Below are 56,938 nucleotides of genomic sequence, written 5' to 3' on the forward strand. Positions count from 1 at the left end.
GACACTTTCACTCATTTCGGTTGCTACCGTGCTCTGTTGCTCCGAGGCTGCCGCAATTTGAGCTACCATGTCGTTGGCGTTGTGCAACTCATTCACAATCACATCCAGTTGTTGGCGTGTTTCATTCGAGGCTACAACACTGTGGTCCACTTTCTCGTTGCTGCTTTGCATCGCTTTAAAGGTACGCTCGGCTTGCTGAGTGAGTTTCTCAATCGTCGATTGCACTTCATTGGTTGAGTTCTGAGTGCGGCTCGCAAGGTTACGAACTTCGTCTGCCACAACTGCGAACCCTCTTCCTTGTTCACCCGCGCGTGCCGCTTCTATCGCAGCGTTTAGGGCTAGCAAGTTAGTTTGTTCTGAGACATCACGGATCACGCTGACCACTTGGCTTATCTCGCTCACTCCGGATTGTAGGTCTCTTACCAATTCGTTAGCCGTAGAGATATTTTCTGAAACTTGAGAGATCGTCTTAGACGTGACCTGCATGTTTTCGTCGTTCTGATTCGCATGATTGACGACTTTATTGGTGCTTGCGGCCGTGTTCTCTGCATTAACCGCGACATCTGAAATAGTGGCGCTCATTTCTGTCATCGCAGTAGATAGTAATTCCAGCTGCGCGTGTTGCGAATTGACACTGGTCGCCGCCTCTTCACTCGCTTGTGCAATGTGACTTGCCATGTTGCTCGATAGATCCGCAGATTCATTGGCGGTACGTAGCGTGCTTTGTAGCTTATCAAGCATGGTATCGATCTGCTGGCTCATGTCTCCTAGTTCGTCTTTACGCGTCATGTTCATACGCACACGAAGGTCGCCATCGGCAATCTTATGGGTGTTATCGATAAGCTTATTGAGAGGTACAAGGATGTTATTAGATATCGCGTAGCCCATCGCAAACAGTAGGCCAGACAACACAACCGCAACCATGCCTTCCTTAATCGCCAACGCGTAGAACGCATCTTGGATATCCGCGACCAATATTCCAGAACCTAGCACCCAATTCCATTCAGGGAACAGTTGTACGTACGAGATCTTGTCTTTCAACTCTCCATTCGGGCTCTTCCATTGGTAATCAAGAAAGCCTTTCTGTTGCGCAGTTTGAGAAATGGTCACCATCTCACGCCAGTGATACTTGCCCGCGCCATCTCTTAAGTTAGCCGCGTTCTTGCCATTGAGCTCTGGCTTAAGTGGATGACTAATGATGTTGAGTTGCTGGTTAAGGATCCAAAAATAGTTGGTGCTGTCATAGCGAAGCGTTTCAATGGCTTGCAGTGCTTGTTTCTTTGCTGTCTCTTCGCTAAGAACATTTCGTTGGTCATAATAGTGTTGAGCTAGGCTGACCGCTGTTTCGACTTGAGCACTGAGTTTATCTTGCCGCTCTTCCATGGAGCTAGCGCGCTGTTGCATTAGATTAAAAGTGGATGCCATTACCAATAGAACAACCGATAAAATGACGATGGATACGAGTTTTGATTTGATAGATAAGTTACTTAATTTCATAGCTGACTGACTTTATTATATGTTTTGATTATGGATTCTCGACCAAGTTATCAAAATTTCACACAGTTCAGATGATATGCATCAAGGCCGAAAGATATACATTTTGTTACATAACTAAAAGGAGGTGCTCGTCAAACAGGCAGGTGTTGAAATTTAGTGGGTGATAGTTTGAAAGTGCGGAATTTTCGGGCTTGGTCTGAAACGTTCATGTAACAGTCCAAGCGCGTTAGAAATATCATCGGATGATAATATCAGTGAATTGGTTCTTAGAACTTATAGATTGGATACTAGCAATTGAGGTGTGGCTTTTTGTTGAAGATAGATACTAAAGCGGCTCCCTTTGCCCACTTCAGATTCAACACGTATCTCGCCGCCCGTTTGGCTCAAGATACTTTGAGATACCGACAAACCTAAGCCTGTACCGTCTCGTTTGGTGGTATAGAAAGGCGAGAAAATACGTTTCAATTGTTCTTCTTTGATACCACAGCCTTCATCTTGAACATGAACAATCGCCCCATGAGACACGCCATTTTCAACCCAGTCTTCACTTGAAATAGTTAATGTGCCTTTTCCGTCCATAGCGTGAATCGCATTCATCTGTAGGTTAACCAGAATCTGTAGCAATTGGTTGCGATTGACTTCGACAGACGTTTTCGCGTGCAGTTGGGATACGTACACAATGCCTTTCTTCTTCGCCCCCGTTTTGACAAGCGTAATACTCTCATCAACGATTGGATTGATGTGTTGCCAAGTGATCTCATCTTGTACGCCACCATGACGGCTATATTGAAGCAGGCTTCGTGTGATATTTCGGATTCGGTCGATCTGCTCCATGATCGCGTGGACTTCTTCGTCTACACGAGCCACTTCATCACCGAGTTCAAATTTCATCAACTCGACATTACCAAGAATCACCGCCGTCGGGTTATTAATCTCATGGGCAATGCCAGCGGTTAACTCACCTAACGCGGCTAGTTTTTCACTGACCACCAGCTTGTCTTGAGCTTGATTCAACAGCTTGATATGCCGTTCGAGTTCTTCGGTTTTATCTTTCAAACTAGCAGTTCGAGAATGAACCTTACATTCGAGTTCTGAAGCAGCTTGTTGGATCTCTTGATTACGTTCGTGCAGCAAATCCAACATCTTGTCGAATTGCTTAGCGAGCAAAGTAAGTTCGTGTTGGTCGTTTAAACCCAACGTACCAATTCGCTTGTCTTGCCCCATCTGGACAAGCTTCACGACTTTATGAATGCGTTCAATAGGATTGAAAAGATCACGCGCACCACGGTGAACGATCAAACCAGAAGCCAGTAACAACAGCACAATCGTAATGCTGATTTCACCAAGGTTGGTTAAGTACGTTTCCACCAATAGCCAAATCAAATAACCGGTATAAATCATACCGATGACGTTATCGAATTGGTCATGAATTGGTTGATAAGCGCTGATGTACCAAGCGTCGTAAACGTAAGCACGATCTAGCCACTCTTTACCTTCATTTAAGACTTTTGAGTGAACCTCATGTGAAACACGAGTACCAATTGCGCGCCCTGCACTTTCTTCACTGCTCAGCGGCACATTGGTACTCACACGAAGGTCATTAAGGAAAACCGTGACCGTGCCAATACGACGATTAAAACCATCGCGTTGCGGATAAATTAGGTTACTGATCTGATCAACTAACTGCGTGCTGTTGTTAAGCAGGATCCCGCCATCGAGAAAACCAATCACGTGATCATTCTTGTCTCGAATCGACACAACGGTGCGGCTAACTAAACCCCGAGTTTCAACATTTTGACTATTGAGCATTGGGACTTCGGCTTGCCTTGCAAGGTTTTGGTCTAGTTCGTTGAGTTCGTTTTGGCTTAGAACACTAAAGAATGACTCTTTGTGGGTCAGGTTGAGGTATTCAAGTTTCTTTTCCATGCTCTCGACGCTGCGCCAGCGTAGAAAATCAAGTTCATAGCGAGATTTGTTTTCAGATACCCAGCGTGTGAGCTCTTTTTTCGAAATATCACTCGCGAGTTTGATTCGGAAGTTGTAAGACTCGGCAAAGGCTTGAACGTTATAGGCCTGTTGGTTTTGAATCAGATGAATACTGCTGTCTGCAACATCTAAACGCTCATCAACATCAATTAATGCGCCCTGCTATGTGTAATGAACAGACCAGTACAAAGTGATCGCAACCAGAGCACATAAAGTTAAGATGATCGGCGCAGACGTTAAAAATAGCAGGCGATAACGCACCATGGTTCTGAATCGGAACGCCCACTTTGACCACCACTGACGTCTAATCGGCATATTCAGAGCCTTCTGTATTCCACTCTTTGTATTTACGCTCTAACGTTTTACGAGCAACGCCAAGATCTCGAGACGCAGCTGATTTGTTTCCATCATGAAAACTAACCAACTGTTCTATATGCGCTTTCTCTACATCTTTGAGCGTCCAAGTGTTCGGATAACCTTCAACGGCATCATTGTTATCCAAATTAGGTAACTCAGCACCGTGTGACACCGTCACTGAAATACTGGTGGGCGCTGGGTCGCCGTTAATTTCACGCCAATAGTGAGCTGGTGGCTTGTCTAATAAGATGCAACGTTCGACCAAGTTTTTAAGTTCACGAATATTTCCTGGCCATTCGTATTCGTTCATCGCCAAGATATCTTCATGCGCCCAGTTTGGAACAGGTACACCCAACTCGCTCGATAACAAATGAGTGAAATATGGTACCAGCTCAATCAGATCCGATGGACGCTCTCTTAATGGCACGACATCAATCTTGAGTACATTGAGTCGGTAGAACAGATCGCGTCGGAAGTGTCCTTTGTCGACCTCTTCCTGAAGATTTCGGTTGGTTGCTGCGACAACACGTACATCGACAGCGATCTCTTTCTCACTGCCTACCGGACGAATTGCGCGTTGCTCTAGCACGCGTAATAGCGCTGCTTGCATTGGCAGTGGCATTTCCCCGATTTCATCAAGGAACAATGTGCCGCCACTTGCGACTCTAAATAAGCCTTCTCGGTTTTTCTTTGCACCAGTAAAGGCACCAGAGGTGTGGCCGAACAATTCACTTTCTAAAAGCTCAGGAGCAATCGCTCCACAGTTGATTGGAACAAATGGCCCTGTTCGTTTGCTGGCTTCATGTACGCCACGGGCAACTAACTCTTTACCTGTCCCCGACTCACCTTCGATTAACACCGATGCTCTTGACGGGGCGAATTGACTGATGAGTTGTTTAAGCTGTTTGGTTTTATCTGAGTTGCCGATCAATTCGGTTTTGATATGACGGCTAAAATCGCGCTTCAACGCGTATTGCATTCTTTGGTCTAGACGCTTGTCCATGCAGCGAAGTACGGCTTTTATCATCTGTTCTAAGTTGAAAGGCTTCAAAATAAAATCGGAGGCGCCAAGCTTAAGTGCGGATATGGTCATTTCGAGATCAGCATAACCCGTCATAAAAATAACATCGGCGCGTTTGTCGGCGTCGTTGAATACCTCTTCCCATTCAATGCCAGAACGACCAGGGAGATTGATATCTAGAACGATCAAATCGAAGTGCTCGTTACAACGTATAACCTCGGCTTCTTCTACCGAACCGGCACTGGATACCGGCCTTGTTGCTTAAATCGATGGAACTAAATCAGGAAGCTACGATCTGATCGGATACACCCATCAATCGTCGTAGTCTCATGCCTAAACCTCGTTACAAAACAACTAACTGGAAGCAGTATAATAAAGCCTTAATCAACCGTGGCTCTCTGACTTTTTGGATTGATGAGGAGACGTTAGCCGAGTGGAAGCAAAACAAACAAGGCAAGCGTGGTAGACCTCGCCGATTCAGCGACTTAGCCATTACTACCGCTCTGATGGTGAAACGCGTTTTCTCTATGCCATTGAGAGCGCTGCAAGGTTTTCTAGACTCCGTCTTTAAGCTGGCTAACATCCCTCTGGTTTGCCCACACTACACCTGTATAAGTCGTCGATCTAAGGATGTTGAGGTTTCATTTAAAACTAAAACCAGAGGTGCGATACAACACCTAGCCATTGATGCCACTGGTCTCAAGGTTTATGGCGAAGGTGAATGGAAGGTCAAGAAGCATGGAACTGATGGGAAGCGAAGAGTCTGGCGTAAGCTGCACATCGCAGTAGATACAAGCACCCACGAAATAGTCGCAGCAGAGCTGAGCTTATCTAACGTAACCGATGCCGAAGTGCTCCCCAACTTACTTAATCAGACACGTCGGAAAATCATTGAGATATCAGGTGATGGCGCTTATGACACAAGGAATTGCCATGATGCCATACGGATCAAGCGAGCTGTTCCGCTCATCCCACCAAGAGAAGGGGCTGCCTTCTGGGAGCGTGGTCACCCCCGAAATCTCGCCGTGGGTTGCCAGAAGTTATATGGCTCAAATAAGTATTGGAAAGAGCGGTATGGCTATCATAAGCGCTCTCTATCAGAGACCGCGATGTACCGAGTAAAACAGCTGCTAGGTGGGAAATTAAGCCTGAGGAACTACAACGCTCAAGTTGGCGAGACTTACGCTATGATTAAAGCCCTGAATAAGCTTACAGGGCTTGGTATGCCTGAAACACAGTATATCGATTAAGAATTAAGCACAATGGGGCAGGCATGCCTTCTCTCTGAATTAAGCAACAAAGCCCTGGATACCTTGCCAAAATACTTACCTAGTGCTTTCTTAAGAATAGCCTGCATACCAATTTCATCGTCGACCACCAAGACAGAAAATGCCTGATATTGAGTCAATGTGTTGAAGTTGAGGTTAGAGGCGCTTGAACTAGGTAAAAACATAATGATCAGCCGATAGGGAAAGTTGGGACAGAGTGTACCAATTAACCTTTTACGCAACAGGGTCAATGTGCGACATTTTGTCCTAGCTCATATTTTGTTTTAATTTATGAGGTCAAAAGACGCAGTTTCGTTCGAAATAACAGCAATTCAATGAGATCTGACGCATTATTTATTGGCACTAACATTGCTTATAAGGTGATGATTTCTAATTATAAAAATTAGCATCGTATGAACATGACCTTCTTTGAGCCCCTTGAAGTTGAAGGCGTATCATTCATATATAACAGAATGGACATAATAATAATGAAAGCAATTCCCTTAACTATTGTCGCTTTATCTATCGTCAGTTACTCGGCTAGCAGCGCAGAAGACACCACCCACATCAAACTTGCGACAACAACAAGCACGTATCACTCTGGCCTACTAGACTACTTATTACCTAAGTTCGAAAAAGACTCTGGTATTAAAGTAGACGTTCTTGCGGCAGGTACGGGTAAATCGCTTCGTATGGGTGAGAACGGCGACGTCGATTTGGTGATGACTCATGCACCAAAAGCAGAAGCGAATTTCGTTGAACAAGGCTACGGCGTTCTACCTCGTAAGCTGATGTATAACGATTTTGTTATCGTTGGCCCACAAGCTGACCCAGCACACATTGAATCTCAAAAAGCAGTGGCTGATGTGTTCAAAGCGATTGCAACGAACAATGTGACGTTCGTTTCTCGTGGTGACGATTCTGGTACTCACAAAAAAGAGATGGGCATCTGGGCACAAACCAAAGTGGAACCAAACTTCGGCGGTTACCGCAGTGTTGGTCAAGGCATGGGCCCTACTCTGAACATGGCGTCTAAAATGCAAGGCTACACCATGACAGACCGTGGCACCTGGTTAGCTTACCAAAACAAACTTGACCTAAAAGTATTGTTCCAAGGTGATAAGAACCTATTCAACCCATACCAAGTGATTCTAGTAAACCCAGAGCGTTACCCAACCATCAATTACCAAGCAGCGAAAACGTTCAGTGATTGGTTGGTTAACCCTAAAGGGCAAAAACTGATTAACGACTTCAAGCTACACGGCAAACAGTTGTTTGTTGCTAGCGCCGAATAGTCGTCATTGCACTATTCTTACAGGGTAAATAGTGAACTCGAAAAGAATCAATAGCTGACTCACCCTGTTTCACAAACCCAGTGTCAGCTATTACCCAAATATCAGCATTACTTTTTAAGACTTATTGTCGCTTTAAACGAGATACTTCATGACCCTATGGCAAACAACGCTTGATGCAATGAATCTACTGGTGAGTTTTGACCACGAACTGTGGAAAATCGTCGCGGTATCCTTCAGCGTTTCATTGTCCGCCATTTCTCTGGTGATTGTTCCTGCAATCATTATGGCTTTCTTATTGGCTTACACCGAATTCCCCGGTAAATGGGCGCTGCTTTCGGTAATTAACACCTTACAAGCGATACCAACTGTGGTGATTGGCTTGTTGATGTACATGATGCTCTCTCGTTCTGGCCCACTTGGTGATTGGCAACTGCTGTTCACCCAGAGGGCTATGATTCTCGGTCAGATGCAGATCTGTTTCCCTATTCTGGTTGCTATGATGCATGGCGCGCTGCAAGCCAGCGATCGCCGAGCAGTAGAAACGGCACGTACTCTTGGAGTCTCAACCACTCGGGTCGCGTGTACTTTAATTTGGGAAACACGATTCCCTCTGTTGGCAGCGACCATTGCGGCATTTTCACGTATCGTAACCGAAGTCGGTTGTTCGATGATGGTGGGCGGCAACATTATGGGAATGACACGAAATATCCCAACGGCTATTGCTATGGAAAGTCACAAAGGCGCATTTGCTCAAGGTGTGGCACTTGGTATGGTTTTATTAGCATTGGCATTAGCCCTTAACTTTTTCCTTTCCAGTGTGAGAGGAAAAGGCTACTTGAGAACTTAGGAACGCTGTCATGAGTATAAAAATAACAACGCAGCAAATTTCAATGCGCTATAAAGAGCGTGTTTTGTTCCACATTCCAGAACTGTCGATCGGCCCTAACGATGCGATTTATCTCAAAGGCGACAACGGTGTTGGCAAAACGACCCTACTTAAAATTTTGTCAGGATTGATCAAGCCGAGCTCTGGTCGTATTCAGTCCCCGACACAAAGTTGGCAACATAGCTTGTTTCCCAGGCTAAAATTTAAAGACATCATCTATCTACACCAAACCCCTTACCTTTTTGATGGTTCGGTGTACCAAAATGTCGCTTATGGCATTCGCTTTAATAAAGAGAGCCAAAAAGATAAGCGAGCTCAAATAATTAATGCGTTGAGAATGGTAGGTTTAGAAACCCTAGCAGACGAGCACATTTCTGTTTTGTCTGGTGGTGAGCGTCAACGCGTAGCAATGGCACGAGCTTGGATTCTCAAGCCTTCAATCTTGCTGATGGACGAACCAAGTGCTTCTTTAGACAAAGAATCTATTGAAAGACTGGTCATTATGGCCGAAGATCTTCTTCAGAGAGGCGCGAGTTTGGTCATCACTAGCCACCAAACTAACGCGTTAACCAATTTATGTAAGAAGCAGTGGTGGCTCAAAGACAACACTTTGACTGAATCACCGCTTCTGCAAGTTATTAAAAAGAACAAAGCACAAGAGAATATTTATGCTGCTTCCAACGCAAACTAGTTGGGTTATTTTGGCTGGCGGACAAGCCAGTCGTATGGGCGGAAAAGATAAAGGACTCGTTAAGCTCAACGGTTCTCCGCTTATTCAATACGTTATAGACAAGCTGTCACAACAAGATGTCAGCATTACCATCAATGCCAATCGTAACCTCGACAGTTACCAAGCATTTGCTCCGGTTGTTTCCGATTCATTTCCTGATTATCCAGGTCCTTTGGGTGGCATTCATGCTGGCCTTAAAAACGCGGCTACAGATTGGGTTGGCTTTGTTCCTTGCGACAGCCCTCAAATCAGTGACGACCTTGTTGAACGTTTTTGTGCTGCAGTAAAAGAAGACAGCGATATTCTAGTGGCTCACGATGGCGAATTTAAGCAACCTGTATTCACCCTGTTCCACAAACGTGTTCTTCCAAAGTTAGAAGCGTTTTTAGAGCGTGGCGACCGCAAGATCATCTTGTTATACAAAGAGTGTGTGACTGAGTACGTAGACTTTAGCGACGCGCCTAACTGCTTTGTTAATCTCAATACGCCAGAAGAACTCACCCAATTTGGAACGCTTCAATTATGAAAGATTCAAGACAACGCCCTAACCTTCCTTTATTGGGTTTTGCTGCTTACAGCGGCACAGGCAAAACAACCGTACTTGAAGCGTTGCTGCCTCTGCTGACTAATGCGGGTTTAAAAGTGGGTGTTCTTAAACATGCTCACCACGATTTCGATGTCGATAAGCCAGGTAAAGACAGCTACCGCCTACGTAAAGCGGGTGCAAATCAAATGCTGATCGCTTCGCGTAACCGTCACGTGATGATGACAGAAACGCCAGAAGCCGAAGCTGACTTTGATTACCTTCTGACACGCTTTGATACCAACACGCTGGACTTGATTCTGGTTGAAGGCTGCAAGAACATCGCCTTCCCAAAAATTGAACTGCACAGAGACGAAGTCGGTAAGCCTTGGCTATATCCAAACGATGACAACATTATTGCGATTGCTGCGGACAGCCAAGTTGAATCAGACTTGCCACAAATGGCGATCAGCGACTTAGAAGCGATTCGTGATTTCATCATCGAATATGCTCAGTCATTCAATCCTTCATCGACAACAAGCAAAACCGCGTCGTGTTCATCTTCAAAAGACGATACACCTGTTGTGTGTTGTGATTCCTTCTCTCCTGCTGGTCTAAGCGTTACACAAGGTCAGCAAAAGATCGTCGATAGTATTGATGCGTTGGTTCTCACTGAATCAGTGGCGTTAGAAAAAGTCTACGGTCGCGTATTGGCTGAAGATGTCATCTCGCCAATCAATGTGCCTCAAAACACCAACTCTGCGATGGATGGCTACGCAATCCGCAGTGAAGATTTAGAGTTGAATAGTTACCAACTGGTTGCTGAAGTCATGGCTGGCCATAGCTACGATAGAACCGTTCAAAAAGGTGAAGCCGTTAAGATCATGACGGGCGCTCCAATGCCTGAAGGTGTTGATGTGGTTCTGATGCGTGAGCAAGCCGTTCAAGAAGGTGAATCAGTTAGCTTCCCAGACGCTAAAATCTCTGTAGGACAAAATGTCCGCATGGCGGGTGAAGATTTAGAAATCGGTCAACCTGTTTTTACTCGTGGTACACGAATCGAAGCACCAGAAATGGGCATGATGGCGTCACTGGGTTTTGGTAGCTGCCCTGTTCTACGTAAAGTAAAAGTCGGCGTGTTCTCGACGGGTGATGAAGTTCAAGCACCCGGTAGTGAGCAGAAGCCGAACTCTATCTACGACTCGAACCGTTTTACTATCATCGGCATGCTTCAGAAGCTAGGTTGTGACATTGTTGACTACGGCATCATTGAAGATGACGAACAAAAGATGATGGATCTACTTCATGCTGCGTCGTTAGAAACCGACATGGTTCTGACTTCAGGTGGCGTGTCTGTCGGTGATGCTGACTACATCAAACTCGCATTAGATAAGTTGGGTGAGATTAACTTCTGGCGTATCAACATGCGTCCGGGTCGCCCTCTTGCTTACGGGAAAATTGAAGACAAACCTTTCTTCGGTTTACCGGGCAACCCAGTTGCCGTTATGGTGTCGTTCATTAACTTTGTTGAACCAGCTATTCGTAAGCTACAAGGTCAAACCAACTGGACACCAGTGAAAGCGAACGCGGTAGCGACTGAGCAATTACGATCTCGTCAAGGTCGTACTGAGTTCAGCCGCGGTGTGTTCTCGATGAACGAATCCGGTGTGCTTGAAGTGAAAACAACCGGTAAGCAAGGTTCAGGTATTCTGCGTTCGATGAGCGAAGCGAACTGCTTAATCGAAATATCGCCAGCGGTTGATACAGTGAAAATTGGTGAGACGGTAACGGTTATTCCACTTCAAGGGCGTGTTTAATTTAAGGTTCAATGAGACCTAAATTGATTTACCAGATCTTTAATTGACTTAGCTGCTTTTTAATTGATTTGGAAGATCTTCGCCAAAACATAGATGAAGCCCCTTCTATCAAGTTTTGATGTTAAGGGGCTTTTTGTTCTTTTCGTTTCGTGAAAGACCACCTGTTCGTTGCCTAAAAGACAATAGCTTAAATTACGCTAAACGTTAGAACGATAATCTTAAGATTTTTTATCATAACCTTGAGCCACGTACTGTTTTTATGTAGAGTGCGCGCAAAGTAATAATTCTATTGGAGAGCATCATGGCTCGTACCATTCTGTACACTTACAAAGACGAAGACAAAGAGTTACTGTTTTCGAAACAAGAACACCGAACGATCCAAGAAGCTGTTGCTGCAGCTGAAGGTATCGACATCACCGAGTATCTAAAAACTGAGCAACAGCTTGAGTTTATTTCTGATACTAAAGCGGTTCGTAACTATCAAGATAACTATTTCCGTAAGCTTGGCTTTACTAAGCTTACGTTGAAGCAAAAAGACAACCTTGGTGTTGGCAAAAAGAAGAAGTAAGCCCTCTGGCTTCTTTTTCTCGATCTGTAGTTTCTAGCTTTTCGTTTTCACTTGAGAGCTAAGAAGTTAAGAGCTAAGTTCTAAAGAAACGAAAACACCGAACAATAAAAAATGCCGCAACCTCTTTCGAGATTGCGGCATTTTATTGATGCTTTTAACGTTAAGTTGCGATTACTTAATGTTAAGGAATGCAGCGCCACGAACACCGCCTGAATCACCGTGTTTCGCTTTGATGATCTTAGGACACTTCGCTACAGACAGTAGGTACTTAGGTATGCGCTTTGGCATTTCTTCGTAGATAAGTTCGAAGTTTGAAAGACCGCCACCTAATGCAACAACATGTGGGTCAAGACCGGTAAACAGGTTCGCAAAACAGATAGCCAATAGCTCCATGAAGCGATCTACGTGCTGAGCCGCTTTTGCTTCACCTTCGTTGTATGCTTGGATGATTTTAATCGCTTTCTTCTTCTCACCGAAGTAGTGCTCATAAATTAATTCGAAGCCACGACCTGATAAGTAGCTGTCTAAACAACCTTTTTTACCACAACCACAACCTAATAGCGGTGCGTTGTCGCCAAGGTGGAACCATGCATCAATAGGAAGACGCATATGGCCGAGCTCGCCTGCAACGTGGTTACGACCAGAGAAAACCTTACCTTCATAAACTAAACCGCCACCGAAGCCAGTACCTAGAATTAGGCCAGCCACTGATGGTTCATCTTTAAGTTCATCATCCCATGCTTCTGAAAGCGCAAAACAGTTCGCATCGTTCTCGATTTTCACACTACGACCAATAAGCGCTTCTAAGTCTTTACGTAGTGGCTTGCCTGTTGAAGCTGGTACGTTAACAACCAGCATTGTGCCGTCGTCAGCGTTTTCCATGCCAGGAAGACCAAGGCCAATTTTGCCTTCGCAAGAGAATTCGCTGTCGTATTTTTTAACCAAGCCAGCAATCGTATCAAGCAGTAATTGATAATCGCCTGTTGGTGTAGGAACACGCTCTGTTGCTACTCGCTCAAGTTTCTCATTGAATGCACCAAACTCAATTTTTGTGCCGCCAACATCGAAGCCGTAATACATGAAATCTCTCCAATTTTTCCCTAAATTCGGGCAAATAAAATTTTTAAATTAAACAACTAAGGAGCATTATCCATAACACTCCCCCTACAAACCGTGATAGATAACAAACTTATCTCATGATCGAGTCTGTTTGAACAACAAGTCAGCACAAAGCGGTTAAAGGTTAGAGTGACGTCTCACTTTTACTGTGTTCTATGAAAGTGTTCAGGCTAGGTTTGGTCGGATCTGACTTATAACGCGTCTTACTTAGCATGTAGCTTTCTCGAAATGCTTCAAACCATAGCTGTAAAGTCTTAGCACCCTGCACTTCACCTGCTTGCTTTAGCACTAAGCTCGCGACTTCTGCAGTAGAAAGGTGTTGTTCGTTGTCTGACTTACGCATCATGTATTGAGAAACTGATTCAGGCTCAATCGAAAGCACAGGTAAACCTTGCAGATACTCTGAACGACGAAAGATACGTCGTGCTTCACGCCAGCTGCCATCAATGAAAATCAGCAATAACGTTTTGTTTGGGTCACGCATTTCTGGCAGGTCTTGAACCACGCGTGTTTTGTCGTCGGTATAATCTTCAGGGAATACGATCACGGGTTGGTATTGGTCATCTTTGAGGACTTCCAACATCTCTTGATTTGGCTCAGTACGATGCCAAAGGTATGCATAGCTGTCCTTAACCGTGTCGACAATGAGTCGCCCAGTATTGCTTGGTTTCAAGATTTCGTTATCTGACAAGATCAACATGGTGGCGACGTTCGTATCTATGTTTGGTTGATGCTCGCAGATACAGCTGTCTTGTTTGATTTTGCAATACTCGCATCGCACTACTTTACAACCGCGTGCATTAAATGGCTTAGTGGCAATGGATAAACGGTGTTGGTATAAACGGTGGAAAGCGTGGATTCTCATGGACAATAACGACAGATAGAACTAGAAAAGTGGCACGATTGTACTTACAGTGGCTTCATAATGATAGAAGGAATTCTTATGCAGGACCCAGAACTACTACGCCTTGTTTGTTTTATCGCCGCTTTCATCATGTGTGCGTTGTGGGAGTATAGAGCCCCTAGAAAAAAGCTGACTCAAAGCAAATGGTTTCGTTGGGGGAATAACTTATCTTTGATGGCTCTTAACAGTGTTTTAATGGCGACATTAGTACCTGTTGCGGCCTTTCAAGCTGCGTTCATTACCGAGCAAAATCAGTTGGGTCTGTTTAACACCATCTCATTGCCTTTTGAAATCACCGTATTTTTGTGTATCGTGTTGTTGGACTTAGCAATCTATACACAACACTTGGTCTTTCATCGAATCCCCTTGCTGTGGAAACTACACAGAGTTCATCATGCTGATCTCGATATCGATGTGACAACGGGTACACGCTTTCATCCGATTGAGATGATCTTATCGATGTTGATTAAAGTCGCTCTGATTTTCGTACTCGGCGTTCCGGCATTAGCGGTGTTGACCTTCGAAGTGGTATTAAATGTGAGTGCCATGTTCAACCACAGCAACGGCCGATTGCCTCTATGGCTGGATAAACAGTTACGTAAAGTGATTGTCACGCCCGACATGCACCGTGTTCACCATTCCGTCATTGTTAAAGAAACCCATTCGAACTTCGGTTTCTTCTTGTCGGTGTGGGACATTTGGTTTAAAACCTATCGCACTCAACCTAAACTTGGTCATGACAAGGTCAATATTGGTGTTCCAGAAATACGCGATGGAAAAGAGCAGCGACTGGATAAACTGATCACCCAGCCATTTAGATACAACCAGAAAACTAAAAACTAGACAGCAAACTCGAGCCAAACGTTACGCTTTTAGTTCGCGTAGATAGCGATAAATGGTGTGGATCGAGATATCCAGCCCTTTTGCTGCTATTTGCGCACTGTCTTTCAAATCGAAAATACCCATTTCATGTAATCGCGTCACAATCTCACGACTCTTCTTCGATGGTGCAACCTCAGGATCACTCGTCACCTGCTCTCGCACGGTTTCAATTGAGCTGTGCATCATCTCTTCATTACTGCGGGCAAAAGTTTCAGGCGTTGTTTGAGGCCTTTCTAAGTGTGGAAGCAAACAAGGAACCAGTGAATGCATCACTTCTTGGAATGGCGCATCGAGGTTGGTGTTGATACATAACAAACCGATGGCTTTCTGTTGAGGATTTCGAATTATCGTCGTCATAGAACGTAAGGTTTTGCCATCGGGACATTTTGTCATATAGGCGCCCGACACATCTTTACCTTGAGTCAGCTTCATTAGCGCTAAGTTGGTAATCGGCGCGCCTACGTCTCGACCGGTGACATGACTGTTCGCGATTTTGATAATCGAAGGGTTGCGAACATCTAAACTGTGCAATAACACTTCCGTATGCTCGCCATACATTGCAGCAATACCGTCAACGATGTTTTCGATTGAGTGCAAAATATCATAATCACTTTGAGCTAATTCAAACACTGAGTCCTTCCTCTCTGGTGAAAAAACCGCTAAGTAAAAATACCAAGCGGTTTGTTTTATTCTAATAAGTTCGATTACGCTGACATTATATCAATAATCGTTGAGTCTGTAACACTCATACCAGCGGTAACCAATTTTCCAATATTGCGGATACTGGTCTCGACATCATTAGCAACAATGCCTTGGTTATGAGCTTCATTACATCGCATCGCCATTAAGAAGCCATTTACCGCCGCACTGGTTGAGGTTTTTACCTTCATCGCACAAGTCGATTTCGCACCATCACAAACCATCCCAGAGCAATCACTTAGAACGTTCTGAATTGAATAACAACCTTGCTCAAATGAGCCTTTAGCAAGGTACACCATCGCCATCGCAGCAGCTGCACTGGTGACTGTGTTGCCACAAAAAGCAGAAAGCGGTGGATAGTACGACTTGATGTAAATGGCACCAAGATGGCTCATGATCAGCGCACGCGCCAATTGCTCTTGTGATGATTTAAAGTGCTTGGCAATCACAACAACAGGTATTGTTGCAGCAATACCTTGGTTACCACTACCAAAGTTACTCATCGCTGGTAGTGTCGCACCGCCCATACGAGCGTCAGACGCCGCTGCGGTTTGCATAACGATGCTGTTCACAAGATCTTCGCTCATTAAACCAAGTTGGATACCTTGTTCCATGGTCCGACCAACCTCGAGTCCATACGCGTGGTCAAGGCCTTGTTGCGACAGCTTGCCGTTAAGTTCAGAGGCTTCCAAAATAAACTGAATATCTTCGAAGTCTGCACTCGTGGCATAGTTATAGATACTGCCAATATCAATATCTATCCCTTCACAAATCGATCCTGTAGATACCGTTTGGTCGCAATCTTGACTGAATAGAACCGTACCATTTAAGGCCTTGGTGATGATCTGAGTATGACCACCGCTGATTTCAACCGTCGCGATTTGTCCTTCAGACTCAACTTCAGCATAACAATAAATGAATTCATCGACATCTTTACGATGTGCGCTCACTTGCCCTGCATCAATGAGTGCCTGAGCTTTATCGACATCTTGTGCGGTGATCTTCGCTAGAACTTCTAAACCAGCGTGTGGGTCCCCACCAATTGCACCAACAGCTGCAGCAATAGGTAAGCCGATTTTTCCTGTTCCCGGAACAAACACGCCCATAGAGTTTTTGTATAAATTATCCGATACATACACTCGAACTTTATCCGATGTACCCACAAGCATCTTGGCCGCAACTGAACAAGCGTAAGCTGCGGAGATGGGTTCTGTGCAGCCAAGAGCGGGTTTAACTACGGTATTTAAAATCTCTTTATACTGCTGCCATTGTTGTTTCATGGTAAGGACCTCACACTATTCTTCAATTATTTACGACCAGCTACTTACGACCAGCAATTGCTTCAATTTCGATTTTCACACCGAGAGGAAGATCCTTCACTGCAAAGCAGCTACGAGCAGGACAATCCGTTTCAAAGAACTCTTTATAGACCTCGTTGAACGCAGCAAAATCGTTAATGTCTGATAAGTAACATGTTGTTTTGAGTACAGCGTCTAGGTTACTGCCTGCCGCTTGTAAAACATATTGAAGGTTAAGCAACGACTGGCGGGATTGTTCGCTAACATCGCCTTCCACTACGCCGCCCTTTTCTTTACATACAGGCAATTGGCCTGATGTAAAAACTAGGTTACCCATCGCGTTGCCGTGTGAGTAAGGTCCGATAGCTTCAGGTGCTTTATCTGCTGTAATGATTTCTTTCATGTTTAATCCTGTTCTTAGTTGCCTAAATATTTCAACTACAGTTTAACCATTGAAAACCATAAAATGCAAAAATAGTTGCAATAAAATCAACTCAAAAAGAATAATCAAAGATACCAAAAATGAAATAAGAACTAAACAATTGAATTAAAAGAATTTATTGCACCCCCTATTTTTGTTTGACCCAAGAATACCGATCTAAATCAAATAAATTTTAATCTGTGTTTGAAAAATAAATTAATCACCAATACGATTCTAACCATAATTTGCAAATAAATTTGATTTTTTAATTTAGGGTGAGCAGTCATGAGTAAACAACAAATACAGACAGGGCTACGTGCCATCTTTCCGTTGTGCGTAGGCGCATTTCCATTTTCATTCATAGTCGGGGTAATCAGTATTACGGCAGGAATGAGTGTTACTCAGAGCACTTTGTGGTCATTCACTGTGTTTGCGGGTTCATCGCAAATGGTCGCACTAGGCTTAGTTCAATCGTCGGCGAGCATCGTCGTTATCATGTTTACCACTTTTATTATCAACCTTCGTCACATACTCTATAGCGCATCCATGTCTGAACACATGAAGGAATATCCTATTCATATGCGTATGTTGATGTCTTACGGGCTAACGGACGAGGTTTACGCAGTAACAATCAATGAAATGAAGGCAGAAAAAGAAGGACGTCATTGGTTCTATTTAGCCGCGATGGGCGGATTTTGGGTTAACTGGGTCGTAGCAGATTTCTTGGGAGCTCTGATTGGTTCTTCGTTCCCTGAAATTGCTAACTATGGTTTAGATTTCGCAATGGTTGCAGCCTTCATTGCTATTGTGATTCCGCAAGTCAAAAGTCGCGAGTGCATTGTGGCGGCCATCGTTGCGACATTCACAGGCGTTCTACTGGCTGAAGTACCCTACTCACTTGGTCTCGTTATCGCAGCGGTTGTGGGCGTTTACGCGGGGTATCGTATGGATCTATCGACAGAGAAAGGAGAACAAGAAACAACACAAACTGGTTTACTAATCGAAGAAAGCGGAGTGGCATAACTATGAATACAACGACTTTTATTCTTATTACTTTAGCGATGGCGGCAGCAACCTTCATCATTCGTTTCTCTGTGATTGGTATGGCGGGCAAGTTTGAGATGTCGGAGCGTTTTAAAAAAACGCTGCGCTTTGTTCCCGTTACGGTTTTACCTGCGATCATTGCTGTGGAGATTTTAGGTGCGGGGCCTGAAATGGAATTCGATCTTCACAATCCAAAGGTTTTGGCTGCGATTGTTTGTACGCTTGTTAGCCTTCGTTTTGATCTGATTTGGGTTGTGATCAGTGGTGTTGCCTCACTCATCTTTTTCCAACAAATAATGCCTATGTTACCGATATAGAGAAGCTCAAATACACAGGTAAATAATGTAAAAAATAAAAGGTAGAGTCTCGTACTGTACCTTTTGCGTAAACCCTATCATGCTTGGTATTCGTTCAATATTCATCAAGAAACAGCAGTGAACGTTTCTACTTTTGAGCTTGCAACTGGTACTTGTGAAGCATGGCTTGTTGATACCCTGCTATCTCGGCGACTTGTTCAGAGCTTTCAATCATAGATTCTAGCTGCAATTTGGTATCTTCCCCCTGCTCTGATACTCGGGTAATTGAATGTGTAACATCAACAGTGGCGCGTGCCTGCTGTTCAGTCGCCACCATGATTTGCTCGACTCGCCCTTTAATCTGACTCACTGCAACTTCTATTTTTTCAAAAGCTTGCTTAACATCACCACTGGTTTGCATCGCATTGGCCATTTCGCTTCGAGATTCAGTCACCGCCGAGCGAGAACGTCCAGCTGCAGCGACCAATTCATTCATCATATTGCGAATATTAGTTGTTTGCTGAGAAGTGCCACTGGCTAATTTTCTGACTTCATCGGCAACCACGGCAAAGCCTCGCCCTTGTTCACCAGCTCGCGCAGCTTCGATTGCGGCGTTCAATGCCAGCAAGTTAGTATTTTCTGCAATACCGCTGATCACGTCGACCATTTCACGAATCTGTTTAACGCGTCCATCGAGGTCGGTCATCGATTCTTCGTTCATACTCAAAGTGTGTTCTAAAGCTTGCAGGCGTTGTTGATTGAGTCCGACAACTTGGCTGCCAGTTACCGATTCGTTTTCAGCAAGTTGCGCGTCGTGATTGGATGCATTCGAAATGCGTGCAATTTCGCCAATCGAAGCTTCAAGCTCAGTTATGGTTGTAATCATGTTCTGTAACGATTCGTTTTGCTCATTCAGACTCGAATTAGTTTGTTCCGCTGCGTCATGACTTACTTCAGCGGTTTGGTAGAGCGTTTCGCAGTTACGTGTCACCAAGCGCACGGAATCTGCTGTTGAATCAACAACGGTATTCAGTTTTGAGGCAATCACTTGTAATTCTAATGGGCCAACAAATGCACTTTGTTTTGAGAAATCATGCTCTGCAAGCAAGCTCAGTTGTTGAGTAATATTTTTCAGGCCTTTGTTGACCCAGCGACGTAACACTAACCAGGAAATCATGATGATTACCGCGATCACCAGGCCGCTGATAAACAATACGCGGTCAATATTGGTAATGGTCTGATTAACGACTAGCTCGCTCTCATCAATCAACTGAGAAGCGGTAGAAGATAATTGGTTGAGTGTGTTGATGACGGTGTTCGCTAAAGAAATAACTTCAGCGAGATCTTGCTCTTGTTGTTGAACTAACTCTAATTTCAATAGCAGTTGCTTGATAACGCCTTCTTCAGTGAAGCCCTCTTTGACCATGTCATAAGGTGCAATTAGACTTGCGAATTCAGCAATGTCTGGGTGCCAATCTGCAAAGTCACTGTAAGCCAAGTTAAGGCCAGCAATTTGGTTTCTCAATTGGCGATATTCGTCTTGTGCTTTCTCGATGTCAGATTGCATCATCAACATCATGAAGGTATTTGCCATTGCGGAAGCACTTGAAGTGAAACGATTCGCTGCATCACTAGCTTCTGGATTATCTTCCACCAAAAACGAACTGATACGGTTCATTTCGGGTCCGATCGAACCAACCCCGTAACGGAACTCACCCATTTTGCTGTCGATCAGGTTTTGTTTATTTTGAATCTCAATCTGGGCTAGCAGAACCGTGTTGGTCATGGTTTGCAGTTGCGCCATATCGCCGATAAGGTTCTGTTGTTGTTCTAGAGAGATCGCATCAGGAAAAGATTGGGAGATAAAAAGGAGTTCCTCTAGCGTTGCGTTACTTTCGGAAGCAAGTTGAACAATAGATCCTCGTGTTGCATTTAGCGTATCTAAGTCCGTTGATTGGGTGCTGTAAGTGAGAAGTTTGACTTGTTCTAATACGCTCTGAGTTAATTCAGCGTTGTGCAACGCAAGCGGTAAAGCCTGTTCCGATAGCGTATCGAAATATCCGCCCACTCGCTCAATGCCTCTTATACTGACCATTGATAAAAAGCTGACAAGTAAGAGAATAGAAATAAAAACAGCACTAACGGTTTGGATGAGCGAGAATGTATAACGTGAAGGTTTTATTGATAAACTTGTGTCGGGCATGTGAAATCCAGTTTGACTACGAAAAGAGATATCCTTAAGTTAGTTCGTATACTAGAAGTCCTTGATGACGTTTTTATTTCATTTTTTTTCAGAAGAGTTACATATGAAATTCAGAAAAATGCTTGCAGTTACAATAACTCTCGCAACATTAGCTGCATGTAGCTCGACACCACCGCCCTCTCACTTCAGTCAAACCGCACAAAAATCCTTATCAAAGTCAGAACAATTGACTGTTAATGCCTATATGAGCGTGTATGACCAGTGGAAAGGTGTGCCTTATCACTTTGGTGGCACGTCATTTAGGGGGGTTGATTGCTCTGCATTTGTTCAAATTGCAGTACAAAATGTGACTCAGCAAGCACTGCCAAGGACGACAAAAGATCAGAGTCAACAAGGGAAAGAAATCGCATATGAGCATGCAATAAGCGGTGATCTAGTTTTTTTCAAAACCTCACCAAAGGTTCGACATGTAGGCGTTTATCTGGGAAAAAAACAGTTCCTACATGCCTCTACGTCCAAAGGCGTGATTATCTCAAGGCTTGATAACCCCTACTGGGCTTCAAAATTCTGGCACTTTAGACGTATATAGATTGAAGTTTGTCTGACTTTAATTGCATTGATTTAACGTCAGCAGCAACTGAACTTAGTCGTATTTAGCAACGGCAGTGTCAAACAAGTTTTTCACTAACGCGATGTATTCATCAAGAAAAACAATCTGCTCGTTTGTCGCTTTCTTAGACCAAACACCAGCCAAAACTTCACCTAAATCAGCCACAACAGCATCAGCCTCTTTCAACAATTGAAAACGAACACTGGCATGCAATTCTGGGTTTTGCTCGAAAATGGCCATGATGTTGCTTGAAATCATGTCCGTTACGATATCTTCGACACTTTCACTGCCAGTATCACCAGTACCTTTGGTGAATACATCCAGGTTGAATGATAGGTGCTCGATTAAAGCTAAGTAGCCATCGGTTTCTACAACCACAATAAATCTCCGTTTTAAGCTCAAGATTAGATTAATACGTACTTTGCTAATACTATGTAAATTAGGTCATTTGTCATCATTTTATTATTAAAAGTCGCATTTAAATGATCCTTGTTAGCATTTAAGCTCAAATTTAAATCAATCTCTCATGCATCAAACAAACCATCGAATGAAGCATACCAACAGAATGTGCTTCGATGCCATGCTGACACCCTACTTAATGTCTAACGAATACTAACCATCTTATTATAACCAAATAAGGTAACGTGTAGACGATACCAATCCGCCTCTTCTTTTCCACTTAACAAGTATCTTATCAGGCGCAGATGTGATGCCAGTTCCAAACTGCTGGCTACTTTGCGAAGTATAATTTGTTTCGTTATATCAAAGGCATTGAGACAGTCCGAGTTCACAAATCCAGTAATTGATGCATATTGATATGAATAAGAGCTAACAACATTGACCAGAACGTCTATAAATTGCTCAGATTTATCCTAAACTATTGCTATTAAACTAATTGTATTTAGTCTTTTAAACTAATTGTTTTAGTCTTTTAAACTAACCGTTCTGTGAGGATTTCCTATGTGGCAGGCCATTTCTCAACAGCTTTCAGACACCCTTTTGTTTAACTTTCAGATAACTGAACGTACTAAGGTGCCTGGTGGTGACATTAACGATTGCTATATGATCAGTGATGGTAATGAACGTTACTTTGTAAAAGTGAATCTACGGGAATTTCTCCCAAAATTTGAAATTGAAGCTGAGAACCTACGTCTATTAAGAAATACCTCTACAGTCTATGTCCCAGAGCTTGTGCTTATTGGTAAAACCAAAGAGTGCTCGTTCATTATTCTCAATTACTTACCCACTAAGCCTTTAGAAACCGGCAATAATAGCTATGACTTTGGTGTTCAATTGGCACAACTGCACCGATGGGGCGAACAAAAAGAGTTTGGTTGCGATCAAGATAACTATATCGGCAGCACCCTTCAGCCCAACCCCTGGCATAAAAAATGGGGCCGTTTTTTCTCAGAACAGCGCATCGGTTTTCAACTGCAACTTCTGAAAGAAAAAGGCATCGAGTTTGGTGACATCGATGATATTGTAGACGTGGTGAATATGCGACTTGCAGGCCACAACCCTCGCCCTTCTTTGCTTCATGGCGATCTTTGGAATGGCAATGTCGCCAACTCTGCATTTGGCCCAATTTGTTACGATCCAGCTTGTTACTGGGGTGACCATGAGTGTGACTTGGCGTTAACCGAATTGTTCGAAGGCTTCCCTAAAGAGTTTTATGAAGGTTACCAAAGCGTCATGCCGCTCGACGTTGGCTATACTGATCGGAAAGACATTTACAACTTGTACCATCTTCTTAATCACTGCAATCAATTTGGCGGCGAGTATTTAGTACAAACCGAAGCGTGTATTCAGAAGATTAAGGCAGTTTAATAATAATTACTGTGGTTGGCCAAGAACCATACAAGCTAGATCGACACAAGCAAGTGCGTTCGATATAGGCGACTACGATTGAGAAAAGCTACTGCAATTGATAAAAGTTACAGTGAGGAGAATTCGCCATGCATAAATACACCGAGAAACATCTCTCCTGCCCTCATTGTGGGCACGCCATTAGCATAACGCTCGACGCTTCCAATGGTAGCCAAGACTTCTACGACGATTGTCCCGTGTGTTGCAATGCTATCCACCTCGACATGCAGGTAGATGAAATGAGAGACAGAATTAATCTCTCAATTGATGCAGATGACGAGCAGGTTTTCTGACAAATCATTTTTCGGTTCTACCATGATAAAAAAAGAGCACCTGATGTGCTCCTTTTGCTATTTATAACGATATCTTAATCACTCAAGCCATAAACCTTGTTGTTCAGGTTACTTCTGATTTGCGAGTACGCGTTCTACAGTATCAACGATAGCTTGTGTCTGAGGGTCGAATTCGATATTCACATCATCCCCTACTTCACGACCACCAAACAGAGTGCGATTCAGAGTTTCTGGGATTAGATGGACAGAGAAACGATTGTCTTCCACTTCACCAATCGTTAATGAACAACCATCGACGCCAATGTAACCTTTGCTCAGTACATATTTCATCGTTGCTTCTGGTAGTTCGAACCAAAGCGTACGGTTGTTTTCCGTTTTAATCACTTCGATTAACTTAGCCATACGTGCGATGTGCCCAGACATGCTGTGTCCGCCAATCTCATCACCAAACTTAGCGGCGCGCTCGACGTTTACTTGGTCACCAACATTGAGTTGACCTAAGTTGGTGAGCCTTAATGTTGCTTGCATGAGATCAAATGAGATTTGGTTACCTAAGATTTCAGTCACGGTTAAGCAACAACCGTTATGAGCGACTGATGCACCAATCGCTAATCCTTCAATCATCTCATCGTTTAACTCAATGGTATGAGTTTGAAACAACTCTTTTTTGTTGATAGCAACCAGTGTAGCCATGCCTTGAACGATACCTGTAAACATAAGATTCCTATTTAGCATTTTAGTAACAGTTTTTCATAGCAAGTATTGTGACATTTCTTTATGATTCGTCCAGTGGAAGCTCAAGATCAGTGTCTCTGATTCCTTCAGAATGCCTATTCCTACGCTATTATTCTAATTTTCTCTCTTATTTGGAGTTGTTTGTGCATCGTTACAAAGAAGAAGCCTCTAATTTAATCAAACTTGCGACTCCAGTTTTGATCGCATCAGTTGCACAAACCGGAATGGGTTTTGTTGATACCGTTATGGCCGGTGGCGTAAGTGCTATCGATATGGCGGCGGTTTCGATTGCAGCAAGTATTTGGCTACCATCCATTCTCTTTGGTGTTGGCCTATTAATGGCGCTTGTTCCTGTAGTGGCACAACTGAATGGTTCGGGTCGCCAAGTAAAGATCCCATTTGAGATTCAACAAGGTGCGTTTTTAGCGCTAGTCATCTCCCTTCCTATCATTGGCGTGCTCTTTCAAACGCAGCTGATACTGGAATGGATGGACATTGAACGGCTCATGGCAGACAAGACCATTGGCTATATGAATGCCGTGATGTTTGCTGTTCCTGCATTTTTGTTGTTCCAAACGTTAAGAAGTTTTACTGATGGTATGTCTTTAACCAAGCCGGCAATGGTTATCGGTTTTATCGGCTTACTCTTAAACATCCCGCTTAACTGGATGTTTGTTTACGGAAAGCTTGGCGCACCAGCTCTTGGTGGCGTGGGTTGTGGCGTAGCGACGGCAATCGTCTATTGGGTGATGTTCGCTTTATTGTTTGCTTATGTTTTAACATCGAAGCGTTTAGCGAAAATTAATATCTTTGGCACGTTCCATAAACCACAGTTAAAAGCGCAAATCCGTTTGTTCAGACTTGGATTCCCTGTTGCTGCTGCAATCTTTTTTGAAGTAACGCTATTTGCCGTCGTTTCTTTATTGGTGGCGCCATTAGGCTCACTGATTGTTGCCGCGCACCAAGTCGCGATTAACTTCTCTTCACTCGTGTTCATGATCCCAATGAGTATTGGCGCTGCGGTAAGTATTCGTGTTGGCCATAAATTGGGTCAAAGCAACACAGAAGGCGCAAAAATAGCGACACATGTGGGCATTATTGTTGGATTGGTGACGGCGTTTATGACAGCAGCGTTAACCGTGTTGTTCAGAGAGCAAGTCTCGTTGCTTTACACTGAAAATACGGCGGTTATTACTGTTGCCATGCAACTATTGTTGTTCGCTGCGGTATATCAATGTACGGATGCAATTCAGGTGATTGCGGCGGGGGCTTTACGCGGATACAAAGACATGCGTTCTATCTTCAACATTACCTTCGTTGCTTACTGGTTACTTGGCCTTCCGATCGGTTACGTCTTAGGAATGAAAGATTGGATAGTTGAACCTATGGGTGCACATGGTTTCTGGATTGGTTTCATCATCGGCCTTACGTCTGCAGCCATTATGTTGGGTATGCGCCTGCACTGGATGCACAAACAAGATGACGATGTTCAGCTAGAGTTTAGTTCTCGTTAATTCGTAGCTAATTACTTACGAAGATCCGGTATGAAATGAACCTCAAGAGCTCTGAATGATCAGGGCTCTTTTTGTTTCTGGTAACTTTAAGTGCTCTAGTTTGGATACAGCTAATGCCTTAATTTTAATACTCACTCTTTTCTCGAACAAAGCGCGCAAACTTGGGCTTTCCGTTTTGCGTAAAGCCGTTATATCGGAAGGTAATTCGACTGCCTATTTCTGGTGGTGCCAACCTCATCTTATCGCTAAACCCACTCCCAATATAAAATTCAACGCCCTCTTCGGTGTGAACCAATATCGAGCCCATCATTCCTTTGTACTTTCCCGTCCCTCCTTTGTAACCGATAACTATCGCTTCAGCGTCATGATGCCTCTTAAGTTTTAGTAAATCATTGCTTCTTCCTGCTTGATAACGGCTGGTGATCTTACGAAGCATAATACCTTCCCCATTCCCTTCATCGATGTTGTCTAACTGCTGGAATAACAACTCTTCACTGGGTATTGGGAAATGTTCGATGTAACCAATATGCTTTTCATCGATGACACTCGCCCAATGCAGAATGTTGTAATAACGTTTTTGATAACCCCCTGCGGCACCAGGCATATCAAAAAGCATGAATTCGATTTGTCGCCAGGCCGTATCCCTGGGCGTATGGTCCAATACGGTTGATTGAACAACATGGAAGTTACCTCGCCCTGCCCATAACTCGCCTTCTAGGTGAATTTTAGGAAGTTTTTCGACAAACCACTTAGGGACATAAATTCGATTTCCGTTGCGCGTATATAGATGCTCTCCATCCCACAACGCTCTAATGCCGTCCAGTTTTTCGCTTTTCCAATATTGAGAGACATCGATACCTTGTTGATAGGTATTGGCGAGCACCAATTGTTCGGGCGGCAAATAAGATGAATGTGCAGGCAGAGCGCATGCCCACAAAGTTGCTATGGCTAGTTTGGTTAACCTCATTGTTCACTCCGTATTTTTCACTCCTTTTATCCTATGTGTTCAACAAAGTTTATATCAGGAATTAAACAAATTATGCGATCCAAACGTCAAAATTATTCAATCCCTGATTTCATTCACCAAATTAATACCTAATAGCTCTCAAAAATTCACTCATTATTCGTTCTCATATTGAGAAGTCCTGTTTCTCAATATGACATCTATACAGTTACTTCCTCTAACCTATTGAAAATAAAGTACATAAAAGTTGGCACATTAAGTGCAATCGAAAATTGATACATTAAAGGAGATAAGACTATGGAATTACGCAAAATTGACTTAAACACAACGACACTGACTCTTTCGATTTTTGGTGATTTAGACGCAGCAGGTAGTCGCGAAGCGCAGGTCGATATTGACGATGTGATATCTAACGATGGCCACCCAGAAATTGAAGTTGATTTCAGTGAAGTTCAGTTTCTTGATTCATCAGGCGTGGGGGCGATTGTCTACATGTTTAAGCGATTAACTGAACGCGAAAGAAACATGCGCTTAGAAAATGTATCTGGTCAGCCTTTAGAAATCATGAAGCTTCTACGCATTGGCCACGCTATCCCTGTGAATTCAAAAAATTCTACCAATTCATGAGGATCCACTAAGCTAGAAGTAACTAAAAATAATAATAAAAAGAAAAAACAAAGGACGTTGGCATGAAAAAACTTAAAAACTACGTAGCCCTTTCTCTGTCTGTCCTAGTTCTGGGTTGCTCAAGTTTCCCAGAACAAGGCACTGGCGGTTTAGCAGAAAGCTATGACTCACTCAATTACCAAAATTCTGACTTCTCTCCAGTCATGCCCGACGAGCCTCTTGGCCCTGAACATGGACTGCGCTTTGATTGGCAACTGGCAAAACTGCATTTAGATGCGTTAATCCAAGAAGGTGCGCGTTGGTGCTTCCCTGCTGCTGTTGTTCAAGCTATTCAAAAACAAAACCGAATCGCACGAGAACTCCAAGGTGGTCTTCTGTTAGATGCTGCCAACGACCTTGTTATCCAAAGAAAACGTCTTAACGAACTTGAGGTTCAACTTGACTATGTGACCTCTCAGGCGCGCTGCGAACCACCTAAAAACGAAAATCAATTCCGCATGCAGTTATCTGTGATTCAACAACTGTATGAACTGCTCAATGTTGACAATCAATTCGCACAAAATTCCACCGAAGTGAATCCCAAATACATGGGTAAGCTGGCTGAAGCGTCTTACATTTTGAAAGAAAATAAATCTTTAGACCTGATTGTTACAGGACATGCAGATGCGACAGGTTCTGAAGAGTACAACGATAAACTAGCACTAGGACGAGCAAAACAAGTCGAACGCTACCTCACTATCTTTGGCCTCAGCCCACAACGAATTAAAGCGGTATCTGTCGGTGAAACGGTGCCACTTTTTGAGGGTGAGTCTGACGGAACCCTACTGACCAATCGTCGCGTAAGCATTGAAGTTATCTCGCCCGAGAACGCAGCAAAGATGGGAGGTGCACTATGAAATCACTAATCACTATATTCATCACATTTGTATTGTGTTTCGCGAGTTTCGTTCAAGCTAATGACGAGTTTTCTGATGCGGTACAAGTCGGTGACCTTATCCAAGTTAATGTCCCTGGTGAAAGCACTCTCAATACTGGATTCCAAGTTGATAAACGTGGACGAATTACTCTTCCTGAAGTCGGTGCGGTATTCGTGGCAGGTTACAACAAAGAGCAACTAAACAAGGTCGTTCTGGAGTCTTTGGCTTCGGCTTACAAAGATCTTTCAAACGCATCGGTGTACGTAAAAGAGCAACAAATCATCATTTCGGTACAAGGTTATGTGAAAGAACCGGGTGAATACACGCTAGCACTAGGCTCAAGTGTTCAAATGGCACTGTACGCAGCGGGTGGTTTACGTTCAGGTGCACAGTTAGACAAACTGATTCTAAAACGTGGTTCTGATAAAAAAGAGTTCAACTACAAACGTTTCCTAGACTCTGGGGATGAAGCTAATCTTCCTACACTGCAATCACTTGATTCTCTGTTCGTTCCCGCTTCTCCACTTGTCGGCAACATTGAACAAGAGTTTGATCCAGCCAAGCTTGCTAACTCTGGTGACAGTGCCGACTCTCGTATCGCGATTAAGGTATTTGGTGAAGTAAACGCACCAGGGTCATTCACGTACAAAGAAAACACTGACCTCGTTGATGTGTTAATGCGTTCGGGCGGTGTGACTCGCTATGCTAGCGTCGAGCAAATTCGTGTTATCTCTAACAACACACCGACTCTATTCAACCTTAAACGCTACCTAGACTCCGGTGATGAAAGTTTGTTGCCTGTTCTTCGTCCTGGTTCAACCATTTTTGTACCGAAACAAGAAGAAGAGATTAAGTCTGGTGCCAATATGGTTTACGTGATGGGTGAAGTTGCTGCTCCCGGCGCTTTTGAAGGCAAAAGAGACGCAACTTTCATGGATATCCTTGCAAATGCTGGCGGTCCGACTCGATTTGCAGAATCACGTCAAATACGTGTGATCAAAGCCGATGGCAAAGTAATTAAATTTGATTTAGCGGCGTACACAGAAGGCCTACCTAACTCTAACCCACCGAGCATTAAATCTGGTGACGCGATTTTCGTTCCAGAGAAAACTGACAGAACCGGCGACGGTGTCGCCTGAGCGGCCTACGGCCGAAAACAAAGAGACTCAACCGACTAGGGTGCTTTACATGGATCGTTTATCCTATAGGTCATGCATCCGAATAAGCCCATCAAACAACTCTTCAATGCCAACGATACTTGGCTGAACTACCTCAATAAGTACCGAGAAACCCTCCGAACCGTCGTCATTGAAAACGTCACCAAGATGCTCGCTTGCAGTACCGCTGCTTTTGGCTCTAAAGAGTATCGATGCACTCATGCTGACTGCACCCATCACAAATACATTCACCAGACGTGTAAATCTCGCTTTTGCAGCAGTTGTGGCATAAAAGCCACAGAGCGGTGGATACGAAAGCAACAACATGTCTTTCCTGAGTGTGAGTATCAACACGTTACGTTGACGCTACCTCACACGCTGTGGCCCATCTTTCGGGATAATCGTTTTCTTCTCAATCATCTCTTTAGCTGTGCAGCCAAAATCTTCTTAGGATGGGCAAAGCAACTCGATATCGATATTGGCGTGTTCTGTGCACTTCATACCTACGGCAGAAAGCTGAATTGGAATGTGCACATCCATTTGTCTGTCACCCGTGGGGGTTTATGTAAGAAGACTGGTCTATGGAAGCCGATTTTCTTTAAAGCTAAGACCACTGAGAAGTGTTGGCGCGGTGCCATCACTCAACTTCTCAGCTCCAATTACTCAGAGTTAGACTTGAGTGGAGAGGACTGCCCTTTCATTCGTAATGAGCAAGATTGGTCCCGATTTTTAACCAGCCAATATTGCCGTCGATGGAAGCTGCACTTTGCAAAGAAAACAGCCAACGTGACGCCAACCATGACTTACCTGGGTCGATACCTAAAACGGCCACCGATATCGGCGTCGCGTTTACGACATAACTTCCAGGGAGGCTTGGTGACGTTTGATTACCTCAACCATAGGAATGGTCGAACGGAATCCCTCATTTTGAGTCCAGAAGCTCTGATAGAACGCATGATTGAGCATATTCCAGATAAGCACTTCAAAATGATTCGATACTTCGGTTTTCTATCAAACCGACGTCGTGGTGAGATGCTCCCTAAGGTCTACGGTGCCTTGGGTGTCGCACCTAAAGACGCACCTGAAATGCCCGGTTACGCAGCTATGCTGAAAGGGTATGTGAAGGTTGACCCGTTTGAGTGCATTCTTTGTGGGCACCGTTTAACGTTTCTTCGCTTTAGGGCTGGGGAGCCGCTGTCAGAGCTGGTCCACCATGCTCTGGTTCAAGCCCAAATCAGGTCAATTTAGGCGTTTCACAGGATGGGTGTATCTGAAATAGCGAAAACAGCATGAAAGTGTTCAACAAACATCCGTGTTTAGATTGTAGAGCAGAAGTTAGGTCTGTCCGGGACTCATTCTGACGTGAGTTATGCCGCGATTGTTCAGGTCAGGAAACATTGAGATTCCTTACCTTGAACATTTGCTCACCGAAACCTTGTCTACGATAGTCACTATGGATTCGAACACCTTCGATAAGGCAACGCCAACTAACAGTATGCGTTAGATACGGAATAAAGGTTAGTTGAAGCATCCCGACCAGAGCGCCTTCCAGTTCAACAACCAGTAATTCGTTGTTTGGGTCTCGCGCAATCGCTTCGAACGCTTCAATATAGACACGATTTAACGGAATAGAAGCATCTTCTCTTTTACTGCCAAGTGGGTCATTTAAAAGCAAAACAACTTTGCGGTTGCAATGTCGAGTTTGAATATTGAACCAGTAAATCTGTCTTTAAACTCGATTTCTGGCGCTTTGCCAAATTGAGGAAATACATAGTCTCGGTCGCATGAACAATACAAATAAACCAATGCTTCTTCATCATTACCAATAATTCGCGCTATGTCTTGGCGCTAGCTTAACGACACCATATTTTCATCGAAACCTGCTGTTCCATACGCGGCATGGAAGAGACCTGCGATTTGAAGTAACACACTACCACCCCAGTTAATTAGAACTTGTTCAGTGCCTTTCAAGTGTGCCTCCAATGAACCGTTAAGGTGCTGAAAGTCACCTGCTCCAAGTTCTTGAAGCCTAACAAATTTTTCCATAAATCTCCTTTAGGTTAAAAAAACTAACCAATGAATGATTACGCCGTACCACTTGAACTGGATTTTGTGTAGTAATAAAGCGGGGGCTGAAACTGCCAAGCGCGAGAACCTTTGTTAGGTAGTTTGTTGTGTACTTAATATTTGACTCGAATTGATATCCCTAACCAAGCCGCGCCTTCACGCTTGTTAGCCGCAGTTTGCCAACTCTCAATTGAGTCCCACTCGGCTCTAGTACCAGTTATACCTGAATCAAACCAGTTGCCCTTAGCATCGTTAAGTACGTAATGTAATGAACCATTTACCCTGATAACTGATATTAACATTGTGTTGTTGGGTGTCGACTTGCCTAACGACAAAATTTTTGTTGAAACACCCAGCTTTTCAATTAGCTCAAATTCGATAGGGAAAACTCGACGCAAATATTCATCCGTTTGTGCATCTCTAATAAGAACCTCACACTCTATGCCAAATTGACGAAGAACATACAGCATTGCTCCTAATGAATTGTAGCCGGAGTGTTCAATATAATCTGGGTACTCGCCGGGAGTAATTATTCCCGTGACCTTATAGAGTTCAAAAGCGAAGTCTTTTAATTCCTCTAAACCATTAACTTCGACAGGAGCCCCAGTGAATGAAACCTGCGCCGCATCAAATTTATGTAGCTTAAGAGGCGAGCTAAGGGGTAATTTATCCATACTTTTTAAATAAGCAGTAATACAATAAGGTCCACAATACAAACTACCTTCTGGCTGTCTCAACTTTGGAAACATAGTCAACAATACCCTCGAAATTTTTGAATAACGGTAAACAAAGGTAGTGAGCACGTTGTCATCGAACTCAGCTACACCACCTTCAACACTACACGCAAAGCGCCGAAAAGCGCCAAATGTTGTGAATCATATTAAACAGATTATCGGCCGTTTATGCCAAAGACAAACCACCGTCTACTACCAATGTGTGCCCTACTATATAAGTAGCCTTGTCTGAAAGTAAAAACTCTATTGCGTCTACTATCTCATTGGTACAACCAAACCGCTTCATGGGAACGGCTTGAGATACCTCCGAGCGGATATTTTCATTTTCAAGTTGGCGCAATTCCCAACGAGGAGTCCACGTTACACCAGGCGCTACTGCATTAATTCGAATACCAGAACCAATACTCTCAAGCGCAACTGAGCGCGTTAATCCTTCCAAAGCGTGTTTAGACGCGCTGTATATTGATGCATTTGGCGTTGGTCTAAGGCCATTTACCGAACTTATATTAACTATGCTTGAACCGGGCCCCATTAACTTTAGTTCTGCTCTCAGACATAAAGCCTGACACAAAAAATCCACATTGAGGGTTTCTTTAAGTAATTCAATATCAACTTGATGTAGATAGCCTCGTGAAACTAGGGCAGGAGAAGCGTTATTTACTGCGATATCTAATTTCTTATATTCGGATTCAATATAGGAGAATAGACCCGCTAGTTGCTCTTGATCAGCAATATCTACAACCCTATGATCCACAGCGTCTAATTCTGGATATATAGCAAGCACTTTTCCCCACCCTGCTTCAGATCGTGAACAAGTGACAACCCTATAACCCAATTCTACTAGGCGTAGAACGAGATCTAGTCCGATACCTTTCGAACCACCAGTTACTAAAGCTACTTTCAATTTTGAACTCCTTTTCTAGATATGTATAGTGACCAATCATGCTGCATTAAGTGGTGAAAAACGCAACATAGATCTTTCTGAATACCACCTTAACGCCTTAAATAAACCCATAGTGAAAATGCCATGCATTGGGAATCAATTTTAATCTCCAATTAGTAACAAGTTTTACCACGTTGTTGAAAACCATATAAAAGAATAACACCTAAGCTAAAACTAACCACATGACCAACCTTTGGAAGATGGTACTCACTGAAGATTAGATCTAGAGCGAATGCTGGACCAATTGTTAGTATTAAAACACCCAACGCTAACTTCCCTTCAATCTGTCGTTTTAAATACATTAAGAGCCCCGCGGCAGCTAATCCTAAGATGGCTTGGGAACCGCCAGTCCCCAAATTCCATGGTTCAGGTACCGTAAATGTACTAGGGCGTGTTGATCTTTCGTGAGTGTTTTTTGAACAGCATGGTAAAGAGTTATAATTTGCTTCGCCAAAAGTAAAACCATAACCAATACCATGCCAAGAACAATGCTAACTGATATTCGCTGGGAACTGCTACTCCAAGTTATGAAAAGTACAGGTCGTATTTACGATAAAACTGAACATCGAATGACATTTGAAGGAATACTTTATCGAATGAGAACAGGTATTCCTTGGCGAGATCTACCCTCTGAGTTCGGATAGTGGAGTACCGTTTACAGACGATTTAATCTTTGGTCAAAGAAAGGGATTTTAGATAATCTTTTCAAAAGCTTATCTAGCATGGCTGACTTTGAATGGGTATTTCTTGATGGCTCTATAGTTAGAGCGCATCAGCATAGTACAGGTGCAGCTACTGAAAGTTCAGAGCAAATAGGAAAAAGTCGCGGGGGCAACTCAACCAAAATTCACTTAGCTGTAGATAGTGGTGGCCTGCCGATTTGCTTTGATTTATCAGAGGGACAACGCCACGATATAGTGCATGCCGAAAGCTTAGTTGAGCAACTCGATGAAGTTAATACCATCGTTTGTGATAAAGGATATGACAGCGAACCTTTCCGTACTTTTGTTAAGGAACGTGGCGGAGAAACAGTAATTGCTAAACGCAATTACGGACAAGATATAGACAAAGACAGTATGGATTGGTGTCTATACAAGTATCGTCACTTGGTCGAAAATGCCTTTGGGAGAATTAAGCATTATCGAGCTATTTCAAGTAGATATGACAAGCTAGAAAGGAATTATGCCAGCATGTTATCACTGGCATTCATGTTAATGTGGCTACCGATGTATTGTTGAACACGGAATGTACAGCAAAGATCAACACGCCCTAGTGATTTCACTTCAACAAGAATATCGATAATTGGTTTCGCACAAAGACCTTTGACTGAAGTACTGCCTATGTGATGAATTTCCACTACATTAGCTGAATTCAAGACCGAACCAAGCAATACCTTTTCGTCACTAAATTCATCGGCCCATGAAGTTCGATAATCTACAACTTCAATTACTCTCGCGCTCATTACCCCTCCTTTTACCTAACGCTCTACTAAGATGCGAGCAACGCAATACCGAAGCCACCGCATACCACCTTACACACTAAAACCAACGCATAGTAAAAATACCAAGTGTTGTGAATCAGCCTTAAACAGATTGTTATGCAAATTTTTCACGACGCATCGTTGTAATCGAATACCCCATTTCACGATACTTTTCACAACGTTGTTGTAGAAACCCAGGATACTGACTTTCTTCAACCTCATTGAAGCCAATATGCTTGTAGAAATCTGTTACATGAGCAAGCGGCATACAATAGGCGGTACGCAAATTTAAAACAGGCTCAATGTGCTTAAGAAATTGAAGGCCTAGACCTTGACCTTGAAACTCACTCGCAATGTACATGCCCCTGAGTATCGTCACGTCATTAATAAGCTCAACTTTCACTGAGCCGATAATCGCACCATCGTTGAGGCAGATAAATGCTCTTTCAGTATTAGACCAAGCGCTATGATAGCCCTGCTCTTTATAGAATTGACCAACAGCGTCTTTCATAGAGCTATCGGCTTCAAAAATTCTCATTTTTTTCTCCATTTGCATAACACCAAATTAAATAGTGAGCAACGCTACCACCTACTTGAAGCATTGTGCTGTAAATACTAAAGCTGATTTAAACCTAAAGTGCCAAGCGTTGCGAATCTTATTAAATTAATTGATATGAGACAACATTTTCGTAGCTGTAGATGTGGTCTGCGTACAACTTACCGCCTATTTTATAAGCTTCTGGCACGACTTCTTTCAAAGAAAATCCACTTTTAGTAAGTACTTTCTCTGAACCTATATTTCCTTCAGTCACTATAGCGCCAAACATTCGAATACCTTGTCCCTTTGAAGCCGACTTAAGCAAAGCTTTTAAGGACTCCGTTCCGAAACCTTGACCATGATATTTCGGCAGAATTAAGTAACCAACTTCAGCTTTACCCTCAGTTATTCGAAAACCGGTAACGCCAATTTTTTCACCCGTCTCATTCAAAGCCATGGTCAGACACAACGAATGATCAGAGCTTTTATTCCAGTCAGGAAGCCTCGACTCAAAGCTTTCCTATATAGCCTCGGGTGATGGTTCATCAAAACATAGGCTAATTACTGCTGGGTCTTGATTCAGAGACTGGAATAAACCCCAGTCATCAGCAGTAATTTGAACCATTTCTAATCTGTCTGTTTGTATCTTCAATTGCTGAACTCTCCTTATTTCATAACACCCTGCTAAGGGGTGAGCAACGCAACACTGAAGCCGCCGCATACCACCTTAATCACTAAAACCAACGCATGATAAAAATGCCACGCGTTGCAAAACATTCTTGAACGGTTTGTTATACGCGTCCTATCGGTTGTACTTAACCTTATTCAAAACTTCTTTTAGTTCATGCGTTTTCTCAAGGTTTACATCGTGAATATTGGCTAAAGCACAAACATAGTACAAGACGTCATATAACTCTTCTGCGATTGAACCTTTGAGTTGTTCTAGAGTTGGTTGCCCAGGTTTACCTTTGCGAATAGATTCCGATAATTCGCCAACTTCTTCGATTAGTTTTAAAAAATAATGTTCAGATTGCTCTGGAGCATAATCGAATTCTTTTATATGACTTTGTAGCTCAGATAACTTCATAACATCCTTTTTGTATCATCTTTCATAAAATGTATAGCGTCCCGTTGATGCGAGCAACGCTAAACCGAAGCTACCGCATATAATCTAAAACACTAAAACTAACGCATAGCAAAAATGCCAAGCGTTGTGCACCCCTCTTCAATTTCTTGTTATCTACGTTTTACCGAGCGCACTGGTACCCAACCAATTTCACCCGTTGACCTCGAAACTCGATACCACTCATTGAGTTCGAATAGCACTGACAGTTTTTCGCCAATGACAGTATTAAGCTCAACATTGTCATAGTCTTCAAGCAAAATACCTTCAGAACTTCCTTCAATCTTCTCAACATATTGAACTGGAGCCCACCCCTGCTCCCCTTCTACACTGGTAATAAAGATCCAGTTGGGAAACTCGTCGTCAATTGTACCTAGAGCTACTTTGTCACCTTGCTTCAAATAAAACGGATTGGGATATTCTGATACATGTTTTTTAGTAGTAACAACTTCCATATTTTCTCCAAAGTACATAACAGCTATTAGACAGAAAAACTCTGCATTCAAATACAGAATTTTTTGTCTAGTTTCATATGCATGGTACTCTAGCACAATTAATTTCATTATTTCAGTGACTTAAAACATAGATGGGTACATAGAATAACAAGATACAGAATATTTCCATATAATATGAATCTAGCGAAAACCCTCACGAGCTGTATGTACCTACAGCCCTTCTAGCCATGTGAAGGCACAAAAAAGCCTGCCATTTATGTGGACATAAATGGCAGGCTTTATAAGTTAATTTAACTTTTAAGTGGCTAGCTTACGCCGCTTCGAATGCGAGAGCTTTCTTTTCTACTTGGCGGAAAATCAGCGTTAGAATGCCGTTTACTGCTAGATAAAATGCGCCAGCAATACCGAACACAGTGAGTGTGTCGTAGGTTTGGCCGTTGATGCGCTGAGCGTAGCCCATCAAATCCATGATGGTGATGGTACTTGCCAATGAAGTGCCTTTGAAAACTAGAATCACTTCGTTCGAGTAAGCTGGAACGGCGCGGCGTAGTGCGTATGGCAGCAACACTTTAAGCGTTGCGATTTTGTCCATGCCGAGTGCGCGACATGCTTCCCACTGCACTGCTGGAATTGCATTGAATGCACCTCTGAACAGTAGCGTACTGTACGCTGCGGTGTTCAAAGCTAATGCTAACATCGCGCAGAACCAAGGTTGGCTTAACCATGTCCATAGGAAGCTTTCACGAATCCAATCGAATTGACCTGGGCCGTAATACACCAAGAAGATCTGCACCAATAATGGTGTACCCGTGAACAACGTTATAAGGCCACGAGTGAACCAATGTATTACGGGTAATCTTAGAATCAGCGTTACTGTCATCAACAGTGACAAGATACAGCCAACAAGCAGTGAAGCGCCCGTTAATTGAAGACTGGTCGTTAAGCCTTCAAGCATTTGAGAGAGGTATTGTTGATTCATGCCATTGCCCCTTTGTTACCCAAACCTTGAATAGAGAACTTACCATCAATCACTTTTACCAATCTTTGCGTGATTAGAGTGATGATTAAGTAGATAGCCGCTGCTGTCGCATACCAAGTGAATGCTTCGTGCGTAGCTGCTGATGTTAATTGTGCTTGTTTCAGTAGATCAGTTACACCAATCAATGAAACCAGTGCAGTGTCTTTCAATAGAACCAGCCATTGGTTCGTTAAACCTGGCAGTGCGTGTCTTACGGCTTGTGGCAATACAATTCTGAAAAATACGCGAGATTGAGGAATACCCAATGCACTCGCCGCTTCTCTCTGCCCTTTGCTTACTGCTTTCAATGCACCACGAATGGTTTGTGAAGCGTAAGAAGCGAAGATAAGTGACAACGCAACAACACCAGATAAGAACGGGCTAACTTCAATAAAGTCACCAGTGATCATGAAGAGCACTTGTGTTGAACCAAAGTAGATAAACAAAACTACCAAGATTTCTGGTAGACCACGTACGATTGTCACGAACGCGGTTGTCGGCCATTTGATTACAATGCGACGAGACATTTCACCGCCAGCAAACAATACCGCTAAAACTAATCCTACCAATAGGCTTACGAATGCAAGCTGAATAGTCATCCAGCTTGCTTCGACGAGCCCTAAAGAGTAACCCGTTAACTGCATATTACTTACCGAAGTACTTGTTGAAGATCTTGTCGTATTCGCCGTTCGCTTTCACAGCTGCAAGTGCTATATTCAGCTGTGCAACGAGCTCTGGGTTGCTCTTGTTTACTGCGATGCCGAAACCGTTACCGAAGTATTCTTGGTTTGTTACTTGCTCACCAACGTACGTCAGGTTGTCTTCTTTCTTAAACCATTCTGCTACTACCGCTGTGTCACCGAAGACAGAATCGATACGACCGTTTTTCATATCGATGAATGCATCTTGGTAGCTTGAGTAAGGAACAGCAGTTACACCTGGCAGTTGCTCAAGTAGGTAGCTTTGGTGAGTAGAACCGTTTTGAACACCGATACGCTTGCCTTCAAGTGCCGCTTGGTCTGCGATTTTGCCTTCGATAGAGATGAATGCGGCAGAGTTGTCGTAGTAAGCATCAGAGAAGTTTACTTGTTGAAGACGCGCTTCAGTGATGTCCATTGCCGAGATAGCTGCATCGTAACGTTTGAATTTAAGAGCTGGGATCAAGCTGTCGAACGCTTGGTTGTGGAAAGTACATGTCGCTTTCATCTCTTTACACAGTGCGTTTGCTAGGTCTACGTCAAAACCTTGGATTTGATTGTTCTCGTCCATGTATTCGAATGGTGCGTAAGTTGCTTCCATTGCGAATTTGATTTCATCTTGAGCCGCTGCGTTAAAAGAAGCAAGGCCGATAAGTGAAGCTAGTAGAATCTTTTTCATTTTGTTACTCCGAATACTGTTTGATAGTGGCCTGTGGCCATTCTTATAATTTGATTGTTTTAATCGATGTTGTGTTTCGCTAAATCTATTGAGTTAACTCAGGTTTAATGAGCCTGCTTTTAATGAGTAAGCTAATCTAGTGAGTCAAATATTCAGCAAACTCTGGAGTCTGCGGATTAATAAAGGCGTCGTTGGTGCCGTGTTCAACGATGTAACCCTTTTCAAGGTAAAGAACATGGCTTGCAATTTTCTTGGCGAAATCAACTTCGTGAGTCACCACCACCTGAGTGATCCCTGTGCCGCTTAGCTCTTTAATGATGCTAACAACTTGGTTGGTGATCTCTGGGTCGAGTGCTGCCGTTGGTTCATCAAACAGCAATACATCGGGCTTCATCATAAGAGCACGTGCAATCGCAACACGTTGTTGCTGACCGCCAGACAGTTGAAGTGGCCAAGCGTCTGCTTTGTCTGCAAGCTGTAAAGTAGTTAATACCGCTTGTGCTTGTTTGATGACTTCTTGCTTATCTAAGCCTGCAACTTTGGTTGGCGCTTCGATTAAGTTTTCCATTACCGTCATGTGTGGCCACAAATTGTATTGTTGGAAAACCATGCCGACTTTACGACGAAGTTTAAGACCCTGCTTCTCTTGGATCTGGCCAGCAAAGTCGAATTGCTCGTTAGCAATGTCTAATTCGCCGTTGTCCGCGATTTCTAGTAGGTTCAAAACACGCAGTAATGAACTCTTACCAGCGCCGCTTGGGCCAAGCAGTACCAAAGTTTCGCCACTCTCACAGTTAAAACTGATGTCGTGAAGAACTTGAATATCGCCATATGATTTGTTGATGCTCTTTACTTGAATACTCATGCCGGATTACTGCATTAATTGTCATTTGTTGGTTATTCTATTCAAACTGAACTTTTATGCAAGATAAATGTATAAAAAACTAATTTGTTGAGTTTTTGTAACAGATATTGCATAAAAAATAGTCTCAATGACTGGTCTTACATCTATAAATCACAAGTTATTGATAAGATTAGTTTAGAGATAAAAAGCAAACGTTTTACCGTTAATTTATAAATCATCGTTGGGTTGTAATTCTATGAACACATTTCCCTATTGATTTAGAATTATTTGCATAAAAACGAGGGTATAAAGACAGTTTTGAAACGACCTTGGCGTACAGAAAATGCTTAACTTTCCCTTTGAACAGTTTCTGTTGATTCACTCAGTGCTAAGAAAATTATGGAAATCGAGTTTCCTAGGAAGCGTCACGCGGCAATAAATGCTTTAATGGCATCGATTCTCAATAACAAGTTTCCAGCAGCGAACAACACGTATTACAAGCTACAAGCTACAAGCCATCTATTCTTAAAGCGACAACACATTAAGGCAATCATATGCAAAACGATGTCTCTTCTACGCTCGACTCGACTCAGCGATCGACTCAAAAAGCGCCAGAACCTAAACCTGAGAAGAAAAGTCTCAGCATTCTGTTCGAGCTAAGCAAATTTATTCAGCCCTATAAAGGCCGTGTGATTGCTGCATTGATCGCGTTGATCTGCACCGCGAGCTTAACTCTTTCGGTCGGACACGGTATTCGCCTTCTTATCGACCAAGGCTTCAGCCAACAATCGTTGTCAGACTTAGGCAGCGCGATTCAATTCATCATGGTGGTGGTCGTGTTGATCTCGATTGGCACCTTCTTCCGCTTCTATTTAGTCTCTTCTGTTGGTGAGCGTGTCAGTGCGGATATACGCCTGTCGGTTTTCAATCACGTGGTGACACTTCATCCGAGTTACTTTGAAACCAATGGCAGTGGCGACATCATGTCGCGCATCACAACCGACACAACTCTGCTTCAAAGCATCATTGGGTCGTCGTTTTCTATGGCGATGCGAAGTGCGCTGATGTGTATTGGCGCAATCATCATGCTATTCGCGACCAACATAAAGCTAACGCTGATCGTATTGGCTTCTGTGCCGTTTATCTTAATTCCGATTTTGGTATACGGACGACGTGTAAGAGCGCTCTCTCGTCAAAGCCAAGATTCAATGTCTGATGTGGGTTCTTATGCGGGTGAGGCAATTGAGCATATCAAAACGGTGCAAAGCTACAGCCGAGAAGCACAAGAGAAAGCATCATTCGCGATTGAAGTAGAAAAGGCTTACGAGATTGGTCGCCAACGCGTTAAACAGCGAGCGATTCTTATCTCTGGCGTGATTGTTATCGTGTTCAGTGCGATTGCAGGCATGCTTTGGGTTGGCGGCAGTGATGTTATCAACGGCACTATGTCGGCGGGTGACCTGGCTGCATTTGTCTTCTATGCGATCATGGTCGCTTCATCGCTAGGTACGATTTCTGAAGTGATGGGTGAATTGCAACGTGCGGCAGGTGCGACAGAACGATTGATTGAAATTCTACAAGTTGAAAGCCACATTGTTGCGCCTGTAGAAAACCCAAGGTCACTGGATAGCGTGACACCAGAAGTCGCTTTTGATGATGTGACCTTCTGTTACCCATCACGACCAGACCAACCCGCAACAAGCAACCTCAAGCTAACGGCCCATGAAGGTAAGGTGTTGGCATTGGTTGGCCCGTCTGGCGCAGGTAAAACCACCCTATTCGAACTGCTGCAACGTTTCTACGACCCACAAGTGGGTAAAGTGACGTTAGGCGGTGTTGAACTGAATCAGTTTGATCCGAACGAGCTAAGAAAGCAGATGGCGTTAGTTCCTCAGCAACCCGCCCTGTTCAGTAACGATGTGTTCCATAACATCCGATACGGAAACCCAGAAGCAACGGATGAGCAAGTTATCGAAGCGGCGAAAAAAGCACATGCGCACGAGTTCATTCAGAGCTTACCTGAAGGATACCACAGCTTTCTTGGTGAGCGTGGTGTGAGATTGTCTGGCGGTCAACGTCAGCGAATTGCAATCGCTCGTGCCATCCTAAAAGATCCGAATATTCTCTTATTGGATGAAGCAACCAGTGCGCTAGACAGTGAAAGTGAACATCATGTTCAACAAGCTTTAGAAGAATTAATGCGTGGCAGAACGACCATCATTATCGCGCACCGTTTATCAACAATTAAACACGCCGACCAAATTGCGGTACTCGATAAAGGACAGCTAGTAGACATCGGCGACCACCAGTCGCTCATCAACAGCTGTGAACTGTACCAACGATTGGTTGAACTGCAATTCAAACACCTCAGTAGCTAAGTTACAGAGCAAAAGTGTTTGAGTCATTGGTTCACGAAAGACTAAGTCCCTGACATTGTGTGGTTTCAAGCTTCAAAAACTTAAATCACACATGTTGCAGTTTTGTTAATTTAACGGTAGGGTTTTTATTCCAATGAAGGATAAGTAAATAACAATAAGAGAGTTCGCATGGAAGCATTATTATCTGACTACCCGGTAGTAACAGAAATCCCAGTCGCTTGGGGAGAAATGGACGCGCTTAATCACGTTAACAACGCCGTATATTTTCGCTATTTCGAAACCGCTCGCTTAGATTTTTTCAAGCACGTTGAGCTGATGGAAGAGATGGCGATTACCAAAGTTGGCCCTGTTCTGGGCGACACTTATTGTAAATATTTCCGTCCAGTCACGTATCCAGACACGCTGATGATTGGCTCTCGCGTTACAGATATTCAGGACGACCGCTTCACCATGGAATACGCGATCGTCAGTAAGACTCAGCAAAAGCTAACGACAATCGGCACCGCGACCATCGTTATGTTCGATTTTGCGTCAAACCAAAAAGCGCTGCTTTCACTACGTTTAACCAATGAAATCGAAAAGATGAACACGTTAAAGGGCCCATGCTTTAAGCAAGAAACCGTAAGTGAATAACGTATTCACTGATTAAAAACGACTCAGACATTAAAAAGGCCACTTTGACTGTAGTAGACAGTCAAAGTGGCCTTTGTTTATTGGTTCACAGTGCTTATAAACGGTCAAGACTTATAGCCCTTGAGACTTATAGACCTGAAGCCTATAAATCTATAAATCTATAAATCTATAAACCTTGTACGTATTGAGCGTTAGTACGAATCTCGACTAGCTGCTCTAGGTTCTGTTGCGAACCATCAACGCCGTCAATCAAACCTTGGAAGTGTTTGATCAGCTCTACTTTGTCTTGTACTTCTTTCGAGCCCGCACCGATGTTGGTTAGGTCGATGAAGAACTCGTCGAACAGACCCGAGAAATCCGTAACAGCGTCATGGTTTAAGAACTGCTCGTGGTTGTAAATGCTTGGGTAGCCACCTTTCTGTTTATCAACCGCGAAAGAGATGCCTTTCACGTTAGTGATCGTGGTCGCTTTCTCACACTTCAACATACAACCTGCTTCAATGCTTGGCTTGTTACAACCGACGGTTCTTTGGAAGAAACACTGACGGCTGGTCATCATCAAGATTGGGTGGTAGATGCTGTAGAACAGTTTGAAGTTCTCTGGACGGCGAATATGACGAATCTGACCTTTATTGATCTCGTTCGAAATGAAAGCACCGGAACAGTTAAGCTCTTCTTGCAGAGTCACCAATGCGTGAGAGTTGGTCGTGTTCATGAACGGACCCGCAACCCACTCTATACCCATTTCGTAAGCTTTGTAGGCAATACCCGTGTTGTTGGTCACGATGCGAGCTGGCTTGATCTCTTTAAGGATACGAACCGCTTCGTCGTAGTCTTTACCGATCAATACCGCTGGGAACCAAGGAATCAAGCGTGGGTTTGCGGCCAAGATATCAATGTACTTGTTGCAACGCTTCTTGAAGCTTTCAGGCAGTTTGAAGTAAACATCTGCGTCAGTTACGTCACAAAGGTGCAAGTCTTCCACATCGGCGATAAGCATCGACATGGTTGGCTTGTCGTTCACTTTAGGGTGTTGTGGTAGTGCAGGCACGTCAACGTGCTTAATCACTTCTACAGAACCATTAAGAACGAAATCGATTTCATCTTTAAGATTAGACACTTCTTTCAAAGGAATAATCAGGCCAGCATCAAGGTTATCGTAGTTGTAGCTCTCTAATGTATGAACCGCACTCTTAACAGCTTTAAAACGCTTCTCAAGTAACTCTTGATCGATCGCCTTCTCACCTGACGCTATCAGTAGCGATTTAGATTGAACCGTAAAGTTCTCTTTTGATGTGTTCACTGTCACCGTGAACGGTTGACCCAGTTTTGCGCTAAACGACAATGCTACCGCTGTTTTACGGATATCAAGGAACTCGATCTTGTCGCGCATTTCGCTACCCAGTGCATTTTTAGCTTCATAAAGATCGCTGGTCACTTCTTGAATTTGTACCACTGATATTTCATTGTTCTCTTTCGTCGCTTTATCAACGGCGTAGTTCATGCTGTTGTCACGAGGATTATCAATGAACATGTCTTTCGTTAGGTTACCCTTAAGGAAAGAGTTGGTGAAATCACGGTTGAATACTTTGTGCAGGTTTGAATCGTCTTCGATCAACAAACCACTTTCCACAAAGCTATCAATCTGTTTGCGCCACGTGTCTACCACTGTGTAAACGTAGTGTGCGCCTTTAATACGGCCTTCTACTTTCAACGAGTCAACTTTTGCGTCAACCAGTTCAGGTAGGTCGTAGTAAGCGGAGTTATCTTTCAAGTTCAGTGGGAACTTGTTACCCGCGTTGGTCACTTCGTATTCATCACGACACGCTTGGCTACAACGGCCACGGTTACCTGAGTTACCAACACTTACAGAGCTTGAGTAACATTGACCAGAGAACGCGATACACAAAGCACCGTGTACGAACACTTCAGTCAGTACATCGTGATCGTGTGCCACTTCCGTCAGCATCTTAATTTCAGGCAGGTTTAGTTCGCGAGACAAGTTAACGCGTGTTGCGCCAATCTTAGATAAGAACTTAACTTGACCTTCATTGTGCGTAGTCAGCTGAGTCGATGCGTGAACATCTAATGATGGGAAATGCTTTTTCACCAAATCGAACAAACCAAGGTCTTGAACGATGATGCCGTCTAATTTGGTGTTCACTAATTGGTTTAGCAGTTTAGTGATGCTCTTAATTTCATGCTCCAGCAGCACAACGTTAAGAGTCAGAAACACTTCACAGCCATATTCATGAGCAAGGCGAATAACACCATTCAACTCATCTAACGACAGGTTAGAGGCTCTGTTACGAGCGTTGAAAGTGTCTAAACCGCAATAAACCGCATTAGCACCTGCTACGATGGCTGCTTTAATTGCCTCAACATCGCCACCTGGGGCTAATAACTCAATCTTTCTGCTCATTTTTGAAGTCGCTCACTTACTTATAATTTTTAAGCCGCGTATTCTACCTACATCATGATCTCTTTACCACCTAACAACACTTTTCAAACTAAATGACCTCAATAATGCTAAACGAATTCGATTTACCTATCCTTTATTCTTTAAGACGCTGTCCTTACGCTATGCGCGGAAGAATGGGGATCGCCTTATCTCAGCAAAAAGTGTTACTACGAGAAATTGTCACCAAAGATAAGCCTAGCGAACTATTAGCCAGTTCGCCAAAAGGCACGGTACCAGTGCTTGTCTTGCCACAAGGCACGATTATAGAACAAAGCATTGAGGTGATGATTTGGGCACTGGAACAGAACGATCCTCAAGATCTTCTGCGTTCAAGTAACCCAACACTTAATCAACAAGTCCACCAGCTCATTAAAGTTAACGATGATGAGTTTATTGGTCACTTAGAGAAATACCGTGCATCTGTTCGTTACCGAAACATCGATAGTGAACAGCACAGACACAATTGCGAAGAATTTATCGCTGAGCTGGAAAGTAAACTCAGCCATCATGATTACTTTTTTGGCGACACCCCTAGCCTCGCCGACTTTGCCGTAATGCCTTTTGTTAGCCAGTTTGTAAGAGTCGAGAAGAAGTGGTTTGTGCAATCTGAATATCAGAACGTTGGACGTTGGTTAAGAACGCATCTCGACAGTAAGCTCTACACCCAAGTCATGAAACAATACCCTTTGTGGAATGAAACTAAACAAGATTGTCTTTTTGGGTAACCTAGGGACATTTGAGATGACTTAAGGGGATTCAGGAACCGATAAATCGTGGGTATTAAAGCAATTACGTGACACTGTATCTTCTCTGTAATTAACAGATATTCAAAGGCTTAACTGGGTTTCCACTGTCTATTAGCTGGAACCCACACTCTATTAACTGGATACTACAGTCTAAGTTAAGCCTTTTGTTCATTTCAAACTGATCACTTAATCGCTATCGAGATCTCGACTTCAGTTTCACCTTTGTAGAATTCAAAATCTGTCGTGTAGGTTCGAACATGTGAGCAATCCGCTGCGTTGAAGTACGCCCACACCTCTCCCCATAAATCGATGACCGCTTGAGGAAGTTCACCTTCAGCAGAAAACGTTAAGTATTTGCCTGCTTGTATTTCGGTTTCTACAAGCGCGTCTAAATCGTTATCGTTGAGTGTATTAGCACAAGCGATGACATCAAATTCACCCGTAAAGTCTGACTCGTAGTTGGTGTAAAGGCCGTATACCTTTGAGTCAGGGGTCAGCTTAGGAAAAGCTTGATCGAAAAAGCCTTGCCACAATTGCCCAATTTGCGCCTTAGCCGGATCAACCTCATCGGTATTGTTGGTTCTTACCGAGAGACCATATGCTTTTACCGCTTCTAATATTTGTTCTTTCACTCTTCTATTTCCTAAGCTATTTTCTTAAACCATAAGGTTCAGTGCGCGTTGAATCGGATTCTAGTCTTGAATCTCTTTGTGTCCGCACTTTTCACATACAACATGACGAGAAAACTCATCCATAGAGGCGATAAAAGGCCCAAGAAACCACCCTTTAATTACGCCTGCGATAAATTCATGTCGCTTTTGGTTTGGCTTGCCTGCAAATGCACTTTCCTTTCTAACCAAAACAACAACGTGTTGCGTGCGTTCACGACAAGATGTGCAGTAGCCTTGTTCTATTGAATTATTCATATGTCACCCTATGACGTTTTGAAAGATATTTGCTTAAAATGAGGGTTGTCGACACACACTTCTAATTCGATAATTCTGGCCAATACAACAAGTTGTTCTCGACCTTCAATACTTATCTTGATGCACTCTTCTCGTTCTTGGTTACGTTGAGTATCTAAAGCAACACCATCGACGTGTTCACCAGAGCGCAAAGTGAGCTTAACTGGATACTTGTACATACACACAATTTCAATATAATCATAATCACTGCAACTAATCATAACACCTCCCATTCATCCATCACGATAATGTGGAATGTTGTACTATGCAAATTATTTTATAATCAATCACTTACTCAGTCACATTCATCATATTTAGTTAGTAGTCGGGGCAATATAGAACGCTTTGATACAAGCTCTACTCGTTATCTACGTACAAAGGCATTATGGTGGCCAACATCAGAAATAATTGCCAGGTTCAGTGAAAAAGATACCGTACTCTGCTTTCAAGTCGGAGACGGTATCTGTCTAAATCACGATTCAATGTACGATCAGCAAGTATTAGTCGAAGGTTTTCCAATACTGGTACAAGCGATCGATATCTGAAGAGCCCATCAACGACATCGCGCCTCTGATCTGTTCTTCGCTCCATTCCCACCACTTCATTTCTAATAGCTGAGCAATCTCAGTGTCATCGAATCGATAACGGATATGGCGTGCAGGGTTAGAACCGACAATCGAGTATGGCGCGACATCTTTGGTCACCACCGCTCGACTTGCGATGATTGCTCCGTCGCCAACCTTAACACCACTCATGATCATAGCTTCAGTGCCAATCCACACATCATTACCAATCACAGTATCGCCAGAGCGTTCAAAGCCGTCGATTGCACCTTCAAACTTTTCGTCATCTTGGTAGAAAAACGGGAAAGTGCTCACCCACTGACTTTGATGTCCTTGATTGCCCGCCATCATGAAGACTGCACCAGAACCAATCGAGCAGTAGCTGCCGATGATCAACTTGTCGATGTCTGTTCTATCAGACAACAGATAACGCGCACAATCATCAAAGCTGTGATTGTGGTAATAGCCCGAATAGTAGCTGTGCTCGCCCACAATGATGTTTGGATTGGTCACTTGTTCTTTGAGTGACTTTCCGACAAACGGGCTCTCAAAATAGTTTTTCATGTTTGTACTCTTAGTTTCGTTCTTTTAGTTAGGTACTTTTATTGCGTGTTTATGGTTTTAACAGGTTTATCTTAGTGTAAATGCCAACGTGCCCTATCGACCGCCCGCAATATCAATAAACGAACCGGTGACATACGAAGCTTCATCTGATAATAACCATGCAATAGAATTAGCCACCTCTTCTGGTGTACCACCTCGTTGTAATGGTAGCTGCGAAGCGAGTCTGTCTACGCGATCAGGTTCTCCGCCGTCTGCGTGCATCTCAGTGTAAATGCACCCTGGCCTTACGCCATTCACTCGGATATTACGTGCAGCCAATTCAAGAGATAATCCCTTAGTAAGTGAATCCATCGCGCCTTTAGACGCCGCGTAATCCACATACTCAAATGGAGCGCCTGTACGAGAAGCCGCAGACGATACATTCACAATCGAACCAGAACCGTCCGCTTGTTTGATAAAAGCTTTACTGCACAGAAAACAGCTTGATACATTAGATTTCATCACCTTTTCAAAGCGATCTAATTCAATATCAACTAATGGTGACTGGGTAAACAAGATCCCGGCATTATTGACCAAGTGAGTCACTGGACCTAGCTTATTACAAGCAATCTCAAATAAAGATTTCACGTCCGACTCTACCGACACATCCGCACGCACACAGATAGCGGTTCCGCCCAATTCGCGAATCTCTTTCACCAACTCATCGGCTCTTGATTCGTTGTGTATGAAATTGACACACACGGCATAGCCTTGTTTTGCTAATAATTTCGACGTTGCTGCGCCAATACCTCGGCTTCCACCGGTAACGATTACGACCTTATTCATGAAATCTCCTAACTTACTGACTTTTATTTATCTCATTGTTGTTATGCACATACTCTAAGGTGAGCTTCGTGTTCTTGCATTTGGCCTGATTACTTGAGTGACTCAGGGCTCGCTATCTGAACCCATTTTGCACGCCACTCTTGTGCAGCAAAGTCATCTGGCCAAAACTCAGTTTGCTTTTGAATCAAACCATCAACCACCGTGTGAAAGGTAATCACTCGGTCTTTCAACACACTGTCAGTAACCGAAACGTCCGTTACTACCGTATCACCCTCACAGACAATCGAATTGAGCGTGAACTCCCAAAGACCATTCGCTGGGTATTCTGAGTTGATCGCGGTGAAGTTTTCTCGCCCAACCGTTAGCTCGGATGACTGTGGCCAATAACCTTGAAAGTCTTCAGCTAACCATTCGCTCGCTTGCGCAAAATCGTTGGTACGCATTGCATCCCAAAAGCCTAATACTACGTCTTTCGATGTCATCTTTTTATCCCTAAATCATTACGTTTAAGCCAACAACCAAACAAGTTCCTGGCGACTCAATCATTGTTTGGTAAAAACCCAATAGCCTTTGCTCACATCACTGCTTTATCAATTGGAATATATGCGTATAATCCCCGCTCCATTGCGCTATCTCCGTTAAAAATAGCGCCATTCACATTTTTAATGAGTACCCAATGTCGAAACTATTTTTTAAAGGCCGTATCGAAACAAGACAGAACCACGTTCTTGCTGGCTACAATGTAAACCGCGATGTTAAAGCGGGTACTGAAGAGTCACCAGTTAACGTAATGGTTCAAACTGAAGCTCGCAAAACTGAAGTTGAAGCAATTGCAGCTGAGCATTCAATCTTCGTGACTGTATCTGTGGATGCAGAGCAAGAAGAAAACACACTCGAGTTCGACACATTGCTAAACAAACCAAAAACAATGACGTTTGAAAAAACGCCTAACCGTAACGACCCATGCTCCTGCGGTAGTGGTAAGAAATACAAGAAGTGCTGCGCATAAGCACTTCTAAGTCTCAATCAGTAACCGCGTACGATTGAGACAATCGAGATAAAAACGGGCAGGTCACTACGATCTGCCCGTTTTTATGTCCTGATTTGCCCTTTCATTATGTGCTGCGGACCTGCTTCACCACCTAAGTACTTTTCATTGGTATCCACGAATCCACCGTTTTTGTAACAACTGACTGCCCCTGGGTTCTTGCAATTAACGGTTAGATAAATTGAATCGTATTCGGCGTAGTTAGATTTCAAATAAGGAAATAACGCCTTCACAGTGCCTGTCCCTATGCCTTTACCCTGCTGGTTTTTGTCGACAGCGAATGCTCTTAATCCCAAACCACGTTCAGAACAAAAATCATACCCAGCGGCATACGCGGTATCTAACTTAAAAAAACCAACAACATCGTCATTGTATTTGATTATGTGCAAATGAATCGTTTCACTGCCACTCAATAAAAACGCCTCTGCGGTTCCTGCGAACTTGATCTGGTGATCGGCTAATTGAATTTTTTTGACTCTCTCAACATCCAACGGATTGAGTTGTTCAACGGTTATCATAAATGCTCCATACTTACTGGTTACTGGTTAGATCGTATTTTGACTTATTGTCTAAGAGAAGCCGGATTAATACTGTGGCTCAAGCGCTATTTCAGAAAACCTTTCTTTACGGCATCTTCTAGCTGAACTTCAAGTGCATTCCACAACGTGTTACTGCCCTTGGATATGCGTTCACCATTAAAATTAAGCACTTTGTCTTTAGAGATATTGTGCTTCTTCCAACTATGACCGCCACCGTGGATGTTATGTAATAAGGGAGGCACCCTATCAATTGCTTTAGCAAACTCCGACTCTGGAGACTTGCCTTCTTCAAACTCTAACCACAACTGTAAATACTCATCACGAAGATCATTGGGTAACGATTGGAATAAGCGCTCGACACAATGACGTTCTTTTAACTTATTTTCTTCCGTTTCGCTGGCGTAAATAATCGTGTCTCCGGCGTCAATCTCTCCTAGGTCATGAATCAGGAGCATTTTAACGACACGCATAATATCAACCGCCTCGTTCGCGTAGTCTTTCAACATCAAGGCACTTAAACACACATGCCAACTATGCTCCGCTGAATTTTCGTAGCGATCCAGCCCTACTGGTTTCGTTTGACGGTGAACTGATTTTAGTTTTTCAATTTCAACCATAAACTGAAGGACATTGTTGATTTCTTCCATGAAGCATCCTCCTAAATCGATTATTAGTTAGATGACTTTAAGCATGATTTTTGAATATTTTTAGTGCACAACGTCATTGTCATTTCAGAGATCGATTGACCATCGATACGATAGCAATCGGACATTTCACCTATTATTGAAAAGCCGCATTTTAAATATAAATTTTTCGCAGGGAGGTTATCTGAAAGCACGTTGAGGTCGAGCCAATCAATGCCTTGAGTATCTCGACAAAACTGAACAACCGATTCAATTAACTTACCCCCTAATCCCTGCTTTCTGACGCTATGATCAACGCCCATACCTAAGCAAACACGGTGAAAACCATAGTCCCCACCATTGTGGCGTAAATCAATGTGGCCAAATACATGACCAAACGAGTCTTTAACGACCCACAGCTTTCGCCAGCCTGACTCACCGGTTGAAACGTCAAAGCCGTTTCTAAACTTAGCTTTGAGAGAATCTGAAACACAACAGTCGTGTTTAGCAATAGGTTGGAAAAGTGGAGAGTCGTCGCCAGCATTGTCTAAAAGCTGCACGTCTAAATACTGATAGAAGTTTTCTAGATCTGATATTTCTGCTTGTACTATTTCCACTTATCTTCCTTGTTTTTATATGAGTACCGCATCAAACAATAGAGCCTATTAGAGGCCAAACATTGCCACCGCTAAGTGCCATGGCTTAAGTGTCATATTATACGTATTTCTAGAAGTATTTATCTAGTGGCTTATGGCGTAATTTATAAGGCGTATGTAAAGAACGCCCTATAAATTGACTTATAACCGACTTGTCGTGTTTATCTCTTTGCCATCGGATGGTCAGGGTTTAACTGAAGTAAATCCCAAAGGTTTCCATATAAATCTTCGAATACAGCAACCGTACCGTAGTCTTGTTCTTGTGGATCTCGGACAAAGTTAATCCCTATTGATTTCATATGCTTGTAATCACGCCAGAAATCATCGGTATTCAAGAAAATAAATACGCGTCCACCCGCTTGATTACCAATAAAATCATGCTGTTCTGGCTTAGACGCCTTTGCAAGCAATAAGGTAACACCACGAGAATTCGGCGGAGCAACCACAACCCTAAGCTATTCTCTTTCAAGAAATTTGGCCATTTTATTAAAGCCTTTCACCTTATCAACCACTATAAATACCAAGCATTGAGAATCACTATTGAGCATTTATATTATGTTTCTGAAAGCCACCGTTCTTTAATCTCAAAAGTGTCATTATCAAAGTCGATTGAGCACCTCACTCCTAAAGGAGTTACAAGCATTGGATGGGTATGGCAACTATCAAATTCGCAGAATATCGGGATTGGCTTGCCATTTAAAACTTCGAGTAGAACGTCAAGTGGTGCTCGTCCTGTTCCTTTGTCATCGAATAACTCGTGCTTACCTAGAATAATGGCGCCGACTTTATCAAAAACACCACAGGCTAGAAGGTGTGAGAATGAACGTTCTACGCTTTCAATGCCCTTTAAGGAATCCTCGATAAGTAAGATGTCACCGGCCTGAAGATCCGGCATATACTTACTTCCCCAAATCCCAGCCATCGTATTTAAGTTCCCCCCAATAAGACGACCACAAACCTTACCTCCTCCCAAGAATTGCCAGTCATTCGGATAAACAGGTTTTGCTGTATCTTGTGTTTCCCAATCATGTTTCACATCTGTCCATTCAAAGGGCATAGAGTATTGATATTGCTCGGAGTCAGAACACAAAATATCAATAAATGAACGGAATGTTTCATCGACCAATGGCGGAAGTTCACCGAAAGAAGCAACCAACGCCGGTCCATAGAATGTGATTAACCCTGTCTTTGCATAAATACCAAGCAGCAATGCGGTCACGTCTGAATAACCAACAATGATCTTAGGGTCGTTTTTCAACGCCTCGTAATCAATATAGGGCAACAGTGAATTGCTGTTGGTGCCACCTATTGTAGACATGATACATCGGACACTTGGATCACGAATGAGCTGATTCAACTCTTCAGCTCGATCTTGAATCGAACCAGAGCGATACTTGTCCGACTGCCCTGTGAGTGAGCCTTCAACTAAAACGAAACCATGCGATTCCAGGTAAGATTTAGCACGATTAAATCGATTCGGAGCGAATACTGTGGCAGGAGAAGATGGCGAGAAGAAACCAATTTTGTCACCTGCTTTTAAAGCCTTTGGATATAACACACTTTCAATACTCCATTACCAACACAATTTCATTCAAATCTAACCAGAAAGACGGAAAAATAAAAACTATTCGAACGTATTTTGTGATATCACAGGGTGAACTTGTATCACCCTATAGGCTTAACACCTTCTCGGAATTGTTCGTTTATTGATTTTTAACGCACATTGATAGTTTACGACCATTAGTTTTTAACGACCACTCATTCTTAACGAATAATCATATTGGCAGCCATGACTAACAGTAATACAGCGAAGATTTTTTTGATCGTTGGAACGGGTAAGTAATTGGTCGCTTTTGCCCCTAAAGGTGCAGTGAACCATGAAGTACAAACAATACCCAACAACGCAGGTAGATAGACAAACCCAGCAAAGCCTTCTTCTAAAGCAAAGTGAGCCGTACCTGAGCTTATGTAACCTATTGAACCAAACAACGCGATGACAATACCGCAGGCAGACGCACAACCTATGGCCTTTTTCATGTCGAGTGAAAAGAACGTCAGTAAAGGCACCAATAACGCGCCACCACCAATGCCAATCATGGCTGATAATCCACCAGTGATCGTCGTAAAAAAGGTTAGCAATGCTTTATTGGGTAGCTTACGCTCTTTAGAAGCCTCGCTTTTACTGCTTAGGAACATCTTAATTGCGATAAGCACTACACTGACGGTAAAGACCAAACGCACCACTTGTTCTGGCAATAGTGCCGCCATAAAACCACTAACCAGTGCGCCAAGCGCAACACCTGTCATTATCCATGGTGCAAGATTCCATGGCACGTTAGCATTTTTATGATGGGCGATTGCAGACGATGTTGATGTGAATAATATCGATGCTAATGACGTCGCAATTGCAACGATCACGACTTGATCTGTTGGTAAAGATCCGAAGTGCAGTAAAATACTACTGAGTACCGGGACAATAATAAGTCCCCCGCCGATCCCTAATAACCCAGCCAAGAAACCTACACCACTGCCAAGTATCGCGCAGTATAAAATCAACAACAGCCATTCACTCATTCCGCTTATTTCCTTATATATTTAGGGGCTAATTTATGACATAAATTCAGTTACGCTCGCATTCATCCAGTTAATATAACTGACAGTCGCTTTATTTTTCAAACGAATACATCATGAATAATCCTCATGTTGAATGTGAAAGAAAACCATTATTAACCATCCAATGAAGCACGTATAAATAATCCCATAGCAAAAACATTATTGAATTTAATTCTTAAATCAGCTCACGGCCTCAAATCTAAATATGTGCAAATCGTTGACTAAGAAATCAAAATATTGGGATACCAAACACTATGAATAAAGACTTTAACTTTACAATTAAAAGCATTTGTCTCGATGAAAATTATCGCCCTTCAGACAGTACTCGTATCACAACCAATTTTGCTAACTTAGCAAGAGGTGATAGCCGCCAAGAGAATCTGCGTAACGCATTAAACATGATTGATAACAGTTTCAACGCTTTAGCACATTGGGATAACCCAAACGGTGATCGTTACTCTGTTGAGCTTGAAATCATTTCGGTTGATATGGAGATTGAAGGCAGTGACCAAGCCTTTCCTTCAATCGAAATATTGAAAACGAATATCGTTGACCACACCACCAATAAACGTATTGAAGGCATTGTTGGAAACAACTTTTCCTCTTATGTTCGAGATTATGATTTTAGTGTATTACTACTGGATCATAATAAAGGCCAACCGAAATTTACTATCCCAGATAATTTTGGTGACCTACACGGAAAACTCTTTAAATACTTTGTTAACTCGGATGTTTATAAGCAGAACTTTAATAAACAGCCAGTGATATGCCTGAGTGTTTCAGACAATAAAACCTATCAAAGAACTGAAAATCAACACCCAATTTTAGGTGTTGAATATCAGCCAAACGAGCCTTCTCTCACTGAGCAATATTTCAAGAAGATGGGATTACAAGTTCGCTACTTTATGCCGCCAAATAGCGCAGCACCTTTAGCTTTCTATTTCTTTGGCGACTTACTCAATGATTACACCAATTTTGAATTGATCAGCACCATCAGCACGATGGGAACTTTTCAAAAGATTTACCGCCCAGAGATTTATAATGCGAACGCCGTTGCCGGTAAATGCTACCAGCCAAACCTGAAGAGCTTAGATCATTCGTTGACTCAAATTGTTTATGACCGAGAAGAGCGCAACCAGTTAGCTATTGAACAGGGCAAATTCGCTGAAGAACACTTCATTAAGCCGCACCAAGCGACACTTGAGAATTGGTCTGCGAACTACGCATTGTAATTAACCCAGAATATAGCGGCACTTATTATGAAAATACTATTACCGACTTCAACAGCAGGCAGCTTACCTAAGCCCTCTTGGTTAGCTCAACCTGAAACACTTTGGTCACCTTGGAAATTGGAAGGTGAAGAACTGATTGCGGGTAAACACGATGCGTTGCGTATCTCGTTGCAAGAACAGCAACAAGCCGGAATCAATATTGTTAGTGATGGCGAGCAGACACGCCAACACTTCGTCACAACGTTTATTGAGCACCTTAACGGCGTTGATTTTGAGAAGCGCAAGACCGTTAAGATTCGTAATCGCTATGACGCGAGTGTTCCTACAGTTGTAGGCCCTGTTTCTCGCCAAACGCCTGTTTTTGTCGAAGATGCGAAGTTCTTACGTCAACAAACTGATCAGCCAATTAAATGGGCATTGCCTGGTCCTATGACCATGATCGACACACTTCACGATGATCACTATGAGAGTCGCGAACAATTGGCTTGGGAGTTTGCCAAAATTCTCAACCAAGAAGCTAAAGACTTAGAAGCGGCTGGCGTTGATATTATCCAATTTGATGAGCCTTCATTTAACGTGTTCTTTGATGAAGTGAATGATTGGGGAATCGCGTGTTTAGAAAGAGCCATTGAAGGCCTTAAATGCGAAACTGCCGTTCATATTTGCTATGGCTACGGCATCAAGGCCAATACAGATTGGAAAAAGACGTTAGGAACGGAGTGGAGACAATACGAAGAAGTATTTCCGAAGCTGCAAAAATCTAACATCGATATTATCTCATTAGAATGTCACAACTCTCGTGTACCTATTGAACTATTGGAACTGGTTCGCGGCAAAAAAGTCATGGTCGGTGCTATTGACGTAGCAACCAACGATATCGAAACACCAGAAGAAGTTGCAGATACTCTTCGAAAAGCTCTAGAGTTTGTAGATGCCGAACATCTGTACCCATGCACTAACTGCGGAATGGCTCCCCTGCCACGCTCTATCGCAACGGCCAAGCTTAATGCATTACA

Annotated in this window: 55 protein-coding genes and 9 pseudogenes (2 of these 64 cut by a window edge); 25 read left to right on the forward strand and 39 right to left on the reverse strand. The window is 43.2% G+C overall.

All coding sequences use genetic code 11. The features are described 5' to 3' along the window. The 3 genes and pseudogenes from ACMAZD_RS09130 to ACMAZD_RS09140 form a co-directional block, all read right to left on the reverse strand. A protein-coding gene (locus tag ACMAZD_RS09130) for a methyl-accepting chemotaxis protein (RefSeq protein WP_435246995.1) crosses the window boundary here: on the reverse strand, positions 1 to 1,497 show its 5' portion. The gene continues 123 nt to the left of window position 1, outside the view; the window shows 1,497 of its 1,620 coding nt (coding positions 1-1,497); the start codon lies at positions 1,495 to 1,497; its stop codon lies beyond the left edge, outside the window. Positions 1,498 to 1,770: 273 nt separating this feature from the next. Then, positions 1,771 to 3,798: pseudogene (locus ACMAZD_RS09135) on the reverse strand (sensor histidine kinase). Continuing rightward, positions 3,788 to 5,110: pseudogene (locus ACMAZD_RS09140) on the reverse strand (sigma-54-dependent transcriptional regulator); the annotation flags it as partial. The pseudogenes ACMAZD_RS09140 and ACMAZD_RS09135, both read right to left, overlap by 11 nt. Before the next feature lie 80 nt (positions 5,111 to 5,190). On the opposite strand from ACMAZD_RS09140, the gene ACMAZD_RS09145 reads away from it, so the two are divergent. Next, on the forward strand, positions 5,191 to 6,111 hold the full coding sequence (locus tag ACMAZD_RS09145; protein WP_435246996.1) for an IS5 family transposase: 921 nt from the start codon (positions 5,191 to 5,193) through the stop codon (positions 6,109 to 6,111). A gap of 50 nt (positions 6,112 to 6,161) precedes the next feature. On the opposite strand, the pseudogene ACMAZD_RS09150 reads toward ACMAZD_RS09145, so the two are convergent. Next, positions 6,162 to 6,314: pseudogene (locus ACMAZD_RS09150) on the reverse strand (sigma-54-dependent Fis family transcriptional regulator); the annotation flags it as partial. A gap of 303 nt (positions 6,315 to 6,617) precedes the next feature. Here ACMAZD_RS09150 and ACMAZD_RS09155 point away from each other — a divergent pair. The 6 genes from ACMAZD_RS09155 to ACMAZD_RS09180 all read left to right on the forward strand — a co-directional run bounded on the left by ACMAZD_RS09155 (position 6,618) and on the right by ACMAZD_RS09180 (position 11,948). Then, a complete protein-coding gene (locus ACMAZD_RS09155) occupies positions 6,618 to 7,424 on the forward strand; it encodes a substrate-binding domain-containing protein (protein WP_435246997.1) in 807 nt (268 codons plus the stop codon). 148 nt (positions 7,425 to 7,572) lie between these two features. Further along, entirely contained in the window at positions 7,573 to 8,271 is a 699-nt protein-coding gene (locus tag ACMAZD_RS09160) for an ABC transporter permease (RefSeq protein ID WP_435246998.1), read from the forward strand. Between the two features lie 10 nt (positions 8,272 to 8,281). Continuing rightward, on the forward strand, positions 8,282 to 9,001 hold the full coding sequence (locus ACMAZD_RS09165; RefSeq protein WP_435246999.1) for an energy-coupling factor ABC transporter ATP-binding protein: 720 nt from the start codon (positions 8,282 to 8,284) through the stop codon (positions 8,999 to 9,001). Further along, positions 8,979 to 9,566, forward strand: coding sequence for a molybdenum cofactor guanylyltransferase MobA (mobA, locus tag ACMAZD_RS09170; RefSeq protein ID WP_372142298.1), 588 nt, complete (start codon positions 8,979 to 8,981; stop codon positions 9,564 to 9,566). Before ACMAZD_RS09165 ends, mobA begins: the two co-directional genes overlap by 23 nt. Then, the gene (locus tag ACMAZD_RS09175; protein ID WP_435247000.1) at positions 9,563 to 11,380 is read left to right on the forward strand and encodes a bifunctional molybdopterin-guanine dinucleotide biosynthesis adaptor protein MobB/molybdopterin molybdotransferase MoeA; all 1,818 of its coding nucleotides are present in this window, start codon (positions 9,563 to 9,565) and stop codon (positions 11,378 to 11,380) included. The genes mobA and ACMAZD_RS09175 overlap by 4 nt, the downstream gene beginning before the upstream one ends. Positions 11,381 to 11,681: 301 nt before the next feature. Continuing rightward, positions 11,682 to 11,948, forward strand: coding sequence for a DUF2960 family protein (locus ACMAZD_RS09180; RefSeq protein WP_004733780.1), 267 nt, complete (start codon positions 11,682 to 11,684; stop codon positions 11,946 to 11,948). A 171-nt stretch (positions 11,949 to 12,119) separates the two neighbouring features. On the opposite strand, the gene nagK is transcribed toward ACMAZD_RS09180, so the two are convergent. Both nagK and ACMAZD_RS09190 read right to left on the reverse strand, forming a co-directional pair. Continuing rightward, entirely contained in the window at positions 12,120 to 13,028 is a 909-nt protein-coding gene (nagK, locus tag ACMAZD_RS09185) for an N-acetylglucosamine kinase (protein ID WP_435247001.1), read from the reverse strand. A gap of 163 nt (positions 13,029 to 13,191) precedes the next feature. Next, positions 13,192 to 13,938, reverse strand: coding sequence for a tRNA-uridine aminocarboxypropyltransferase (locus tag ACMAZD_RS09190; RefSeq protein ID WP_435247002.1), 747 nt, complete (start codon positions 13,936 to 13,938; stop codon positions 13,192 to 13,194). Positions 13,939 to 14,010: 72 nt separating this feature from the next. Between ACMAZD_RS09190 and ACMAZD_RS09195 the strand changes: the two genes are divergently transcribed. After that, positions 14,011 to 14,814, forward strand: a complete 804-nt coding sequence (locus ACMAZD_RS09195; RefSeq protein ID WP_435247003.1) for a sterol desaturase family protein — start codon at positions 14,011 to 14,013, stop codon at positions 14,812 to 14,814. 21 nt (positions 14,815 to 14,835) lie between these two features. Here the strand turns inward: ACMAZD_RS09195 and ACMAZD_RS09200 are convergent, their stop codons facing one another. The 3 genes from ACMAZD_RS09200 to ACMAZD_RS09210 all read right to left on the reverse strand — a co-directional run bounded on the left by ACMAZD_RS09200 (position 14,836) and on the right by ACMAZD_RS09210 (position 17,253). Further along, entirely contained in the window at positions 14,836 to 15,483 is a 648-nt protein-coding gene (locus ACMAZD_RS09200; RefSeq protein WP_435247004.1) for a helix-turn-helix transcriptional regulator, read from the reverse strand. Between the two features lie 74 nt (positions 15,484 to 15,557). Next, positions 15,558 to 16,832, reverse strand: a complete 1,275-nt coding sequence (locus ACMAZD_RS09205; RefSeq protein WP_435247005.1) for a serine dehydratase subunit alpha family protein — start codon at positions 16,830 to 16,832, stop codon at positions 15,558 to 15,560. A gap of 40 nt (positions 16,833 to 16,872) precedes the next feature. After that, complete coding sequence (locus ACMAZD_RS09210) at positions 16,873 to 17,253, reverse strand: RidA family protein (protein ID WP_435247006.1); 381 nt, start codon at positions 17,251 to 17,253, stop codon at positions 16,873 to 16,875. Between the two features lie 303 nt (positions 17,254 to 17,556). Between ACMAZD_RS09210 and ACMAZD_RS09215 the strand changes: the two genes are divergently transcribed. Both ACMAZD_RS09215 and ACMAZD_RS09220 read left to right on the forward strand, forming a co-directional pair. Continuing rightward, positions 17,557 to 18,294, forward strand: a complete 738-nt coding sequence (locus ACMAZD_RS09215) for an AzlC family ABC transporter permease (RefSeq protein ID WP_435247007.1) — start codon at positions 17,557 to 17,559, stop codon at positions 18,292 to 18,294. A 2-nt stretch (positions 18,295 to 18,296) separates the two neighbouring features. Continuing rightward, complete coding sequence (locus ACMAZD_RS09220; protein ID WP_435247008.1) at positions 18,297 to 18,632, forward strand: AzlD domain-containing protein; 336 nt, start codon at positions 18,297 to 18,299, stop codon at positions 18,630 to 18,632. Positions 18,633 to 18,759: 127 nt separating this feature from the next. On the opposite strand, the gene ACMAZD_RS09225 is transcribed toward ACMAZD_RS09220, so the two are convergent. Beyond that, the gene (locus ACMAZD_RS09225) at positions 18,760 to 20,814 is read right to left on the reverse strand and encodes a methyl-accepting chemotaxis protein (RefSeq protein WP_435247009.1); all 2,055 of its coding nucleotides are present in this window, start codon (positions 20,812 to 20,814) and stop codon (positions 18,760 to 18,762) included. A 103-nt stretch (positions 20,815 to 20,917) separates the two neighbouring features. On the opposite strand from ACMAZD_RS09225, the gene ACMAZD_RS09230 reads away from it, so the two are divergent. After that, a complete protein-coding gene (locus ACMAZD_RS09230) occupies positions 20,918 to 21,403 on the forward strand; it encodes an NlpC/P60 family protein (protein ID WP_435249356.1) in 486 nt (161 codons plus the stop codon). 54 nt (positions 21,404 to 21,457) lie between these two features. Here the strand turns inward: ACMAZD_RS09230 and ACMAZD_RS09235 are convergent, their stop codons facing one another. Then, on the reverse strand, positions 21,458 to 21,802 hold the full coding sequence (locus tag ACMAZD_RS09235) for a DUF3802 family protein (protein WP_435247010.1): 345 nt from the start codon (positions 21,800 to 21,802) through the stop codon (positions 21,458 to 21,460). A gap of 582 nt (positions 21,803 to 22,384) precedes the next feature. On the opposite strand from ACMAZD_RS09235, the gene ACMAZD_RS09240 reads away from it, so the two are divergent. Continuing rightward, a complete protein-coding gene (locus tag ACMAZD_RS09240) occupies positions 22,385 to 23,251 on the forward strand; it encodes a fructosamine kinase family protein (protein WP_435247011.1) in 867 nt (288 codons plus the stop codon). A gap of 128 nt (positions 23,252 to 23,379) precedes the next feature. Then, complete coding sequence (locus ACMAZD_RS09245; protein WP_435247012.1) at positions 23,380 to 23,583, forward strand: CPXCG motif-containing cysteine-rich protein; 204 nt, start codon at positions 23,380 to 23,382, stop codon at positions 23,581 to 23,583. 108 nt (positions 23,584 to 23,691) lie between these two features. On the opposite strand, the gene ACMAZD_RS09250 is transcribed toward ACMAZD_RS09245, so the two are convergent. Further along, the gene (locus tag ACMAZD_RS09250; protein ID WP_435247013.1) at positions 23,692 to 24,300 is read right to left on the reverse strand and encodes a riboflavin synthase subunit alpha; all 609 of its coding nucleotides are present in this window, start codon (positions 24,298 to 24,300) and stop codon (positions 23,692 to 23,694) included. A gap of 161 nt (positions 24,301 to 24,461) precedes the next feature. On the opposite strand from ACMAZD_RS09250, the gene ACMAZD_RS09255 reads away from it, so the two are divergent. Beyond that, positions 24,462 to 25,832 carry an MATE family efflux transporter gene (locus tag ACMAZD_RS09255; protein ID WP_435247014.1) on the forward strand — a complete coding sequence of 457 codons (1,371 nt, stop codon included), beginning with the start codon at positions 24,462 to 24,464 and terminating at the stop codon, positions 25,830 to 25,832. A 124-nt stretch (positions 25,833 to 25,956) separates the two neighbouring features. On the opposite strand, the gene ACMAZD_RS09260 is transcribed toward ACMAZD_RS09255, so the two are convergent. Further along, a complete protein-coding gene (locus ACMAZD_RS09260; protein ID WP_435247015.1) occupies positions 25,957 to 26,799 on the reverse strand; it encodes a DNA ligase in 843 nt (280 codons plus the stop codon). Positions 26,800 to 27,093: 294 nt separating this feature from the next. Here ACMAZD_RS09260 and ACMAZD_RS09265 point away from each other — a divergent pair, with 294 nt between their 5' ends. The 4 genes and pseudogenes from ACMAZD_RS09265 (at position 27,094) to ACMAZD_RS09280 (ending at position 30,745) form a co-directional block, all read left to right on the forward strand. Then, entirely contained in the window at positions 27,094 to 27,423 is a 330-nt protein-coding gene (locus tag ACMAZD_RS09265) for an STAS domain-containing protein (protein WP_435247016.1), read from the forward strand. 62 nt (positions 27,424 to 27,485) lie between these two features. After that, positions 27,486 to 28,319, forward strand: a complete 834-nt coding sequence (locus ACMAZD_RS09270) for an OmpA family protein (protein ID WP_435247017.1) — start codon at positions 27,486 to 27,488, stop codon at positions 28,317 to 28,319. Next, positions 28,316 to 29,455, forward strand: a pseudogene (locus ACMAZD_RS09275) (SLBB domain-containing protein); the annotation flags it as partial. The gene ACMAZD_RS09270 and the pseudogene ACMAZD_RS09275, both read left to right, overlap by 4 nt. A gap of 96 nt (positions 29,456 to 29,551) precedes the next feature. Continuing rightward, on the forward strand, positions 29,552 to 30,745 hold the full coding sequence (locus tag ACMAZD_RS09280) for an IS91 family transposase (RefSeq protein ID WP_435247018.1): 1,194 nt from the start codon (positions 29,552 to 29,554) through the stop codon (positions 30,743 to 30,745). A gap of 166 nt (positions 30,746 to 30,911) precedes the next feature. On the opposite strand, the pseudogene ACMAZD_RS09285 reads toward ACMAZD_RS09280, so the two are convergent. The 4 genes and pseudogenes from ACMAZD_RS09285 to ACMAZD_RS09300 form a co-directional block, all read right to left on the reverse strand. Beyond that, a pseudogene (locus ACMAZD_RS09285) lies at positions 30,912 to 31,220 on the reverse strand (GNAT family N-acetyltransferase); the annotation flags it as partial. Continuing rightward, a pseudogene (locus tag ACMAZD_RS09290) lies at positions 31,169 to 31,543 on the reverse strand (DUF6817 domain-containing protein); the annotation flags it as partial. The pseudogenes ACMAZD_RS09290 and ACMAZD_RS09285, both read right to left, overlap by 52 nt. Before the next feature lie 134 nt (positions 31,544 to 31,677). Continuing rightward, entirely contained in the window at positions 31,678 to 32,313 is a 636-nt protein-coding gene (locus tag ACMAZD_RS09295) for a hypothetical protein (RefSeq protein WP_017105460.1), read from the reverse strand. A 151-nt stretch (positions 32,314 to 32,464) separates the two neighbouring features. Beyond that, entirely contained in the window at positions 32,465 to 33,202 is a 738-nt protein-coding gene (locus ACMAZD_RS09300) for an SDR family NAD(P)-dependent oxidoreductase (RefSeq protein WP_102269331.1), read from the reverse strand. A gap of 515 nt (positions 33,203 to 33,717) precedes the next feature. On the opposite strand from ACMAZD_RS09300, the pseudogene ACMAZD_RS09305 reads away from it, so the two are divergent. After that, positions 33,718 to 34,479: pseudogene (locus tag ACMAZD_RS09305) on the forward strand (IS5 family transposase). On the opposite strand, the gene ACMAZD_RS09310 reads toward ACMAZD_RS09305, so the two are convergent. The 9 genes and pseudogenes from ACMAZD_RS09310 to artP form a co-directional block, all read right to left on the reverse strand. Beyond that, positions 34,422 to 34,703 (reverse strand): GrpB family protein, encoded by a 282-nt coding sequence (locus ACMAZD_RS09310; protein ID WP_435247019.1) that lies wholly within the window; start codon positions 34,701 to 34,703, stop codon positions 34,422 to 34,424. The pseudogene ACMAZD_RS09305 and the gene ACMAZD_RS09310 sit on opposite strands and share 58 nt — an antisense overlap. A 133-nt stretch (positions 34,704 to 34,836) precedes the next feature. Then, positions 34,837 to 35,259 carry a GNAT family N-acetyltransferase gene (locus ACMAZD_RS09315; RefSeq protein WP_102269325.1) on the reverse strand — a complete coding sequence of 141 codons (423 nt, stop codon included), beginning with the start codon at positions 35,257 to 35,259 and terminating at the stop codon, positions 34,837 to 34,839. 121 nt (positions 35,260 to 35,380) lie between these two features. Next, positions 35,381 to 35,884 (reverse strand): annotated as a pseudogene (locus ACMAZD_RS09320) (GNAT family N-acetyltransferase). A 177-nt stretch (positions 35,885 to 36,061) separates the two neighbouring features. Then, positions 36,062 to 36,346, reverse strand: coding sequence for a MazG nucleotide pyrophosphohydrolase domain-containing protein (locus ACMAZD_RS09325; protein ID WP_198777599.1), 285 nt, complete (start codon positions 36,344 to 36,346; stop codon positions 36,062 to 36,064). A 149-nt stretch (positions 36,347 to 36,495) separates the two neighbouring features. Beyond that, positions 36,496 to 36,837: an SH3 domain-containing protein gene (locus ACMAZD_RS09330; protein ID WP_435247020.1), complete on the reverse strand. Its 342-nt coding sequence runs from the start codon at positions 36,835 to 36,837 to the stop codon at positions 36,496 to 36,498. A 310-nt stretch (positions 36,838 to 37,147) separates the two neighbouring features. Beyond that, positions 37,148 to 37,816: an arginine ABC transporter permease ArtM gene (gene artM / locus ACMAZD_RS09335; protein WP_435247021.1), complete on the reverse strand. Its 669-nt coding sequence runs from the start codon at positions 37,814 to 37,816 to the stop codon at positions 37,148 to 37,150. Beyond that, positions 37,813 to 38,499: an arginine ABC transporter permease ArtQ gene (artQ, locus tag ACMAZD_RS09340; RefSeq protein ID WP_435247022.1), complete on the reverse strand. Its 687-nt coding sequence runs from the start codon at positions 38,497 to 38,499 to the stop codon at positions 37,813 to 37,815. Before artQ ends, artM begins: the two co-directional genes overlap by 4 nt. Before the next feature lies 1 nt (position 38,500). Beyond that, positions 38,501 to 39,232, reverse strand: a complete 732-nt coding sequence (locus ACMAZD_RS09345; protein ID WP_435247023.1) for an arginine ABC transporter substrate-binding protein — start codon at positions 39,230 to 39,232, stop codon at positions 38,501 to 38,503. Between the two features lie 136 nt (positions 39,233 to 39,368). Beyond that, on the reverse strand, positions 39,369 to 40,097 hold the full coding sequence (artP, locus tag ACMAZD_RS09350) for an arginine ABC transporter ATP-binding protein ArtP (protein ID WP_435247024.1): 729 nt from the start codon (positions 40,095 to 40,097) through the stop codon (positions 39,369 to 39,371). 533 nt (positions 40,098 to 40,630) lie between these two features. Between artP and ACMAZD_RS09355 the strand changes: the two genes are divergently transcribed. After that, entirely contained in the window at positions 40,631 to 42,454 is a 1,824-nt protein-coding gene (locus ACMAZD_RS09355) for an ABC transporter ATP-binding protein/permease (protein WP_435247025.1), read from the forward strand. Between the two features lie 168 nt (positions 42,455 to 42,622). Continuing rightward, positions 42,623 to 43,087 (forward strand): acyl-CoA thioesterase, encoded by a 465-nt coding sequence (locus ACMAZD_RS09360; RefSeq protein WP_435247026.1) that lies wholly within the window; start codon positions 42,623 to 42,625, stop codon positions 43,085 to 43,087. A gap of 166 nt (positions 43,088 to 43,253) precedes the next feature. Here ACMAZD_RS09360 and ACMAZD_RS09365 read toward each other — a convergent pair whose 3' ends face one another. Further along, on the reverse strand, positions 43,254 to 45,509 hold the full coding sequence (locus ACMAZD_RS09365) for a peptidase U32 family protein (protein WP_435247027.1): 2,256 nt from the start codon (positions 45,507 to 45,509) through the stop codon (positions 43,254 to 43,256). Between the two features lie 104 nt (positions 45,510 to 45,613). On the opposite strand from ACMAZD_RS09365, the gene ACMAZD_RS09370 reads away from it, so the two are divergent. Further along, complete coding sequence (locus ACMAZD_RS09370) at positions 45,614 to 46,273, forward strand: glutathione S-transferase (RefSeq protein ID WP_435247028.1); 660 nt, start codon at positions 45,614 to 45,616, stop codon at positions 46,271 to 46,273. Between the two features lie 203 nt (positions 46,274 to 46,476). Here the strand turns inward: ACMAZD_RS09370 and ACMAZD_RS09375 are convergent, their stop codons facing one another. The 6 genes from ACMAZD_RS09375 to ACMAZD_RS09400 all read right to left on the reverse strand — a co-directional run bounded on the left by ACMAZD_RS09375 (position 46,477) and on the right by ACMAZD_RS09400 (position 49,693). Then, a complete protein-coding gene (locus ACMAZD_RS09375; protein ID WP_435247029.1) occupies positions 46,477 to 46,926 on the reverse strand; it encodes a GyrI-like domain-containing protein in 450 nt (149 codons plus the stop codon). Between the two features lie 60 nt (positions 46,927 to 46,986). Continuing rightward, positions 46,987 to 47,220, reverse strand: a complete 234-nt coding sequence (locus ACMAZD_RS09380; protein WP_102266822.1) for a hypothetical protein — start codon at positions 47,218 to 47,220, stop codon at positions 46,987 to 46,989. A gap of 8 nt (positions 47,221 to 47,228) precedes the next feature. After that, positions 47,229 to 47,480, reverse strand: a complete 252-nt coding sequence (locus ACMAZD_RS09385; protein ID WP_029226055.1) for a Rho-binding antiterminator — start codon at positions 47,478 to 47,480, stop codon at positions 47,229 to 47,231. A gap of 279 nt (positions 47,481 to 47,759) precedes the next feature. Further along, complete coding sequence (gene catB, locus ACMAZD_RS09390) at positions 47,760 to 48,386, reverse strand: type B chloramphenicol O-acetyltransferase (protein ID WP_435247030.1); 627 nt, start codon at positions 48,384 to 48,386, stop codon at positions 47,760 to 47,762. A gap of 93 nt (positions 48,387 to 48,479) precedes the next feature. Further along, positions 48,480 to 49,211: a glucose 1-dehydrogenase gene (locus ACMAZD_RS09395; RefSeq protein WP_435247031.1), complete on the reverse strand. Its 732-nt coding sequence runs from the start codon at positions 49,209 to 49,211 to the stop codon at positions 48,480 to 48,482. An 89-nt stretch (positions 49,212 to 49,300) separates the two neighbouring features. Then, positions 49,301 to 49,693, reverse strand: coding sequence for a nuclear transport factor 2 family protein (locus ACMAZD_RS09400; RefSeq protein WP_435247032.1), 393 nt, complete (start codon positions 49,691 to 49,693; stop codon positions 49,301 to 49,303). Between the two features lie 194 nt (positions 49,694 to 49,887). Between ACMAZD_RS09400 and ACMAZD_RS09405 the strand changes: the two genes are divergently transcribed. Further along, positions 49,888 to 50,220: a PBPRA1643 family SWIM/SEC-C metal-binding motif protein gene (locus ACMAZD_RS09405; protein WP_435247033.1), complete on the forward strand. Its 333-nt coding sequence runs from the start codon at positions 49,888 to 49,890 to the stop codon at positions 50,218 to 50,220. A gap of 83 nt (positions 50,221 to 50,303) precedes the next feature. On the opposite strand, the gene ACMAZD_RS09410 is transcribed toward ACMAZD_RS09405, so the two are convergent. The 6 genes and pseudogenes from ACMAZD_RS09410 to ACMAZD_RS09435 all read right to left on the reverse strand — a co-directional run bounded on the left by ACMAZD_RS09410 (position 50,304) and on the right by ACMAZD_RS09435 (position 54,651). Beyond that, on the reverse strand, positions 50,304 to 50,777 hold the full coding sequence (locus ACMAZD_RS09410; RefSeq protein WP_435247034.1) for a GNAT family N-acetyltransferase: 474 nt from the start codon (positions 50,775 to 50,777) through the stop codon (positions 50,304 to 50,306). An 86-nt stretch (positions 50,778 to 50,863) separates the two neighbouring features. After that, positions 50,864 to 51,445: an HD domain-containing protein gene (locus ACMAZD_RS09415; protein WP_435247035.1), complete on the reverse strand. Its 582-nt coding sequence runs from the start codon at positions 51,443 to 51,445 to the stop codon at positions 50,864 to 50,866. 23 nt (positions 51,446 to 51,468) lie between these two features. Further along, positions 51,469 to 52,038: a GNAT family N-acetyltransferase gene (locus tag ACMAZD_RS09420; protein WP_435247036.1), complete on the reverse strand. Its 570-nt coding sequence runs from the start codon at positions 52,036 to 52,038 to the stop codon at positions 51,469 to 51,471. 200 nt (positions 52,039 to 52,238) lie between these two features. Beyond that, positions 52,239 to 52,526 (reverse strand): annotated as a pseudogene (locus ACMAZD_RS09425) (VOC family protein); the annotation flags it as partial. Between the two features lie 104 nt (positions 52,527 to 52,630). Then, positions 52,631 to 53,635, reverse strand: coding sequence for a S66 family peptidase (locus ACMAZD_RS09430; RefSeq protein ID WP_017107322.1), 1,005 nt, complete (start codon positions 53,633 to 53,635; stop codon positions 52,631 to 52,633). A gap of 206 nt (positions 53,636 to 53,841) precedes the next feature. Then, on the reverse strand, positions 53,842 to 54,651 hold the full coding sequence (locus tag ACMAZD_RS09435) for a sulfite exporter TauE/SafE family protein (protein ID WP_435247037.1): 810 nt from the start codon (positions 54,649 to 54,651) through the stop codon (positions 53,842 to 53,844). 293 nt (positions 54,652 to 54,944) lie between these two features. Here ACMAZD_RS09435 and ACMAZD_RS09440 point away from each other — a divergent pair, with 293 nt between their 5' ends. Next, a complete protein-coding gene (locus ACMAZD_RS09440; RefSeq protein ID WP_435247038.1) occupies positions 54,945 to 55,922 on the forward strand; it encodes a DUF1852 domain-containing protein in 978 nt (325 codons plus the stop codon). A 27-nt stretch (positions 55,923 to 55,949) separates the two neighbouring features. Continuing rightward, a protein-coding gene (locus ACMAZD_RS09445; protein ID WP_435247039.1) for a methionine synthase crosses the window boundary here: on the forward strand, positions 55,950 to 56,938 show its 5' portion. 43 nt of this gene lie beyond the right edge of the window; 989 of the gene's 1,032 nt are visible here — the first part of the coding sequence; it begins with the start codon at positions 55,950 to 55,952; the stop codon falls past the right edge of the window.

This window comes from Vibrio sp. nBUS_14 (assembly GCF_051201655.1).
In the GTDB taxonomy this organism is placed as follows: Bacteria; Pseudomonadota; Gammaproteobacteria; order Enterobacterales; family Vibrionaceae; genus Vibrio.

Bases quoted from the DNA above. Each gene is read 5' to 3' on its own strand.
- ACMAZD_RS09440 (WP_435247038.1), top strand. From the start codon at position 54,945: ATGAATAAAGACTTTAACTTTACAATTAAAAGCATTTGTCTCGATGAA.
- nagK (WP_435247001.1), bottom strand. From the start codon at position 13,028: ATGTATTACGGCTTCGATGTTGGCGGCACAAAAATTGAGTTTGGTGCA.
- ACMAZD_RS09145 (WP_435246996.1), top strand. From the start codon at position 5,191: ATGCCTAAACCTCGTTACAAAACAACTAACTGGAAGCAGTATAATAAA.
- ACMAZD_RS09220 (WP_435247008.1), top strand. From the start codon at position 18,297: ATGAATACAACGACTTTTATTCTTATTACTTTAGCGATGGCGGCAGCA.
- ACMAZD_RS09155 (WP_435246997.1), top strand. From the start codon at position 6,618: ATGAAAGCAATTCCCTTAACTATTGTCGCTTTATCTATCGTCAGTTAC.
- ACMAZD_RS09270 (WP_435247017.1), top strand. From the start codon at position 27,486: ATGAAAAAACTTAAAAACTACGTAGCCCTTTCTCTGTCTGTCCTAGTT.
- ACMAZD_RS09205 (WP_435247005.1), bottom strand. From the start codon at position 16,832: ATGAAACAACAATGGCAGCAGTATAAAGAGATTTTAAATACCGTAGTT.
- ACMAZD_RS09215 (WP_435247007.1), top strand. From the start codon at position 17,557: ATGAGTAAACAACAAATACAGACAGGGCTACGTGCCATCTTTCCGTTG.
- ACMAZD_RS09245 (WP_435247012.1), top strand. From the start codon at position 23,380: ATGCATAAATACACCGAGAAACATCTCTCCTGCCCTCATTGTGGGCAC.
- ACMAZD_RS09380 (WP_102266822.1), bottom strand. From the start codon at position 47,220: ATGAATAATTCAATAGAACAAGGCTACTGCACATCTTGTCGTGAACGC.
- ACMAZD_RS09345 (WP_435247023.1), bottom strand. From the start codon at position 39,232: ATGAAAAAGATTCTACTAGCTTCACTTATCGGCCTTGCTTCTTTTAAC.
- ACMAZD_RS09370 (WP_435247028.1), top strand. From the start codon at position 45,614: ATGCTAAACGAATTCGATTTACCTATCCTTTATTCTTTAAGACGCTGT.
- ACMAZD_RS09240 (WP_435247011.1), top strand. From the start codon at position 22,385: ATGTGGCAGGCCATTTCTCAACAGCTTTCAGACACCCTTTTGTTTAAC.
- ACMAZD_RS09355 (WP_435247025.1), top strand. From the start codon at position 40,631: ATGCAAAACGATGTCTCTTCTACGCTCGACTCGACTCAGCGATCGACT.
- ACMAZD_RS09225 (WP_435247009.1), bottom strand. From the start codon at position 20,814: ATGCCCGACACAAGTTTATCAATAAAACCTTCACGTTATACATTCTCG.
- catB (WP_435247030.1), bottom strand. From the start codon at position 48,386: ATGAAAAACTATTTTGAGAGCCCGTTTGTCGGAAAGTCACTCAAAGAA.
- mobA (WP_372142298.1), top strand. From the start codon at position 8,979: ATGCTGCTTCCAACGCAAACTAGTTGGGTTATTTTGGCTGGCGGACAA.
- ACMAZD_RS09325 (WP_198777599.1), bottom strand. From the start codon at position 36,346: ATGAAGTTATCTGAGCTACAAAGTCATATAAAAGAATTCGATTATGCT.
- ACMAZD_RS09360 (WP_435247026.1), top strand. From the start codon at position 42,623: ATGGAAGCATTATTATCTGACTACCCGGTAGTAACAGAAATCCCAGTC.
- ACMAZD_RS09265 (WP_435247016.1), top strand. From the start codon at position 27,094: ATGGAATTACGCAAAATTGACTTAAACACAACGACACTGACTCTTTCG.
- ACMAZD_RS09395 (WP_435247031.1), bottom strand. From the start codon at position 49,211: ATGAATAAGGTCGTAATCGTTACCGGTGGAAGCCGAGGTATTGGCGCA.
- artM (WP_435247021.1), bottom strand. From the start codon at position 37,816: ATGAATCAACAATACCTCTCTCAAATGCTTGAAGGCTTAACGACCAGT.
- ACMAZD_RS09175 (WP_435247000.1), top strand. From the start codon at position 9,563: ATGAAAGATTCAAGACAACGCCCTAACCTTCCTTTATTGGGTTTTGCT.
- artP (WP_435247024.1), bottom strand. From the start codon at position 40,097: ATGAGTATTCAAGTAAAGAGCATCAACAAATCATATGGCGATATTCAA.
- ACMAZD_RS09230 (WP_435249356.1), top strand. From the start codon at position 20,918: ATGAAATTCAGAAAAATGCTTGCAGTTACAATAACTCTCGCAACATTA.
- ACMAZD_RS09385 (WP_029226055.1), bottom strand. From the start codon at position 47,480: ATGATTAGTTGCAGTGATTATGATTATATTGAAATTGTGTGTATGTAC.
- ACMAZD_RS09165 (WP_435246999.1), top strand. From the start codon at position 8,282: ATGAGTATAAAAATAACAACGCAGCAAATTTCAATGCGCTATAAAGAG.
- ACMAZD_RS09250 (WP_435247013.1), bottom strand. From the start codon at position 24,300: ATGTTTACAGGTATCGTTCAAGGCATGGCTACACTGGTTGCTATCAAC.
- ACMAZD_RS09280 (WP_435247018.1), top strand. From the start codon at position 29,552: ATGCATCCGAATAAGCCCATCAAACAACTCTTCAATGCCAACGATACT.
- ACMAZD_RS09295 (WP_017105460.1), bottom strand. From the start codon at position 32,313: ATGTTTCCAAAGTTGAGACAGCCAGAAGGTAGTTTGTATTGTGGACCT.
- ACMAZD_RS09315 (WP_102269325.1), bottom strand. From the start codon at position 35,259: ATGAGAATTTTTGAAGCCGATAGCTCTATGAAAGACGCTGTTGGTCAA.
- ACMAZD_RS09415 (WP_435247035.1), bottom strand. From the start codon at position 51,445: ATGGAAGAAATCAACAATGTCCTTCAGTTTATGGTTGAAATTGAAAAA.
- ACMAZD_RS09210 (WP_435247006.1), bottom strand. From the start codon at position 17,253: ATGAAAGAAATCATTACAGCAGATAAAGCACCTGAAGCTATCGGACCT.
- ACMAZD_RS09160 (WP_435246998.1), top strand. From the start codon at position 7,573: ATGACCCTATGGCAAACAACGCTTGATGCAATGAATCTACTGGTGAGT.
- ACMAZD_RS09435 (WP_435247037.1), bottom strand. From the start codon at position 54,651: ATGAGTGAATGGCTGTTGTTGATTTTATACTGCGCGATACTTGGCAGT.
- ACMAZD_RS09260 (WP_435247015.1), bottom strand. From the start codon at position 26,799: ATGAGGTTAACCAAACTAGCCATAGCAACTTTGTGGGCATGCGCTCTG.
- ACMAZD_RS09195 (WP_435247003.1), top strand. From the start codon at position 14,011: ATGCAGGACCCAGAACTACTACGCCTTGTTTGTTTTATCGCCGCTTTC.
- ACMAZD_RS09405 (WP_435247033.1), top strand. From the start codon at position 49,888: ATGTCGAAACTATTTTTTAAAGGCCGTATCGAAACAAGACAGAACCAC.
- ACMAZD_RS09180 (WP_004733780.1), top strand. From the start codon at position 11,682: ATGGCTCGTACCATTCTGTACACTTACAAAGACGAAGACAAAGAGTTA.
- ACMAZD_RS09310 (WP_435247019.1), bottom strand. From the start codon at position 34,703: ATGAGCGCGAGAGTAATTGAAGTTGTAGATTATCGAACTTCATGGGCC.
- ACMAZD_RS09410 (WP_435247034.1), bottom strand. From the start codon at position 50,777: ATGATAACCGTTGAACAACTCAATCCGTTGGATGTTGAGAGAGTCAAA.
- ACMAZD_RS09365 (WP_435247027.1), bottom strand. From the start codon at position 45,509: ATGAGCAGAAAGATTGAGTTATTAGCCCCAGGTGGCGATGTTGAGGCA.
- ACMAZD_RS09330 (WP_435247020.1), bottom strand. From the start codon at position 36,837: ATGGAAGTTGTTACTACTAAAAAACATGTATCAGAATATCCCAATCCG.
- artQ (WP_435247022.1), bottom strand. From the start codon at position 38,499: ATGCAGTTAACGGGTTACTCTTTAGGGCTCGTCGAAGCAAGCTGGATG.
- ACMAZD_RS09400 (WP_435247032.1), bottom strand. From the start codon at position 49,693: ATGACATCGAAAGACGTAGTATTAGGCTTTTGGGATGCAATGCGTACC.